Genomic DNA, 52,843 nt, shown 5'->3' on the forward strand with positions numbered 1-52,843 from the left:
CCAAGACGTGGGAAGCGGGCGTGCGCGGCAAGTGGGGCGACGTGGCCCGCTGGAGCGCCGGCGTGTTCCGCGCGGAAAACCATGACGACATCCTGTTCGTGGCCGACAACCAGGCCGGTTTCGGCTACTTCAAGAATTTTGGCAAGACGCGCCACCAGGGCGTGGAGCTGGCGTTGGACGGCAAGGCGGGCGCGCTGGACTTCGGCGTCAACTACACGTGGCTGCAGGCAACGTATCAAAGCCGCGAAACCGTCAACGGCAGCGCCAACAGCAGCAGCGACGCGGACGCGCCTGGCCTGGAAGGCAATATCGTCATCACGCCCGGCAACCGCATACCGCTGACACCGAGCCATATCCTGAAGGCGCACGTGGATGTTCAGGGCGGACGCGACTGGACGGTGGGCCTGGCCATGACGGCCGTGTCGAGTTCCTATGCGCGCGGCAACGAGAACAACCGGCACCAGGCGGGCGGCCCGTCCTACCTGGGACCGGGCAAGAGCGCCGGCTACGCCGTGGTCGAGCTGAACGGGAAATACCAGCTGACGCCGCGCCTGAGCGTGTTTGCCCAGATAAACAACCTGTTCGACCGCCAGTACGCGACGGCGGCGCAATTGGGCGCGACGGGTTTCGACGCCAACGGCAATTTTGCCGCCCGGCCGCTGCCCGCCGTGAACGGCGACTATCCGATGGTCAATGCGACGTTTTATGCGGCCGGCGCGCCGCGCAGCGTGAATGCAGGTCTGCGCTACGCGTTTTAAGTCATCCCAGCTGGCGCTGCTCGATGATGCCATTGCGCAGCGCCAGGCGCACCAGGGCGGCGGGGCCGGGCACGTCGAGCTTTTCCTTGATGCAGGTCTGGTGGTTGGCCACCGTCTTGCTGCTCAGGTGCAGCAGGCGGGCGCAGTCGGCGGCGCTGCGGCCTTCGGCCAGCAGGCGGAAGATTTCAAATTCGCGCTGGCTCAGGCTGCTCAAGCGCTGCGCTTCCATGCGGGCCGTGCCGTGCAGCACGCCCGGTACGCTGTGCGGATCGAGGTAGCGCCGGCCCGCGTGGGCGGCGCGCACGGCGTCGACCAGGTGTTCCGGGTCCGCCTGCTTGCTGACGAAGCCGCAGGCGCCGCCGTCGAGCGCGCGCGCGATCAGCTGCGGCGTGTCGTGCATGCTGAACACGAGCACGCGGGCGCCGGCATCGCGGGCCAGCAGCTTGCGCAGCAATTCCAGGCCGCCGATGCCGGGCATGGACAAGTCCGTCACGCAGACGTCGGGCGCCTGTTCTAGGTGCAGGGCATATGCCGTTTCGCCATTGCCCGCCTCGGCCACGACGGCGATGTCGCCCCCTTGTTCCAGAAGCCGGCGGTAGCCCGTGCGCACCACCGGGTGGTCATCGACCAGCATCACGCGGATCGGGGTCATGGCCGCGTTCATGCCGCACCGGCCGCCAGCGGCATCGCCACTTCGATGCGCAAGCCGTTGCCCAGCGCGCTGATCCAGCGGATATGGCCGCGCTGGCCGGCCACGCGCTCGCGCATGCCCAGCATGCCAAAACCGCCTTCTTCCGTTTTGTCCTGGCGCAAACCCTGGCCATTGTCTTCGATGGCCAGGTGCAGCACGCCGTGCGCGTCGGCGCGCAATTCCACCGTGGCACGGTCGGCGCCCGCGTGGCGCGCCACGTTCGTCAAGCCTTCCTGCACCAGGCGGTAGATGGCGGTGGCGGTGCTGTCGTCGAGGCTGGCGGGGATGGCGTGCGGCGCGAAATGGCAGGCGATGCCGTGCTGCTGGGCCCAGCTGTCGCACAGCGCCTGCAGGGCCGGCGCCAATCCCAGGCTGTCGAGCACGGGCGGGCGCAGCCGGCGCAGCATCGTGCGCACCATCGCATGCAGCGCTTCCGACGAGCGGGCGATGCTGGCGGCGCAGGCCTGCACGTTCGCCTGGTCGCCGTCGCGCGCGCGCAGGATGTAGCTGGCGGCGGCGCGGATGGCCGTGCAGTCCTGTCCCACTTCATCGTGCAACTCGCGCGCCAGCGCGCAGCGCTCTTCTTCCTGCGCGCGCAGCAGGCGCTGCGTGAGGGCGCGGTTTTGCGCCAGCAGCAGCGCCACCTGGCGTCCGCGCCGCACGGCGAAGCCGGCCAGCGCCAGCGCCAGCAGCAGCAGGCTCAGGGCCAGTTCATCGAGCTGCCAGTGTTCCTGGCGCCCGAGCGCATGCGTCAGCCGTTCGGCCAGGTCCAGCCTGGCGGCCAGCAGGAAAAAAGCCAGCGCCAGCGCGCCGCACACGAGGAGGCGCCGGGCCGGCCGCGCGCCTGAGCGGCCGCTGCCGGCCAGTTGATGGTGTTCCATGATGCTGCTCCCTGAGCACGGTCGATCTTCTTGTTGTGCAAGCTTCATGCCATCGGCGCAGGGGCCTCTGGGGGCGCGTCATGCGGGGCAGGGGAGGGGATGACTGTTCCAGGATGGAACAGGTGTACCGCGATGTGACGCTACGCGCTTGCGCTGGCCGCAGGCACGGTTTTCGAGCTTATCTGAAGTTGCGCCGACACGCTGGCGCGCACGTCTGCAGTGCGAGGCATTGTTGTTCCAATGTAACGTTGAGATTCCTCAAGCTTCCATAGATAAAACAAAACAAAGTTTCGCAGGCTTAGATAAAAAATAAATAAATGATATTAAAAATATGATATTTGTTTTATGCGATTTGCTATATTTGTTGACACTTTTGTGAAAAAGCTGAAAGCGGGCACCAGACCTGCCGACCTATCTATCCACAACAATCAAGGGAATAGAATGAATCGTCTATCACATGCGCGGGTATCGCCCGCCACTGCCAATCCGCCCGCTACCCGCGGCCGCGCCACTGTCCTGGCCGCACTGGCCGCCGTGTCCGTGCTCGCTTCCGCGCCGGCCATGGCCGGGGTCCTGACCTTCGACAGCTTGCGTCCCGACGTGTACGCCAGCGGCCAGACGCTCAATACGTCCAGCTACAACCTGCTGTTCCTGGCCGACCCGACCACGGCGGCCGGCGGCGGCGTCAGCGGCGTGGGCGCCATCCTCGATGGCCGCGTGGGCTCGTCGTGCGATATCGCCGCCTGTCCGCAGGGCGCCACCGGCAATTACCTGGCCATCCTCAACGATGGCGGCGTGAATTTCGCGCGTGCCGACCGCCAGGCGTTCAGCCTGGCCGGTTTCGACTATTCCTTCATCGCCCCCGTCTCGGGCTTGCCGAACCAGAATTGGGGCGAACTGCAGCTGAGCGGTACCCTCAGCAACGGCCAGGTGGTCAGCACTTCGCTGGCGTTTCCCGGCCAGGGCAGCGATGGCAATTACCATTTCCAGAGCGCTTCCCTGTTGAGCGGCTTCAACAACTACGCGTTTACGGGCCTGACCTTCAACGCCTGCATTTTCAATGACACTGGCGTATGCAGCAATTCCATCGATTTCCCAGCCTTTAACCAGGGCCAGTTTGCGCTCGACAATATCAATATCAGCGCCGTGCCGGAACCGTCGACCTACATGCTGCTGCTCGCCGGCCTGGGCGCCATCGGCATGCTGTCGCGCCGCCGCAGCGGCAAGTTCTCCCCGTTCACCGTGCAAGGAGCGTGAGATGAAATTACGTCCCGTTTCCCTCGGTATCCTCCTGCTGGCCGCCAGCCTGGCGCAAGCGGCGCAGGCGCAGGAACGCCGCTCCTACATCGTGCAGCTGGTCGACAAGCCGGCCGCCACTTACACGGGCCAGGTCGACGGCCTGGCCGCCACCAAGCCAGCACCGGGCGCGCGCATCAACGTGGGCGCCGCCGACGTGCAGGCCTACCTGAGCTACCTCGACAGCAAACAGGCCGCCGTGGCCGGCACCGTCAGCGCGGCTGAAATCACGCACCAGTACAGCGTCGTCTTCAACGGCTTTTCCGCCTTGCTGACGGACGATGAAGTGCGGGCCCTGAAGAAAAACAGCGGCGTGGCCAGCATCAGCGCCGACTCCATCCTGCAGCTCGACACCAGCTACACGCCCACCTTCCTGGGCCTGGACAAGCCGGGCGGCTTGTGGGAGCAGCTGGGCGGCAAGACGCACGCGGGCGAAGACATCATCATCGGCATCGTCGACAGCGGTATCTGGCCCGAGAACACGGCCTTTGCCGACCGCCTCGACGAGAACGGCGTGCCCAGCCATAGCGGCAGCAATGTCGTGTACGGCGCGCCGCCGGCCAGCTGGCAGGGCACGTGCCAGACGGGCGAAGGTTTTTCCGCAGAGAATTGCAACAATAAGCTGATCGGTGCGCGCTATTACCGCGCCGCCACGTCGGCCCTGCACTGGACGGAATTCCGCTCGCCGCGCGATTCCGTCGCCGGCCTGACGGGCCACGGCGGCCATGGCACGCACACGGCGTCCACGGCCGGCGGCAACAATGGCGCCATCGCCACCTCGAACGGCGTGTCGCTGGGCAAGGCCTCGGGCATGGCGCCGCGCGCCCGCATCGCCGCCTATAAAGTCTGCTGGACGGCCGCGTCGACGGGCCGCAACGGCTGCGCCACGGCCGACAGCGTGGCCGCCATCGACCAGGCGGTCAAGGATGGCGTCAACGTCATCAACTTCTCCATCGGCCCGAACGCGGGCGGCGGCGCGTTCGACGAACCGACGGAAGTCGCTTTCCTCGGCGCGGCGGCGGCCGGCGTCTTCGTCGCCACCTCCGGCGGCAATTCCGGCCCGGCCACGCCCGCGCCCGACGTGCCGGCGCCCGTCTCCCACATCAGCCCGTGGCTGGCCACGGTGGCCAATTCCACGCATAACCGCCTGTATGCGGGCAATGTCATCCTCAGCAACGGCACGAAACTGGAAGGCGCGTCGAGCAATGCGAATACGCCGGCGCTGCCGCTGATCCGCTCGCGCGACGCGGGCCTGGCCGGCGTGCCGCCGACGGACGTCAATCTGCTGCGCTGCTACGGCGCGGCCGATGCCGCCCCGGCTTATCTGGACCCGGCGAAAGTGGCGGGCAAGGTGCTCGTGTGCGACCGTGGCGGCAACGTACTGGTCAACAAGAGCGCGAATGCCAAGACGGCGGGCGCGGCGGGCGTGATCATCGCCAACGTGGCCGGCGGCGCCAATACCATCATCAACCAGGCGCACGTGCTGTCGACCGTGCACCTGGCGCAGGCGCAGGGCGACGCGCTGAAGGCCTTCATGGCATCCAGCCCGGACGGCACGGCGGCATTGGGCGAAATCCATACCGTTGCCGACACCACGGTGCAGGCGCCCATCGTCAGCGACCGCTCCTCGCGCGGGCCGAACGTGGCCAACGCGAACATCCTGAAACCCGACCTGTCCGCGCCCGGCACCAACATCCTGGCCGGCGTGACGGCCGACCTGACGCCGGCGCAGCGCGATGCGGTGGCGGCCGGCGGCGCAGCGCCCGTGGCGGAATGGGATTTCTATTCCGGCACCTCGATGGCCAGCCCGCACGTGGCCGGCGTGGCGGCGCTGCTCAAGCAGCAGCATCCGACCTGGTCGCCCGCGGCCATCAAGTCGGCGCTGATGACGACGGCCTTCAGCACGTATTCCGATGGCTTGAACGGTTCCGTGTCGTGGGATGCCACGGCGAAGAACTCGGGCCAGCTGCCATGGGGCCAGGGCGCCGGCCATATCGCGCCGAACAGCGCGGCCGATCCCGGGCTCGTGTACGACGTGTCGGAAATCGACTATGCGCGCTTCCTGTGCGGCCTGAACCTGAAGGTCTACAGCGCCGCCACCTGCCAGGCTGTCGGCACCATTCCTGCCTATAACCTGAACCTGGCATCGCTGACGGCGGCCAACGTGCTGGGCACGCAGACACTGACGCGCACGGTGACCAACGTGGGCGCCGGCAGCGCCGTCTACAACGTCTCGGCCAGCCTGCCCGGCTACACGGTGGCGGTGACGCCAACGAGCCTGAGCCTGGCGCCGGGCGCCAAGGGCCAGTACCAGGTCAAGCTGACGCGCACCACGGCACCGGCCAATACCTGGACCTACGGCGCCCTGAGCTGGACGGATGGCACGCACACGGTGCGCAGCCCGCTGACGGCGCGCGGCACCTCGCTGGCCGCCATTCCGCTGGTCAGCAGCGAAGCGGCCACGGGCAGCAAGGTGCTGACCCTGGGCACGGGCTTCTCGGGTGCGCTGGTCGGCGTCAAGTCGGGCCTGGTTGAAGCCGTGCGCGAGTCGCGCACGATCGGCCAGGCCGCGACGGGCGCTGCCGCATCGGCCGCCTGCAAGGCCGGCGGCGCCACGGGCGTGAACGTGCACAACGTGGTGATTCCTGTCGGCACCCTGGCGGCGCGCTTTGCCACCTACGACGCGGAAACGACGGGCGGCGCGAATACCGACATGGACATGGAGGTCTACAACGCCGCCAATGTGCTGGTCGGCAGCAGCGGCAACGAAAGTTCCAATGAGCAAGTGGAGCTGCGCCTGCCCGCCGCCGGTACGTACAAGGTGTGCGTGATCGGTTTTGCGCCGCAAAACGGCCAGGCCGACTACACCCTGTCGTCGTGGGTGCTGGCGCCGGGCTTGAACAACGGCAGCTTCAAGGCGCTGATGCCGGGCACGGCCTACGTAGGCGGCACCGCGTCTGTCTCGCTGAGCTGGTCCAACCTGGCCGAAGGCAAGCGCCACCTGGGCGCCGTCGGCTACCAGGTCGCTGGCGTGGTGCAGGGCGTGACGGTGGTCGAGGTCAATACCAATGATCCCGTGCCGCTGTTCCAGAACGCGCGCGGCGCCAAGCCGGTGCTGGCGGAATAAGCCGTTCTTTGCGTGAACGCAAGGCGTGCCTCCGGGCACGCCTTTTTTTATGCACTCACCCCCGTTCGGGAGGAATAGCACTTGCATGGCGGTAACGCCCCCGGTATCTTGTCGGATAGCCATGGCTTTGTGCCCTGGCATTCTTGGGGAGTCGCGCGTGACCAGTTTCCGCACCAATACCGACCGCCTGCTGGAAGTGCGCCTGCAGGATGAAAAAGTGCTGGCGATTGCCGGCGCGATGGTCGCCTACACGGGCAGCATCAAATTTGAAAAATCCCTGCTGGGCGGCGAGGGCCTCTTCGGCGCGCTCAAGCGCAAGGTGACGAACGAAGGCATGCAGGTGATGCAGGCCGCCGGCACGGGCACGGTGTTTTTCGCGCAGAATGCGGCCGAGATCACCGTCATGGCGCTGGCCGGCGAAAAGCTGACCATCGAAAGCAGCAGCCTGCTGGCCTACGACACGAGCCTGAAGACGGGCACCAGCTTTGCGGGCCTGCGCGGCGCCAGTTCCGGCCAGGGCCTGTTTTCCACCACCGTCGAAGGCCATGGCAACCTGGCCGTCATTTCGCGCGGCAACCTGATCATGCTGGAAGTGACGCCGGCGCACCCGCTGCGCGTGGACCCGGACGCCTTCGTCGGCTTCAAGGGCGATATCCGCCAGGAATTCGTTTTTGATGTCAACTGGCGCACCATGATCGGCCAGAGCTCGGGCGAATCGTACCAGCACAAATTCACAGGCCAGGGCGTGGTGTTCATCCAGCCCGCCGAACGTTAAGTCAGCGAGGACCCGCCATGCCTGTCTATCAGCAGATCAATGAAAAGATGCTTGAGGTCAAACTCGGCAATGAAGAAGTGTTCGCCCGCAAGGGCGCCATGGTGTCGTACCAGGGCGACGTGGCGTTCAGCCGCTCCTTCCTGGCCGGCCAGGGCGTGCAAAGCCTGGCCATGCGCGCCGTCACGAACGAGGGCTATGCCCTGATGTCGGCGCGCGGCACGGGCAGCGTGTTTTACGCGCAGGGCGGCCTGTTCGTCAGCATCGTCCCCGTACGGGGCGAAACGTTCTATGTGGAAAGCGACTCCCTGCTGGCCTTCGATGCGCGCCTGACGGCCGGCACCATGTTCCTCGGCAACCAGGGCGGCGTGCAGGGCGTGGTGCGCGGCATGGCCTCGGGCCAGGGCTTGTTTACCACCACCCTGCAAGGCACGGGCGAAGTGGCGATTTTGTCCGACGGCAATGCCATCGGCTTGCCCGTCACGCCGGACGTGCCCGTCTTCGTCGACCCGCAAGCGTATATCGGCCATACGGGCCAGCTGAGCTCGACCATCGTCACGGACCTGAACTGGAAAACCTTCGTCGGCCAGGCGTCCGGCGAATCCTACCAGGTGAAGTTCACGGGCCAGGGCACGGTCTACATCCAAGCGAGCGAAAGGTAAGCCATGACGATTTACAACCCCGATACCTTGCCGAAGAACGATAACCTGAACCGTTTTTCGTATGTCATCGACGTCAAGGAACAGATCTTCATTCGCAAGGGCAAGATGATCGCCTTCTATGGCGAATTGCGCTTTGAAGCCATGGGCAGCAGCGTGCTCGACTTGATCGTGCGCAATGCCTTCAATGCACCGAAATACGTGCACCACTTTGTCGTGGCGCAAGGGCAGGGCCAGTTGATCCTGGGCGACAACGGCAACGACCTGGCGTGCTACGACCTGGACAACGCCAACATGACCATCCGCGCGAAAAACCTGCTGGGTTTTACCAATGATGTGATCTGCCAGGAATCGACCTTGCCCGGTTATCTGACCATGATAGGCACCGGTAAAGTCATCGCCTCGTCGAACGGCCCCGTGCATTTCCTCGAGTTGCCGTGCCGCGTGGACGAGCAGGCCGTGCTGGGCTGGGCCGATTGCCCCAGCCCCTCGTATCACTACGACTATGCCCACGTGCAGGGCTGGGCCTCGGCCGCCGGCGCGCTCACGGGTTTTACCCTGTCGGGCGAGGAAAAGCAGATCGACTTCACGGGCGCCGGCACGGTGCTGGTGCAGTCGTCCGAGCTGGACGTGACGGGCAGCTCCGCCCTTGCCCAGCTGCTGGCGCAATTGCCGCTGCTGGGCAAGGAAGACCTCGGGACCTTGAGTCTTTCCGTGCAGCAGCAGATGAAGGACAGTCGTTAAGACCAGGAAGTCCAAGAGTACCTGACAGAACCGTAGCGAGCGGAAGGGAGAGGTAGCCGAGAAGCGCAACCGTACTGAAGTACAGTGAGCATCGCAGGCTGCCTATACCGACGCGCAGTAGGTTCGGTCAGGTACTCAAGGCCGCGCCCAGCCGGGCGGCCGCTTCTCTAAAAAGGCGGCGACGCCTTCCTCCGCATCCTCTTCCATCATGTTGCGCGCCATCACGTCGCCCGCGTACGCATACGCCTCGTCCAGCGGCAGCTGGCGCTGCCGGTAGAACATGGCCTTGCCGTAGCGGATGGCCGTCGGGCTTTTCGCCATGATCTGCTGCGCCAGGCGGGCCACGGCGTCGTCGAGCGCCGCGTCGGCCACCGTTTCATTGATCAGGCCCCAGTCGGCGGCCGTGTCGGCGTCGATGAAGCGGCCCGTCACCAGCATGTCGAAGGCCCGCTTGGGCGATACATTGCGCGACAGGGCGACGGACGGCGTGGCACAGAACAGGCCCACGTTGATGCCGGAGACGGCAAAGCGGGCGGACGCGCCCGCCACGGCCAGGTCGCAGCTGGCGACCAGCTGGCAGCCGGCCGCCGTGGCGATGCCATGCACGCGGGCAATCACCGGCACGGGCAAGGTTTGAATGGCTTGCATCACGCGCGAGCATTGCGCGAACAGGGTTTGATAATAATCAAGCTGGCGCGTGGCCTGCATCTGGCGCAAATCGTGGCCCGCGCAAAACGCCTTGCCTTCGGCGGCCAGCACCACGCAGCGCACGTGTGGCTGCTGCGCGATGGCATCGAACGCTTCCTGCAGCGCGGCCAGCATGGCTTCCGACAGGGCATTGAATTGCAGGGGATGGTTCAGGCGCAGGGTGACGAGGCCATCCTGCTCTTCGCGCAGCACCAGCGGTGCGTCGGTATCTTGTAAAGCGGTCATGCGGTCTCCAGTGGCCTGATGGCCTTGTTTTTATGGAAAAGCTTACTTGGCGGCGTTGACGCTGCCGATGCCGGCGATCGACTTGTGCACGATCTTCGGCTTGCCGTAATACGTCAGTTCGCCCATGCCGCGCACCACGGCGTTCAGTTCGCCCGAGGAATACACCTTGACGGAACCGATGCCTTCGAAATTCACGTCGACGTTTTTCGCCAGCAAGGCTTTCGTGTCGACTTCGCCCACGCCCTGCGCCTTCAGGCGCAGCCAGTCGACCTGGCCATCGGCGGCCAGGCGGCCCGCGCCCTTGTAGCTGATGTCGACACGTGGGCCATTGAGCTTGGTCAATATCTTCTCGCCCGCACCTTCCGCGATCAGCTTGCGCAAGGTGGGCATGGTGATGATGATGCGCGGGGCGCCCTCGGTCTTCTTGATATCTTTATCCTTCATGGAAATTTTCAGTTCGCCGTCGACCACTTCCGTGATCACGCCGCTGAGGAATTTCTGGTCGCCGCGCAGCAGCAGGCTTTGCTCCTTGCCCGATTCCACTTCCATGCTGATGGGGCCGCGGATATCGATGGCGTTGAAGGCGGCGACCGTGCGGGTTTGCTCGTCGGCATGCGCGAGGCTGGCGAGGCAAGCGAGGGACAGGACTGGCAACAGGAACAGAGGACGCATGGCGGTTTCCTTGAGTAGTTGATCAGTGTATTCTATGTTGCAACATCTCCAACTGGGAGAAATTTGCGAGGAAATGAGCAAATCGCGGCGCGGATGATACGGTGCCGCCATCGGCCAGCCGCGCGCCCGGCCAAGCGCCGTTGGGCTATGCTATCGCGTACCGCGTCCTGGAGAGCAGATGAAAAATTACCACAAAGAAGATTATCCCGTCGCCGATATCCGCCGCTTCCTCGAACCGGGGCCGGTGGTGCTCGTCAGTTCAACGTGGCAGGGCGAAAGCGACGTCATGACCATGGCCTGGCACATGCTGATGGAATTTACGCCATCCTTGCTGGGCTGCTTCATTTCCGACGCGAATCACAGCCATGAAATGATCAAGCGCAGCATGGAGTGCGTGATCAACCTGCCCACGGCCGACATGGTCGACCAGGTGGTCGCTATCGGCAATTGCAGCGGCGAAGACACGGACAAGTTCACGGCCTTCGGCCTGACGCCGCAGCCGGCCGAACTGGTGGGCGCACCGCTGATCGCCGAGTGCTACGCCAACTTCGAATGCAAGCTGGCGCAGGTGGCGGGCAACCCGAAGGGCGGCTTCTTCATCTTCGAGTGCGTGAAGGCCCACGTGGCCACCTCGCCCAAGCTGCCCGAAACCCTGCACTACCGGGGCAATGGCGAGTTCATGGTATCGGGCCGGACCATCAGCCGCAAGAGTTTAATGAAACCTGAAATGTTGTAGGTCCGTGTAGGTCGGATTAGCGCGCAAGCGCGTAATCCGACGCCACCCACCGATGCCAACAATGTTGTCGGATTACGGCGCCTTGCGCCTAATCCGACCTACGCTTAAATGACACCCTGCGCCAGCATCGCATCGGCCACTTTGACAAAGCCGGCAATATTCGCGCCATCCACATAGCTGACCGTGCCATCGGCGCGCGTGCCGTATTGCTTGCACGCCGCATGGATGCCTTGCATGATCTGCAGCAAACGCGCGTCGACTTCTTCGCGCGGCCAGGAAATGCGGGCCGCGTTCTGGCTCATTTCCAGGCCGGAAGTCGCCACGCCGCCCGCATTGCTGGCCTTGCCCGGCGCGTACAGCACGCCGGCCGCCTCGAAGGCCTTGGCTGCCTCGATGGTGGTGGGCATGTTGGCGCCCTCGGCCACGCACTGCACGCCATTGGCGATGAGAAGGCGCGCATCGTCGATGTTCAGTTCATTTTGCGTGGCGCAGGGCAGGGCGATGTCGACCGGCACATGCCATGGCGACACGCCCGCTTCGAAGCGCACGCCCGTGCGCGCGGCGTAATCGCTGACGCGGCCATACAAATGGTTCTTGACCTCCATCAAGATGGCCAGTTTTTCCGGCGTAAAACCGTCTTCGTCGATGACGGTGCCGCTGGAATCGGAGACGGTGATGACTTTCGCGCCCATGGCCATGGCTTTTTCCACCGCGTACTGCGCCACGTTGCCCGAGCCGGAAACGGACACGCGCATGCCTTCGAACGAGCGGCCCCGCGTCTTCAGCATTTCCTCGGCGAAATACACGGTGCCGTAGCCCGTCGCTTCCGGACGCATCAGCGAGCCGCCGAAGCTGGCGCCCTTGCCCGTGAACACGCAATCGGCGCGGTTGCTGAGTTTTTTCATCATGCCGGCCATATAGCCCACTTCGCGCCCGCCCACGCCGATGTCGCCGGCCGGCACGTCCGTGTCCGAACCCACGTGACGGAAGAGTTCGCTGACGAAGGCCTGGCAGAAGCGCATCACTTCGCCCGGGCTCTTGCCCTTCGGATCGAAATCGGCGCCGCCCTTGCCGCCGCCCATCGGTAACGTGGTCAGGGCATTCTTGAACGTCTGTTCGAAGGCGAGGAATTTCAGCACCGACAGGGTGACGGAAGGGTGGAAGCGAATGCCGCCCTTGTACGGCCCGATGGCCATGCTGTGCTGGATGCGGTAGCCGCGGTTGACTTGTACTTGCCCATGGTCATCGACCCACGACACGCGGAACATCACCACGCGCTCCGGCTCGATCAAGCGTTCCAGCAAGCCTTGTTCCGCGTATTTCGGGTGCTGCTCCAGGAACGGCCACAAGCTCTCCATGACTTCGGTGACGGCTTGCAGAAACTCGGGCTGACCTGGATTGCGTGCGGCGACATGCTGGACATACTCGTGAGCAGATGCGTATTTCATCAGAATTCCATGGAGGTAATCGGTTGTTTGGGCAACTATCATCGCAGATTTCGCACAAAAATGGTGCGGAAATTTGGTTTTGAGGGGTTTCTGCTACATTGTGGGGAGTTTTCAGGACTCTGCGAAAGCTGCGGGGGGAAACGACAACGCCAGCCCGAAGGCTGGCGTTGTGGTCATGATGATAAGCTTGGCCGGTCAAGCCGGGATGGGCGTCATCCCGCCATGCTGCGCAGGATCAAGCCCGTGATGTAGGCGCCATAGGTGCCCAGCGCGTAGCCGAGCACGGCCAGCAGCACGCCCACGGGGGCCAGGGCCGGGTGGAAGGCGCTGGCGATGACGGGGGCCGAGGCGGCGCCGCCGATGTTCGCCTGCGAACCGACGGCCATGAAGAACAGCGGTGCGCGGATGAGCTTGGCGACGAGCAGCATCAGGCCGCCATGCACGGCGATCCAGATCAGGCCCAGCAGGAACAGGAAAGGCTTGTCGAGCAGGGCTTTCAAGTCCATGTGCATGCCGATGGTGGCCACCAGCACGTACAGCATGGCCGAGCCGATGGTCGAGGCACCCGCGCCTTCCAGGCTGCGCGCCCGGGTAAAGCTGAGCAGCAGGCCGAAGGTGGTGGCGAGCACGACGATCCAGAAGAAGTTCGACGTCAGGCTGTAATCCTGCAGGCGCCAGGCGGCGGGCAGGGTGGCGATCCAGCTGATGATGGGGCCGGCCAGGAAGTGCGACAGGCCCGTCACGCCCAGGCCCACGCCGAGGATGATCATGATGTCGGTCAGATTGGCAACGCGCGCGTGCTGGGCGCGGTAGCTTTCGATGCTGTCCTTGAGCGCATTGATGGCCGTCAAGTCGGCGCCGGTCCAGCGGTCGAAGGCGCCCGCGCGGCCGGCCAGGAACAGCAGCACGGCCGTCCACACGTTGGCCACCAGCACATCGACGGCGACGAACTGGCCGAACAGCGTCGCGTCCACTTCAAACACTTCCTTCATGGCTGCCTGGTTGGCGCCGCCGCCTATCCACGAGCCGGCGACGGTCGTCATGCCGCGCCAGGTGTCGCCCGCCACCGTTTCCGGGTGGATCAAACGCAGCGCCTCGAACGAGACGAGCGCGCCCAGCATGACGCCGAGTGTTCCTGTAAGAAACATGATGATGGCCTTGGGGCCGAGACGGATAATGCCGCCGAAATCGATGGCCACGCACAGCAGGACCAGCGCGCTGGGCAGCAGGTAGTCGCGCGCCACGGCGTACAGGCCGGAGGCGTTGCCGTCGATGATGCCGAAGGTGTTGAGCAGCGCCGGGATCAGGTAGCACATCAGCAGCGACGGGATATAGGCGTAGAACTTTTTCCAGAAGCCGTTGGCGCGGGAGGCGGTCCAGAAGACGCCCCCCAGGGTCATGGCGAGCAGGCCGAGGACGACGGCGTCATTGGTGATCAGGGCGGGTGTGGCAGGTGGCATCGGGGATTCCGGTGAACGTGTCAGGGACGCACCGGATGCCGATCAGGCCCCCGGGCGCAGGGTGGCCGTATCGTATAGCAATGTTGAAGCCTAAACAAATTATTTAGGCGGCGCCAGTTGGAATTTTTCTTATCAAATCAAACACTTGCATACTGGTTTGCCGCCCAGCACGCCAGACTGGCGGTTACAAATAGCGCGCCAGCAAGGCTTTATTCAGCGCGCCGTCGAGTTCGATGCGCACGAAGTGGCCGCTGCCGGGCGCCACCTGGATCTCGCTGCCATCGTCGGCCAGCATGCGGGCGATGGTGAAGTCGCGGTTGCCGTCCGGGTGCAGGGCTTCGATGCGGTCGCCCACGGCAAAGCGGTTTTTCACTTCCACCCTGGCCCAGCCATCCGTCACGCTCAGCACGTCGCCCACGTACTGGCTGCGGTCCGCCTCGGACGCGCCGCGCATGTAGTTCTGGTGCGCCTGCGTGTGGTGGCGCTGGTAAAAACCATCCGTGTAGCCGCGGTTGGCCAGGCCCTGCAGCTGGCCCAGGAGGCTGATGTCGAAGGGGCGGCCCGCCACGGCATCGTCGATGGCCTGGCGGTAGACTTGCGCCGTGCGCGCCGCGTAGTACAGCGACTTGGTGCGGCCCTCGACCTTCAGCGAATCGACGCCGATCTTGACCAGGCGCTCGATATGCTCGACGGCGCGCAAGTCCTTCGAATTCATGATGTAGGTGCCGTGCTCGTCTTCGAGGATGGGCATCAGCTGGCCCGGCCGCTGCGCTTCTTCAATCAGATATGGCTGGTCGGCCAGCGGGTGGCGCGGCTGCTGGTGCAGGGCGGAAAACGCATTGTTGTCGGCTTCGGCCAGCGCCTGGTGAAATTCCAGCGGCACCACCTGCATGCCGCCCAGGTCGCCGCTGGCGTCTTCCGTGGCATTTTTCACCTTGTAATCCCAGCGGCAGGAATTCGTGCACGTGCCCTGGTTCGGGTCGCGGTGGTTGAAATAGCCGGACAGCAGGCAGCGGCCCGAATAGGCGATGCACAGGGCGCCGTGCACGAATACTTCGAGTTCCATTTCCGGGCAGCGCTGGCGGATTTCCTCGATCTCGTCGAGCGACAGTTCGCGCGACAAGATCACGCGCGTCAGCCCCATGCGGTGCCAGAACTTCACGTCGGCCCAGTTGACGGCATTCGCCTGCACGGACAGGTGGATGGGAATCTCCGGCCACTTGTCGCGCACCATCATGATCAGGCCCGGATCGGCCATGATCAGGGCGTCGGGACGCATGGCGATCACCGGCTCCATGTCGCGCAAATACGTCTTCAGCTTGGCGTTGTGGGCGAAGATATTGCTGGCGACAAAGAATTGCTTGCCGCGCGCATGGGCGCCATCAATTCCCTCTTGCAAGGCTTGCAAGGTCGAAAAATCGTTATTGCGCACGCGCAAGCTGTAGCGCGGCTGGCCCGCGTAGACGGCGTCGGCGCCATAGTCGAAGGCGGCATGCATCTTGGCCAGGGAGCCGGCAGGCAGGAGGAGTTCGGGAGCGTGGCGCATGGGATGGGCAAAGCCGGCGATTGTAGGCGGGCTGGCGCCGGATTGCCTTGCCTTGGGTCAAGAGATTGACATCCGATGCCCGGCAACGTCAGACGTAAGGCGTGCCCGCCAACGCCGCCTTCAGGCCGACATGCCCCTGGTCCACCAGGGCCAGGAAGCGGGCCTTGGCCAGCTGCGCGTCGCCATGCCGCGCGAAGGCGCGGTGCGCCTCGATCAGGGCCGTGCTCCAGGTGGCCAGCAGCAGGCTGGCCGCCAGCCGGGCCTGGGGATCGTGCGCGTCGCGCCCCGTGCTGTCGGTCAGCGCCGTTGCCACCACTTGCGCCAGTTCGTCGCGGATGGCCCGCGCCCGCGCTTTCAGGGTCTCGCTGGCCTCGATGGTGGCGATGAAACCCTGGCCGGCGGCGGAAAACGTGATGTAGGGACTGTCTTCGGCCACCAGCCGATGCGCCAGCAGGCGCAGGGTTACGATCGGGGGCACCATGGGATCGCGCTGGCGCAAGGCGGCGCGCAGCAGCTCGCGTCCCTCTTCCTCGCGGTCGAAGAACATGTCTTCCTTGCGGGGAAAGTGGTTGAACACCGTCATGCGTCCCACGCTGGCCGCCGCCGCGATCTCGTCCACCGTCACCTGCTCGAAGCCGCGCACGAAGAACAAGCGCGTGGCGGCATTCGAGATGGCTTGCCGGGTGGCAAGGCGTTTGCGGGAGCGGAGGTCGGAAGGAATCGTCATGTTGCCCCGATCATACACGAAGTGTACTGAGTACAGATAAGGCTTGATGGCGCAGCAAAGCTGGGCGTACTATTTATATACTGAGTACATATTTAGATTGAGTATATGAAACCATCCGTTCCCGTGGCAGCGCTGCCTGTCATCTTTGCCACGGTCGCGCTCGACGCCGTCGGCATCGGCCTGGTCTTCCCCATCCTGCCCGCGCTGCTGCGCGACGTCACGCATGCCGATAACGTGGCGGCGTATATCGGCATCATGACGGCCTTGTATGCGTTGATGCAGTTCATCTTTGCGCCCGTGCTGGGCGCGTTGAGCGACCGCCTGGGGCGGCGCCCCGTGCTGCTGCTCTCGCTGGCGGGCGCGGCCGTCAATTACCTGTTCCTCGCGTTTGCGCCCAGCCTGTGGATGCTGCTGCTGGGGCGCGCCATCGCCGGCTTGACGAGCGCCAATGTCTCCGTGGCGACTGCGTACATCACCGATATTTCTCCCGAAGAAACGCGGGCGCGCCGTTTCGGCTTGCTCAACGCCATGTTCGGCGCCGGCTTCATCATCGGCCCCGTGCTCGGCGGTGCGCTGGGTGATTACGGCCTGCGCCTGCCGTTCATGGCGGCGGCCATCTTGAATGCCGGCAACCTGCTGCTGGCCTTGTTCACGTTGCCCGAATCACGAACGCCGACCCGCGAAAAAATCGACCTGGCGGCATTGAATCCATTGCGTCCGCTGCGCTGGGTGTTTTCTCAGAAAAGCTTGCTGCCGATCACCGCCATCTTCTTTACCTTCAGCGCGGCGGGCGAAGTGTATGGCGTGTGCTGGGCGCTGTGGGGCCACGATGCGTTCGAGTGGAACGGGTTGTGGATCGGCCTGTCGCTGGGCGCGTTTGGCGTGTGCCAGGCGCTGGCCCAGGCTTTTTTGCCCGGCCCGGCCGTGAAACTGCTGGGCGAGCGCGCCACCATCCTGGGGGGCGTGGCGTGCGCCTGCGTGGCCCTGGTCGTCATGGCCTTTGCCACCCGCAGCTGGATGATCTTCGCCATCATGCCCGTGTTCGCCCTGGGCGGCATCGGCGCGCCGGCCCTGCAGTCGCTGGCCACGCGGCAAGTTGCCGACGACCGGCAAGGCCAGTTCCAGGGCGTGCTGGCCTCGTCCGTGAGCCTGGCGTCCGTGCTGTGCCCGCTGGTGTTTTCCAGCATTTATTTTGGCGTCAGGGCGTACTGGCCCGGCGCCGTCTGGCTGTCGGTGATCGTCGTGTATGCGGCGCTGGTGCCGCTCGTGCTGGGCTTGCGCTTGCCGAGGCCGGCGCAAGCCCAGGCAGGCTAGTGTGCGTGCGAGGCTCCGCTGCTGCCGGCCTGCCCCGTCATGGGCAAGTGTTCGGGCGGCATGCCGTCCTTGAACAATTGACGCAGTTGCTGGCGCAACTCCGGCGTGTCGTGGTGATGGTGTACCGAGACTGCGTGCTCCACAGCAATACCCAATAGCTCTTCTTCGCTGTCGGCCGAGATGGCCACCGAGCAATGCGTGTCGCTGGGGAATTCCCGGCAATCGATGAATTTTCGCGTCATGATCGACTCCTTTCTGCAAAGAGCGGGCATCGCACCCGCTCCATTCAGTATAGGCTGCAAAACAGCCTGGCCTAGGCCGCGCGGCTCTCGCCGGCCGGCGCGTCGTCAAGACGGCGCACGCCGCCGCTGTGAGCCTGATGCGCCGTATTGGGCGGGAAATCGTTGACCTGTATCAAACCATCGACCAGGCGCGCATATTCCAGCAAGGTATTGTGCTCCTGGCAGCTGATGGTGCCTGCCGCCTTGGCCGCAGCCAGCCACGGCTGCATGGCGGACAGGCTTTGCGGCAGATGCCGCAGGGCCGCGCCTTCGGGCGTGTCCTTCAGGCGTTTTTCGATGTGCAAAACCTCGGGCAGCAAGGCCAGCGCCCGCTCGGCGCAGGCGACGGGATCGTTGCCCTCGCTGGCGACATGGCCGTCGGCCAGCAGGCGGTCGCGGTCGGCGCCCGGCGTTTGCAGGGCCAGCGCCACCTCGCTGCCCAGCTCGTCGGACGGCGGACGGTGTGGCAGGCCAAACGGGAACAGCAAGGTGCGCAGCAGCACGGCCAGCATGCGCGCGGGGAAATTGTCGAGTACGCCCGTCAAGCCCTGCTGCGCCTTGACCAGCGCGTCCTGCAGCGACCAGTGGACGTAGGGCAGGTCGGCCTCGGGCCGGCCATCATCCTCGTAGCGCTTCAGCACGGACGAAGCCAGGTACAGCTGCGCCAGCACGTCGCCCAATCTGGCGGACAGCCGCTCGCGGCGCTTGAGTTCACCGCCGAGCACGAACATCGACATATCCGTCAAGACGGCAAACGCCGTCGACAGCCGCGTCAGCGCGCGGTAGTAGGGCGCCAGGGCGGGCGCGCCGGCGTCGGGCACGGCTGCCAGGCGGGCGCCGCCCAGTCCGTACCACAGTCCCCTGGCCAGGTTGCCAAGCACAAAGCCCACGTGGCCGAAGAAGGCCGCATCGAAATCGCGCAAGGACTTGCGGCCGTCGCTTTCGTTGACGGCGGCCATTTCCCTGAGCACATACGGATGCGCGCGGATGGCGCCCTGGCCGAAGATGATCAGGCTGCGCGTGAGGATGTTGGCCCCTTCGACGGTGATCGCGATGGGGATTTGCTGGTAGGCGCTGGCGAGGAAATTGTTCGGGCCCACGCAGATGCCCTTGCCGCCAAGAATGTCCATGCCGTCGTTGACGAGCGCGCGTCCCCGCTCCGTGACGTGGTATTTGACGATGGCGGAAATGACGGCCGGCTTTTCGCCCAGGTCGACGGCGTGTGCGGCCAGGGTGCGGGCCGCATCCATCAGGTACAGGTTGGCGCCCATGCGGGCCAGCGCTTCCTGCACGCCTTCGAACTTGCCGATCGGCATGTTGAACTGGCGCCGCACGGCTGCATACGCGCCGGTGCCGCGCACGGCCATCTTGCCCATGCCCACGCTGGACGAGGGCAGCGAGATGGCGCGTCCGGCCGCCAGGCATTCCATCAGCATGCGCCAGCCTTTGCCCACTTGTGCCTGGCCGCCGATGACCCACTCGATGGGAATGAAGACATCGTTGCCGGACGTGGGGCCGTTCTGGAAGGCGGCGTTCAAGGGATGGTGGCGGCGGCCGATCACCACGCCGTCGTGGCTGGCGGGGATCAGGGCGCAGGTGATGCCGGGCGTATCGTTGTTGGAGAGCAAGTGGTCGGGATCGCTGGTCTGGAATGCCAGCCCCAGCAAGGTCGCCACGGGCGCCAGGGTGATGTAGCGCTTGTTCCAGCTGAGGCGGAAACCCAGGGTCGATCTTCCCTCATGCATGCCCATGCACACGACGCCCAGGTCGGGGATGGCGGCCGCGTCGGAGCCCGCATACGGGCTGGTCAGGGCAAAGCAGGGAATCTCGGTGCCGGCAGCCAATCGCGGCAGATAATGGTTTTTCTGTTCTTCGGTGCCGTAGTGCAACAGCAACTCGGCCGGTCCCAGCGAATTGGGCACCATTACGGTCACGGCCAGCGCCGAGCAGCGGCTCGACAGTTTCATCACCACCTGCGAATGCATGTAGGCGGAGAACTGCTTGCCGCCGTATTGCTTGGGAATGATCATGCCGAGGAAACCCTGGCTTTTCATGTAGTCCCAGGCCTGGGACGGCAAGTCCTGCGCCTGCTGCGTTTCCCAGTCGTCGACCAGCTCGCACAAGCGTTCGACGTCGTGGTCAAGGAAATGGCGCTCCTCGGCAGTGAGCGTGGCGCGGCCATACGCCAGCAATTTTGTCCAGTCGGGCTTGCCGGAAAACAGATCGGCATCCCACCACGTGGTGCCCGCTTCGAGGGCGTCGCGTTCCGTCTCGGACATGGTCGGCAGGATGCGCTTGAACAGGGCCAGCAAGTGGGGGCTGATCAGGGCGCGGCGCACGGGGCCGGGCGCGAACAGTACAACCAGGCCCAGCAGGGCCACCATCAGTATGATCGTCAGCATGCGATATCTCCCTGTGTAATGACAACAGGGTAGGCCGATGCGGCCGATGTTACTGTGCGGTACAGCGCATACGGAGCAACGCCAACCGCATGGGTTGGCGTTGTGGTGGGGGGCGTGAGGCGTATTAGCGTTGCGGAACGACAATCACCGTGTCGCCCGTCTTGCCCTTGGCACCGTCGTCGCCCTTGGCGCCATCGTTGCCTTGTGCACCGGTAGCGCCCTTGGCACCGTCATATCCGGCGGCACCGCTGTCGCCGGTCTGGCCCGTGGCGCCGGTGGCACCGGTCGCGCCGGCAGGAGCTTCAGCGCCCGTGGCGCCCGTGGCGCCGGCAGGACCAGGCGCGCCGGCAGGGCCGGGAACGACTTGCACGACGGTCGGCGCGGGTGGCGCTTCGCGCTGGCAAGCGGTCAGGGCGAGGGTAGAGGCGAGCGCGAGCAATATCAGGGTAGGTTTCATGATGCATCCTTTGGCAGTGAGCCGTAATGTACGGAACGGCTCGACGGCGTCGGGCGCGAGTTTCGCATGGCGGTGTGGCGGGGAAAGCTGACCAGCCGACCCGTCCGCCGTGTCGCGCAGGGCGCTGGCGGCGGGAGGGGAAGTGATGGTCTGCCTGCAGCATGGTCTCTTGGGCGGCTGCAGTCCGTTCGTTTGCGTACATAGCTGGCGATGGATGGTCTGGTGTTGTTTGCAGGCGAAAACAAAAAAGCCAGCCAGAAGGTTGACTTTTTGCCATGTATTGCTGAATTCCTGGTGGGTTGGGGCAGAATCGAAGCTCCGGCACAAGGATTTTCAACAAGTGCCTCGCACCCGGCAATCGCCAGGCCGTGCTGAAGCAGCACCGCGGTGCTTGCATGGTCAGGGGCGTGGCCTGCTGCGCCGCCTGGCCGTATACGGCAGCGCGAACAGGTACAGGCCGGAAGCTAACATGAGAAAGAGCGGGGGCAGCGGCGAGTACGTTATCCACGGCGACGGCTCGGCCCGATCCATGGCCCTTGCCGCGAAGTTGGCAATCACAGTCAAGGTGAAAACGATGGACAGCCAGCGGTGGCATTGCCGAATCGAATGGCTCCAGTTCATGACGGTTGCCGCGAATACGACTTGGCTGCGGCCCCGATCATTTTCCAGCCGTTGCCAGACGGGTCGCGAAAGCCGGCATCCACCTGTCCGTAGCGGTCCACGGGCTCCTGCGTGAACTCAACGCCGCACTTGCTCAGACGTTCGTATTCGGCACGGCAGTCGTCGGCCAGGAGTACCAGTGGCGGCATGGCTCCCTTCGCTACGATCTCATGCAGGGCCTGCGCGGTTGCCACGTCATGTATCGGTGGTCCGGGAATGAACAAGCCGAGCTGGAACGATGGCTGCTCCGCATGCTGCACCGTCAGCCAGCGATAGGCGCCGTTTCGGACGTCGGTGTGGACGCGGAATCCCAACTTGTCGACGTAGAACGCAAGCGCTTCGTCCTGATCGCGCACATACAGACCGACGACATTGACACTGTGAGTCATATAAGCTCCTTGGATTGAAGCTATAGTTTGCCAGTTGCTTTCCTGCGCCGCTTCTCCAAAACTGCGGTATTCAGGTTTGGCCGTCGGGCATCGCGCATGACGCATTCGGGGATATGCTCCCCCAAGTGCGGAACTGACCGCTCGCGCGTTCGAAGCTCGCCCGGGCTTGCGCCGGTGATGTCACGGAAGATGCGCCCAAAGGTGCCAAGACTGGCCCATCCTGTTTGAAGCGCGATCTCCGTAATGGGCAGGTCGGTATCGCGCAGCAGCGCCGTGGCCCGTTCGATGCGACGGGTAAGCAAGTAGCGATGGGGTGGTACGCCGAAGGCTTTTTTGAATTCGCGCGCGAAGTAGGCCACCGAGACGGCGCTCACTTGCGCCAGGCGGTGGACGGGCCAATCCTCGTGGGGCGCGCCGTCCATCTTGTCTTTCGCCCGCAACAATCGCCGCAATAGCAGGGGACTCTGACCCATTCTATCCTCGCGCCAAACATGGACCGCCACCAGGAGCGCAATGAGACCGATGCATCGATCTCTCGGCCACAAACGAAAACGCCAACCGGGAGGGTTGGCGTTCTGTAACAACTAATTCTTGGTGGCCCGGGGCGGAATCGAACCACCGACACAAGGATTTTCAATCCTCTGCTCTACCGACTGAGCTACCAGGCCAAGGCGGCGAATTATAGCAGAAAGACTTTCCACCTGACCAGAGCTAGCTGTGTTCAAATGCAACAGATGGCCAAAACATGGTGTTTTGGCATCCTTGTATGAGCTGAAGGGATGTGGCGATGCGGCGACGTATAGGAGTGCAGGGCCTGGCGGCTGCGGGCTTGTTCAGTTTGTTTTGCGGTACGGCGCGGGCTGATGGCCTGGCCGATCTGAATGCGGCGCTGGCGCGCTTGCAGGGCCAACTGCCCATCAAGGCGCAGGTGGAATCGAAAACCTGGCGCCGAGAGGGCGAGGGCAAGGCGGCGGAAGAGGATAGCGGCCAGGCCACGGTGGCTGTCGAGGGCGGACCGGCGGGCTTGCAAGTGCTCTACGGCAAGGATTTGCTGGCGAAAGTGGAAGCCGAGCAGCGCGCCAAGGTGAAAGATCCGAAGGTCAAGACGCCGATCGGCTTTGCGCTGGGGGAGATGAAGGCGGCGGAGTTGCGTTCCATGGTGTCGGCGGCCGATTCCTTGTCGCGCGAGATCGAGGAAGCCGTGTTCAGCGGCGAGAAGGTGGACAGCTACAAGGGCAAGCCGGCGCGCCTGTTGAGTTTTACCTTGTCGCTCGACAAGGTACCTGAGAAAGACCGCAAGTATGTGAAGAAGTTCGAGGGCGGCATCGAGGTGTGGATCGCCGCCGACGGCACGCCGCTGGCCAGCCATTTTCACTTCGATGTGAGCGGGCGGGCCTTTGTCGTCGTCAGTTTTACGCAAAAGACGGACGAGACGCGCCAGTATGGCGTCAGTGGCGACCATTTATTGTTGCTGCGCAAGGAAAGCAAGAATGCCACTTCGGGCGCGGGCGAGAAGGTGGAAAGCAAAATTATCAAGACCTTGCAGCTGCAGTCCTGACTTGTTGCCGCATCACGCAAGCCGCTGATCCAGCGGCTTTTTTACATCGCCGAGCTACTGCCCATGGCGCTCTTTTGCAGCACGCAGCGTCCCGCCTCGCAGGTGGCGCCCGGGTCCGTGACGATGGAGCAGGTCGACATCATGCCGTCCGCCTGCTGCTGCTTGCGGCTGGCCTCGGCTTGCGCCTGGGCCAAGGCCTTGAGTTTTTTGCCGTCATTGTCCTTGCTGGACCAGGCCAGGTAGCGCTCGGGGCCGCCGCAGGCCTTGGCGCCGATGGCGATGGTTTGGCATTGCTGGGTGGAATCGCAGGCGGCGGTGCCCACTTCCGCCTGGATTTGCGCCAGCAAGCCGGCATTGCCGGGCGCGGGCGGCGCATCTTGTGCGGGGGCGCTGCCGCAGGCACTGGTGGCCAGCAGCAGGATGGCGGCGCACGCGGCGCGCAGGGCGGAGTAGGTAGAGGTATGCATGCCTTCATCATGTGCCATGCTTGCGTAAATGGCAAGCGCGATTCGCGTGCTGGCCAATCGCCGGGCGGCCCATAAAAAATGCCCGCATGAAAGCGGGCATCGCCGTTTATTTCAGCGTGCGCTGGAATAACTGATAAATCCGGCGGTACTCGTCATACCACGCTTCCGGCTGCACGAAGCCGTGGCGCTCCATCGGGTAGCTGGCCATTTCCCAGTTATCCTTTTTGAGCTCGATCAAGCGCTGCGACAGGCGCACGGAATCCTGGTAAAACACGTTATCGTCGATCATGCCATGGGCGATCAGGAGGTTGCCCGTCAGCTTGTCGGCGTATTCGATGGGCGACGAGATTTTATACGCCTGCGGATCGATGTCCGGCGTGTTCAGGATATTGGCCGTGTACTCGTGGTTGTACGTGGTCCAGTCCGTCACGGGGCGCAGGGCGGCGCCGGACTTGAAGATTTCCGGCGCGCGCATCAGGGCCATCAGGCTCATGAAGCCGCCATAGCTGCCGCCATAGATGCCCACGTTCTTGATGTCGCCCTGGTGCCGGGCTGCCAGCCAGTTGGCGCCATCGATGAAATCTTCCAGTTCCGGGTGGCCCATCTGGCGGTAGATGGCCGTGCGCCAGGCGCTGCCGTAGCCGAGCGAGGCGCGGTAGTCGACGTCGAGCACGATGTAACCCTGCTCCACCAGCAGGTTGTGGAACATCTGTTCGCGGAAATACACGGGGTAGCGCTCGGTCACGTTCTGCAGGTAGCCGGCGCCATGCGCAAACATGACGATCGGATACTGTTTGCCCGCTTCCAGCTGCCTTGGCTTGTACAGCTTGGCCCAGATGGGCGTCGCGCCATGCGTGGACGGCACTTGCACCAGTTCCGGCATGACCCAGTTGCGCGCCTTGAAGGCGTCGCTGCGCGTGTCCGTCAGGATATTCGCCTTGCCGCCTGCGACGGAAATGGTCGCCAGCTGGGCCGGCATATAGCTGCTCGAATAGCGCAGCAGCAGCTTGCCGCCATCGGGCGACAGGCCGAAGTTTTCCACGCCTTTCAGATTCGTCACTTCGCGCGCGCCGCCCTCTTTCACCGTGCTGGCACACACTTCATACGTGCCCGGCGCCTGCGGGTTGCACATGAAATAGGCATTCTTGCCGTCGCGGCTCCATTCGACGGCGCTCACTTCCCATTTGCCTTGCGTCAATGCACGCGCGGGTGCGGCGCCCGTTTTCGTGTACAGGTGGGCGTAGCCGCTTTCCTCGGACAGATACCACAGGGTGGCGTTGTCGGGCAGCCAGCCGAATTCCTCGGCGCGGCGGTTGACCCAGGCCGTGTCGCTGATGCGGTGCGTGGGCACGAGCGTGCCATTGGCCAGGTCGACGGTGGCGAGCCAGCCGTCCTTGTTGTCGATCGCGCGCACGCGCACGGCCACCTTGCTGCCGTCATCGGTCCAGGCGATGCCGTCGCGCTGGGCGTCGATGCGCACGGCACGGTTGCCTTTCAGCGGCGGCAGCTTCTGTTCGGCGCGCAGGCTGGCCAGCGGGTCGGTGGCGATGCCGGGCAGGCTGTCGAAACCGATGTCGCGCACCTGGCCCGTGCGCAGGTCGGCCAGCTTCAGGCTTTGCGCGATCGGCATGTTGCGGCCCACGCGCGTGCGCTCGTCGTCCGCTTCCGGATAGCCCGTTTCCGTGACGTAGCGGGCCAGTTTGCCCAGCTTGCCCTTTTCGGCGGCCTTGTCTTGCGTGACGAACAGCAGCCAGCGGCCGTCCGGCGACAGCGCGCTGCCGGAAATCGTCACTTTTTCGCCCAGGTAGATTGGTTCCGGCGCGCGCGTGGCGTCCAGGCGGCGCTCTTCGTGGCGGCGTTCGCGGCTCGCGTCGCGGTCTTCCTTCTGGCGCGCCAGGTTGACGATCAGGCGCAGCTGCAGCTCGCGCAGGGCGTCCGCTTCCGGCTTGGCGTCCGGATCCTTGGCCGCGCGCAGCAGGGCGACGGGGGCGCTCAGGCGGTCAGCGCGGCTCCAGCTGAACCAGTCGCTGCCGCTGCGGTACTGCACGGCGCTGCCGTCGGCGGAATACTGCGGGTCGCTGATGGCGGAGACGCCCCGCGTGATCTGGATCAAGGCGCCGTTTTTCAGGTCGCGTTCGAACAAGTCGCCGTTGCGCAGCAGGATGGCGCGCGTGCCGGCCCGGTTGACGACCATCTGCTGGCCATCGAGGTTCGCCAATTGCGCATCGTCAACCTTCTTGCCGCTATTGAGTTTCGCATTCGCGCCAGATAGTTGAAACGTGTCGCGCAGGGGCGAACCGAGGCGTTTTTGCTTGTAATACAACTGACCATTCCAGCCCCACCACGCCGCTTCGACGGGTGTGCCGATCCAGTCGGGATCGGCCATGGCCTGATCCAGCGTGATCGGCGTGGGCGCGGTGGCAGAGGGGGCCGCGTTGGCGGCGGGCAGCAGAGATAGCAGCAGCAGGGGGAGAACCAGACGCATCGGAGATCGCTTTAATCAAGGGTGATGGTGAAGGTACAGGCTATGAGGCCGGTATTCTAGCGGAGGAGTTTCGTGGGGGAAATGTCGGAAAGCTAAGCTTGATGCCGGGCCAGCCAGCCGGGAAAGTCGTCGAGCGGCATCGGCCGCGCATACAGGTAGCCCTGCAAGCCGTCGCAATCGTGGGCGATGAGGAAGTCGGCTTGCTCCTGCGTTTCCACGCCTTCGGCCACGACGCGCAAGCCCAGGTGGCGCGCCATGGCCAGGATCGCCTGCACGATGGCCGTGTCGCGCGTATCGCGCGGCGTGTCGTCGATGAAGCGCTTGTCGATTTTCAGTTCGTACAGCGGCATCGAGGTCAGGTAGGCGAGGCTGGAATAACCGGTGCCGAAATCGTCGATGGAAAAGCGGATGCCCAGGTCCGCCAGTTCGCGCATGCGCGCCAGCGAGGCGTCGCGCTGGTCGATCAGCAAGCCTTCCGTCAGTTCCAGGATCAGGGCGCCGGCCGGCGTGCCGTGTTCGGCCAGCGCCGCCTGCACGCGGGACGCGAAATCGGGCTGGCGGAACTGGGCCGGACTGACGTTCACGGACAGGGGGGGCGGCTGGCCAGCCTGGGCCTGCGCCAGCAGGCTGGCGGCGCGGCACGCTTCGTGCAGGGCCCAGTGCCCGAGCCTGACGATCAGTCCCGATTCCTCGGCGATGGGAATGAAGACGCCGGGTGCGATAAAGCCGCCGTCCGGCTGCGGCCAGCGCATCAGCAATTCGGCGCCCGTCACCCGGCCGTGGCGGTCGACCTGCGGCTGCACGTGCATGCGCAGTTCGCCCAAGGCGAGGGCGCGCGCCAGCGCCCGTTCCAGGGTCAGGCGGCGCTCCACGCCCGCCTGCATGGCCGCTTCAAAGAAGGCGATGCCGTTGCGCCCTTCCGCCTTGGCGCGGTACATGGCAATGTCCGCTTCGCGCAGCAGGTCGTGCGCCTGCTGGCCCGCTTTCGGCAGCAGGGTCACGCCGATGCTGGCGCTGCAATGATAGGACTGCGCGCCGATGTCGAAGTCGCGCGCGATGGCGGCGCGGATTTTCTCGGCCACCTGGGCCGCCGCGCGGGCGGCGTTGTCCAGGTCATCGGCCAGGTGCGCCAGCAGCACGACGAATTCGTCGCCGCCGATGCGTGCCACCGTGTCGGCCTTGCGCATCAGCTGCGCCAGCCGTTCGCCCGCCAGGCGCAGCAGCGCGTCGCCCGTGGCATGGCCGCGCGCGTCGTTGATGTGCTTGAAGTGGTCGAGGTCGATGAACATCAGCGCGCTGATCGTATGGTCGCGCGGCGCGGCGGCCAGCAGGTGGCTGATGCGGTCCATCAGCAGGCGCCGGTTGGGCAAGCCCGTCAGCACGTCGTAGAAGGCCAGGCGGTGGATGTCCGCTTCCGATTTCTTGCGCTCGTCGATTTCGCGCTCGACAGCCACCCAGTGCGTCTGCCTGCCGTCCGCGTCCGTAAACGGCACCAGTTCCGCCTCGACCCAGTACGCCTTGCCGGCCTTGTTGTAGTTCAGCAATTCTGCCCTGGCCGGCTGGGCGCGGGCCATGGCGGCGGCGATGCGGGCCAGTTCGTCCGCATCGGTGGCGGGGCCTTGCTGGAACAGCAGGCTGCGGCCCAGCACCTCGGCGCGCGCATAGCCGCTGCTGCGTTCGAAGGCGTCGTTGACGAAGATGATGCGCGTGGCCGGTACCGTGCCGGGGCCGGGCGGGGCATCGAGCACGTCGGCGATCATCACCATGTCGTTCAGGCGGGCCAGCGCCGTGGCCGTCAGGCGCAGCTCGGCATTGAGCTGCGACAAGGCCTGGCTGCTGTCTTCCAGGTGGCGCAGCAGGAAGGCGCAGGACAGGGTCAGCACGGCGGCGATAAACAGGAAGTTCAGGGCCACGATCAGCGCGCGCAGCACGGGAGAGTCGGGCGTGCCCGGCAGGTGCAGGGCGATGTCAGGGTGCAGGCCGAGGAAAAAGATGGTCAGCGAGGTCAGGACCAGGGTGGACAAGGCTGGCCGCATGCCCAGCAGCAGTGCCGCCAGCACGGGCATGAGCATCATGTAGATCTGGCTGACGGGACCGATTTTCAGCAGCAGGCCCACGCCCACCAGGTAGGCGACGATCAGGAATTGCCACACGCGCCAGCGGTAGGGCATGGCGCGCAGATGCCAGATGACGCCGATCCAGCCGATGGCCAGCAAGTCGAGGACGACGATGGACCAGATGGCTTCGCTCGCGGCCAGCAGCGCGCTGGGAATGGCCGTGACGATGCCAAGCAGCAACACCACCTGCAACAGGCGGGTAAAGACCAGGCCGCGCCAGTGCGCGAGATCGCTCGATATCGCCACGCTGCCATCCTTCCCCTGGGGTAAGCTGCCGCCGCGCCGTGCATTACTGCTGAGTAAATATTACGCGCTATCAATCCTCTTGTCATCTTGATCATTGGTCATTGGTCATGATTGCCGGCGTTTAGCGTGGCTGCCTCATTCATCGACCCTTTGGCGGGGCATGGTCATTCTGCCTTGGGCGCCGCGCCGTTTGATGGGAGCAAAAAAAAGCCAGCCTGTTGGCTGGCGCTGTGCAGTGAAGCGCACACTGGCGCTTCGAACGGGTGCTTATTTCTTCGGTGCGCTCAGGCATTCTTTCATGAAAGCCTTGCGCGCGTCGCCCTTCATGTCCTTGGCGTCGACATTGCACGCCTTCATCTTGTTTTGCTGCGTCATGGCCGGCGCCGGCTTGGCGCTCAGGCATTCCTTCATGAAGGTTTTGCGCTCATCGCCTTTCTTGCCGGCGGCATCCGCATTGCAGGTGGTCATTTTCGACTGTTGCGCCGTCTTGGCGGCGGGCGCCGCTTCCGGTGCGGCGGCAAAGGCGGTGCTGGCAAACGCGGCGGCGATGCAGAGGGCGATTAATTGTTTCATGGCAAATCCTTGTAGACGCAGGCGATGGAAGGGACATGCAATCGGCGATGAATGCCGATATGCAGAACGTAACTAACTATATGACATTTATCAACAAAATTCCCACTCGAGTGTGTCTTTTTGTTACTGCCCGGCGCCAGGCCCCCGCTGGCTGGCCCGGGCCGCCATGTTGCGGCGGCAGCGGCCCCATTTTTTGCTATGCTAGCGTCTTTCCACCGGCCGATGCCGCTGCCTTGGCCGGCGCACCCTCAATACGGAGTAGTTATGGTCTCGTTGCAAGAGCAGTTTTTAAAGGCCGGCCTGGTCGACAAGAAGAAGGTCAAATTGGCCAACCAGGATAAGAGCAAGCAAAAAAAGGACGAGCGCAAGAGCGGCACGCAAAGCGTCGACGAGGTGCGCCTGGCCGCGCTCGAGACCCAGCGCAAGAACGCGGAACGCGCGCGCGAACTGAACGCCCAGCGCGATGCGGCCGCCAACCAGAAAGCCATCGTGGCGCAGATCGCGCAAATGGTGCAAAAGAACCGCCAAAGCAAGGGCAACAACGGCGACGTGCCATATAACTTCACGTTCAACAACAAGATCGAGCGCATCTACGTGACGGCCGCCGTGCAGGCCCACCTGGTGGCGGGCCGCCTGGTGATCGTCTGCCTGGGCGGCGCCGTGGAACTGGTGCCGCGCATCATCGCCGACAAGATCGCCGAACGCGACCCGGCCATCGTCGTGCGCGTGAAACAGGCCAGCACGGAAGTGGACGAGGACGATCCGTACGCGGCGTTCCAGATTCCCGATGATTTGATGTGGTAAATGGGTAATGGCCCGGCGCTGATGGCGCCGGACTGGCGTAACTGCGGGCCGGAAACGGCCCGTTTTTATGTGGCCCACAAACAAAAACGCCACCCGAAGGTGGCGTTTTTGAACGTAAAACGAATTCTTGGTGGCCCGGGGCGGAATCGAACCACCGACACAAGGATTTTCAATCCTCTGCTCTACCGACTGAGCTACCAGGCCAAGGTGGCGAATTATAGCAGACCGAAACGGGAATGCAAGAGCCGGCTACGACTTTTCCTGCATTTCCAGGATTCGCCCTCCGTTACTTGCGCGTGGATCAAATATGATTTGAGATAAACGGTATTTTTCTCAACAAAGGATGGGCGCATAGTGTGGCCATCGTTACTGACTTGAGAGGATTACCGCATGCACGCCACTACCCAACACACCGCCATCCCTGAAATCGGCCTGGGCACTTTCCGCCTGCAGGGGCAGGTCGTCATCGATTCCGTTACGACGGGCCTCGACGTCGGCTACCGCCATATTGATACGGCGCAAATCTACGGCAATGAAGCCGACGTGGGGCAGGCGATCGCCGCCAGCGCCGTTCCGCGCGACGAACTGTTCGTCACCACCAAGATCTGGATCGACAATCTGCAGCGCGACAAGCTGATTCCCAGTTTAAAAGACAGCCTGCACAAGCTGCGGCTGGAGCAGCTGGACTTAACGCTGATCCACTGGCCGTCGCCGCAGGACGCGATTCCCGTGGCCGACTACATGGCGGCGCTGCTTGACGCCAAGGCGCAAGGGCTGACCAAGGCCATCGGCGTATCGAATTTCACGAATGCGCAGCTGCGGCAAGCCATCGATACGGTGGGCGCGGCGGAAATCGCCACGCAGCAGGTCGAGATCCACCCTTTCCTGCAAAACCGCAAGGTCATCGAGTTCGCGCGCAGCCAGGGCATCCACATCACGGCTTACATGCCGCTCGCGTACGGCAAGGTGGTCGCCGACCCTGTGATTGCGGCCATCGCCACCAAATACGGCGTGACGCCGGCGCAGGTGGCTCTGAGCTGGTCGCTGCAGCAGGGCTTTGCCGTGATCCCGTCGTCGACCCGGCGTGCCAACCTGGAAGCGAACCTGCATTTCCGGCGCATCACTCTGTCGCCGGACGAGATGGCGCAGATGGCCACGCTGGAGCGGGGCGAACGCCTGGCCAACCCGGACGGCCTGGCGCCGCAGTGGGATTGAGATGGGCGCCATGACGAAGCTGGGGCAGGGTGGTTTCAGTATCGGCCTGGAATTGCCGCTCGACAATGACTGGTCCTCCACGGGGCGCCAGGCGAATGCGGCCTCCGGCCGCGTGCCGGGCGAGCCGGACCTGCAACAGCATGCGACGCTGGCAAAGCTGGCCGACCGCCTGGGTTTCCGGGCGCTGTGGCTGCGCGACGTGCCCCTGTACGATCCGTCGTTCGGCGACGCGGCCCAGGTCTTCGAAGTGTTTACCTATCTCGGCTACCTGGCCGGCATCACTGAGAGCATCTTGCTGGGTACGGCCGCCGTGGTGCTGCCGCTGCGCGAGCCGGTGCTGACTTTGAAAGCGGCGGCCAGCGTCGACCAGTTGAGCGGCGGGCGCCTGCTGCTGGGCGTGGCCAGCGGCGACCGGCCCGTCGAATATCCCGTCTTCGGCCGTGATTTCGACCAGCGCGGTGAGGCTTTCCGCGAGCAGGTGGCCATGCTGCGCGACTGGGGCGAGACGCGCCTGCCGCCCGGCATCCGCCTGCTGCCCAAGCCGGCCGCACCGTTGCCGCTGCTGGTAGCGGGGCTGGCGCAGCAATCGCCCGCGTGGATCGGCGCGCAGATGGACGGCTGGCTCGCGTATCCGGGCACACCGGAAGACCATGCGCGGCGTGCGGCGCAATGGCGGGCCGTGGCTGGCGGCGACAAGCCGTATGTCAGCTTCATCCACCTGGACCTGGACGAAGATCCGACTTTGCCGCTGCAGCGCTTCCGCTTCGGCGGGCGCACGGGGCGCGATGGCCTGATCGCCGAGCTGCACGCCATGCGCGCGGCCGGCGTGCGGCATATCGGCCTGCAGCTGCGGCAGAACCGCCGCCCGCTGGCCGAGACCTTGCAGGAGATCGGGGAATACGTGTTGCCCATGTTTCATGGCGCCGCTTGACCTGGTGCATGCGTTCTGTACTTCCGGACTAGCTGAAAAGGGTGGGGCAAACGCTATAATGACCGCATGAACAGTCCCACTCCCCCCACCATGCGGCGCTTCATGCACAGCCACAGCGACGTTTGCATCGTCGGCAATGGCGCCATCGCGAAAACCACGGCGCTGGCATTTGCTCAGGCAGGACAAAGCGTCACGCTGTTATCCCCGGCGAACCCTCCTGTACCCACCGCCAGGCCGGTCGAAGCCAGCTGGGATGTGCGCGTGTATGCGCTCAATCATACGGCGCACCAGCTGCTGTCGTCGCTGAAGGTATGGGGCGCGCTGGAAGGCGACAGGGTGGCGCCCGTCGATGCCATGCTGGTCAACGGCGACGGCGCGCAGGCGGGCGGACTCGGTTTCGACGCCTACGGTGCGCATGTGGGCGCCCTGGCGTGGATCGTCGAAGACCGCAACCTGGGCCAGGCACTGGACGCCGCCCTGAAATTCGCGCCGAACGTCAACGTGCTGCAGGGCCGCGCCAGCCGCCTGGAATGGACGAACGACTCGGCCATCGTGCACCTCGACGGCGGCGACACCATCACCTGCGCGCTGGTGGTGGGCGCTGACGGCGCCCAATCGTGGGTGCGCGGCCAGTGCGACATCGGCCTCGATTACCGCTCCTACGGCCAGCGGGGCGTGGTCAGCAACTTCGCCTGCGAAAAGCCGCACCATGGCGCGGCCCACCAGTGGTTTACGGGCAGCGAAGGCATCGTCGCGCTGCTGCCGCTGCCGGGCGAGCGCGTCTCTCTCGTCTGGTCGGCGCCCGATGCGCTGGCCGATACCTTGATGGCCGAACCGGCCGATGCCCTGGCCGCGCGCCTGGCCGCGTATTGCCACGACAAACTGGGTAAACTCACGCCGCTGCAGCCGGAACTGGTGCGCGCGTTTCCCCTGACCCTGATGCGCCCGCATGCCATGGTGGCGCCGCGCGTGGCTTTGGTCGGCGACGCCGCCCACGTGGTGCACCCGATGGCCGGCCACGGCATGAACCTGGGTTTTGCCGACGTGGCGCAGCTGGTCAAGACGATCGGCGAACGCGAAGCGCACCGCGGCATCGGCGACGAACGCGTGCTGGCGCGCTATGCCCGCGCGCGCAAGGAAGACGTGCTGCTGATGCAGCTGGCGACCGATGGCCTGGCGCGTTTGTTCGGCGCCGATCTGGAGCCGTTGCGCGTGGTTCGCAATTTGGGATTAAACTTGCTGGATAAATTACCTGCGCTGAAGCGAAAAATGATCTCGCACGCATTGGGACATTCGTAAATATCAGCGTATCTTAAGATATCGCCGGATAATGGCAGCAATGAAAATTCAAGCTCGCCGCAGCTGGTCTGCGGCGATCGTTTTGTCAAAGAGATAACGACGCCGGGCCAGGGGCCAGTTTCGCCGGGCGTTTCAAGTGGAGAAGTGATAGTGATAACAATGAACGGAAGCATGAGCAAAATCGCCTTGCTGATGGCCTCGGGCCTGATGATGTCGTGCGCCGGCGCGGAAACGCCGACGGAAGCGAGCATCAAAAAGCTGATCGAGCCGCGCCTGGGCGAAGGCGCCAAGGTGGACTCGGTCAAGGAAACCCCGTACGGCGGCCTGTACGAAGTGCGCACGGGCGGCGACATCCTGTACACGGACAAATCGGCGCAATACCTGTTCGTCGGCCACGTCTTCGACGCCAAGACGTCGCAGGACCTGACCAAGGTGCGCCTGGACGAAGTCAACCGCATCAAGTTCTCCGACCTGCCGCTCGATTCGGCCATGAAAACCGTCAAGGGCAATGGCAAGCGCGTGATCGCCGTGTTCGAAGATCCGAACTGCGGTTACTGCAAGCGCTTCCGCCAGAACGCGCTGAAGGAAATCGACAACGTCACCGTCTACACCTTCATGTACAACATCCTGTCGCCCGATTCGATCGCCAAGTCGCGCAATATCTGGTGCTCGCCGGACCGCAACAAGGCCTGGGATGACTGGATGCTGAATGGCAAAGTACCTGCCGCATCGCCGGCCAATTGCGCCAATCCGCATGAAAAAATCCTCGCCCTGGGCCAGCAATTGCGCGTCTCGGGCACGCCAGCCATCTTCTTTGCCGACGGCAGCCGCATTCCGGGCGCGGTCGATGCGAAAACGCTGGAACAGAAATTCTCGACCATTAAGTAATCCGGGCTGTCGCCAGGAAGGCTGGACGGCGCGCCCTCGCAAGGCGCGCTTTTTTTTGCACTTTTTTCCGCTGTCGTATCATCAAGTGTTGTTCGTAGACGCCATAACAATCCAAAAAAGGGGAAGCAGCAGATGATTACCTTGAATATCAACGGACGCGACACGCAGGTCGACGCCGATCCTTCCACGCCCATCCTGTGGGCGCTGCGCGATAACCTGAACATGACGGGCACCAAATTCGGTTGCGGCGCGGCCCTGTGCGGCGCCTGCACGGTGCACCTCGACGGCCAGCCGATCCGCTCCTGCATCACGCCGATTTCTTCGGTCGGCGCGCAAAAGATCACCACCATCGAAGCGATGGAAAACGACCAGGTGGGCAAGGCCGTGCAGGCGGCATGGGTGCGCCACGACGTGCCGCAATGCGGCTACTGTCAAAGCGGCCAGGTGATGAGCGCCACGGCGCTGCTGCGCACGAACAAGTCGCCCAGCGATGCCGACATCGACGGCGCCATGAGCGGCAATATCTGCCGCTGCGGCACCTATCAACGGATCCGCGCAGCCATCAAGGACGCGGCCAAGACCCTGGCCTGAGGAGAGCGACATGCGTATCGAATGGTTGAATCAGGAAGCATTGCAGCATGGCGGAGTGACCCTGGGCGCGGCGCTGGCATCGGCTCCGGTGGCCGATGGCTTGTCGCGGCGCGGTTTCATGAAGGCCGGCGCGGCGGCGGGCGGCGGCTTGATGCTGGGCTTTTTCCTGCCCGGCGCGGGCAAGCTGGCGCAGGCGGCCGATGCCGCCCCCGCCAAGCCCGTGTATGCGCCGAACGCCTTCCTGCACATCGCGCCCGATAACACGGTGACGGTGCAGGTAAACCGGCTGGAATTCGGCCAGGGCGTGCAAACGAGCTTGCCCATGCTGATCGCCGAGGAACTCGACGCCGACTGGAGCCTGGTGCATGGCGCGCTGGCGCCAGCCGGTGAGCAGTACAAGGATGCCGCCTACGGCATGCAGATGACGGGCGGCTCGGGCAGCATCGCCCATTCGTTTACGCAGTACCGCGAAATCGGCGCCAAGGCGCGCGCCATGCTGGTGGGCGCCGCCGCCGCGCAGTGGAAGGTCAATCCCGACCAGGTACGGGCCGCCAAGGGCGTGCTGTATGGCCCCGGCGGACAAAAGGCGACGTATGGCGAGTTTGCCGATGCGGCCATGCGCCAGAGCGTGCCTGCCACCGTCAAGCTGAAGGATCCGCGCGACTTTTCCATCATCGGCAAACCCGTGAAACGCCTGGACGCGGCCGCCAAGTCCACGGGAAAACAGCAGTTCGGCATCGACTTCAAACCGCCCGGCGCGAAAGTGGCGATGGTGGCGCGTCCGCCCGTGTTTGGCGCGAAGGTAGCGAAATTCGACGCCAGCAAGGCGAAAGCCATCAAGGGCGTGCTGGAGGTATTGGAAGTGAAGACCGACCGTGGCGGCAGCGGCGTGGCCGTCATCGCCGACGGCTACTGGCCCGCCAAGCAGGGGCGCGATGCGCTGGTGATCGAGTGGGACAGCAGCGCCGTGGAAAAGGTCAGCAGCGACAAACAGCTGGCCGCCTTCAAGGCGCTGGCCAGGACGCCGGGCACGGTGGCGCGCGCATTCGACGTCGCCGCACTGGCGAAGGCGCCGAAGAAAATCGAAGCCGTCTACGAATTTCCCTACCTGGCGCACGCGCCGATGGAGCCGCTCAACTGCGTGGTCGACCTGCAGGCCGATAAATGCACGATGTGGGTGGGTTCGCAATTCCAGACGGGCGACCAGGCGGCCATCGCGGCTACTTCCGGCCTGAAACCGGAGCAGGTGACCCTGCACACGATGATGGCGGGCGGCGGCTTCGGCCGGCGCGCCGTACCCTCGTCCGACTACGTGGTCGAAGCTGTCAACGTCGCCAAGGCGTACCGGGCGGCCGGCAAGAGCGGTCCATTGAAGCTGATGTGGAGCCGCGAGGATGACATCAAGGGCGGTTACTACCGGCCGTCGCATGTGCACCGCGCGCAGATCGGCCTCGACGCCAAGGGCAAGATCCTCGCCTGGGACCATACCATCGTGGGCCAGTCCATCATGGCCGGCACGCCCTTTGAGGCCTTCATGGTGAAAAATGGCGTCGACGGCACCATGGTCGAAGGCATGGGCGAGCCGTACACCCTGCCGATGAAGCTGTCCGTGCATACGGCCAAGGCGAACGTGCCCGTGCTGTGGTGGCGCTCCGTCGGCTCGACGCATACGGCCTTTGTCATGGAAACGCTGATCGACGAAGCGGCGCACGTGGCGAAGATGGACCCCGTTGCCTACCGCAAGCAGCTGATCGACGCCAAGCATACGCGCCACATCGCGGCACTGGACCTGGCCGTGGCCAAGTCCGGCTACGGCAGGAAGAAGTTGCCGAAAGGGCAGGCCTGGGGCGTGGCCATGCACGAGTCGTTCAATTCCGTCGTCGCCTACGTGGTGACGGCCTCCGTGGTGGACGGTGCGCCCAAGCTGCACCAGGTATGGGCGGGCGTGCATTGCAACCTGGCCGTCAACCCCTTGACGATCGAGGCGCAAGTGCAGGGCGCCGCGCTGATGGCGCTGGGCATGACCATTCCTGGCGCGGCCATCACGCTCAAGGATGGCGTGGTGGAGCAGCAGAACTTCGGCGACTACCCCGTGCCGCGCATGCCCGACATGCCGGTGATCGAGGTACACCTGGTGCCGTCGGGCGATGCGCCGACGGGCATGGGCGAGCCGGGCGTGCCGCCGCTGGCGCCCGCCTTCGCCAACGCGCTGTTCGCTCTGACGGGCAAGCGCCTGCGCAAGCTGCCGTTCGACCTGGCGGCGGCATGACGGCAGCGGTTTTTTGAGTACGGTCGGCATCTTGCTGGCAGCCGGAAGGGGACGCAGGTTCGACCCTTCCGGCGTACAGAACAAATTATTGCAGCCGCTGGCCGAAGGCCCGCATGCGGGCTTGCCTGTGGTAGTGGCGGCGGCCAAGAACATGCTGGCGGCCCTGCCGCGCGTGCTGGCCGTGGTGCGCGCCGACGACACGCAGGTGGCGCGCGTGCTCGGTGCGCTGGGCTGCGAGGTACGCGTCTGCCATGACGCTGATACGGGCATGGCCGCGTCGCTGACCTGCGCCATCGATCACGTGCGCGGCGCACCGGGCTGGCTGATCGCCTTGGGCGACATGCCTTTCGTGGAAGCGGCTACAATCGCCGCCTTGTCGCAAGCCGTCGGCGATGGCGCGCGCATCGCCGTGCCCGTGTTTCAGGGACGGCGCGGCAATCCTGTCGCGTTCAGCGCCTTTCACTTGCCGCTGCTGCTGGCGCTCGATGGCGACCAGGGCGCGCGCAGCATCGTCAACAGCCATGCCGTATGCGAAGTGCCAGTGGACGACAGCGGCATCTTGCGCGATATTGATATACCTGACGATTTGTCGCCGGTGCCTGGCGCGCCCGGGCGATTGTAGAACATCCATGCCAGACACGAGGAAAACATGAAGAAAGCACCGATTCAAAAAATCACCGCCAAGGCGGGAGCCAAGGCAAGCGGCAAAGCCACAAGCAAAGCCGCGACGAAAACCGCAGTGAAAACCGCACCGGCCGCCGGCATCATCTACAGCATCGCCGCAGCCGACCTGGCGGGCCACATGTTCAAGGTGACGTTGACGGTCAAGTCGCCGGCCGCCATCGGCCAGGTATTTGCCTTGCCGGCCTGGATCCCGGGCAGCTACATGATCCGCGAATTTTCGCGCAATATCGTCAGCATCCGCGCCGAGTCCGAGGGCAAGGCCGTGGCGCTGGCCAAACTGGACAAGCATTCATGGCAAGCCGCCCCGTGCAAGGGCCCGTTGACGGTCGAATACGACGTCTACGCCTGGGACCTGTCCGTGCGCGCCGCCCACCTGGACCAGAATCACGGCTTCTTCAACGGCACCAGCGTGTTTTTGCGCGTGCTGGGCCAGGAATCCGACGCGCATGAAGTGCACATCGTGCAGCCCAAGGATGCGGCCTGCAAGACCTGGCGAGTCGCCACCACCCTGCCGGAACTCAAGGCCAAGCGCTATGGCTTCGGCAGCTACCAGGCAGCCAACTACGATGAACTGATCGACCACCCGGTGGAAATGGGCGACTTCGCGCTGGCCACCTTCACCGCATATGGCGTGCCGCACGATATCGTCGTCACGGGCAAGGTGCCGAATTTGGACCTGGACCGTTTGTGCCGCGACCTGAAAGCCATCTGCGAAACGCAGATCGCCTTCTTCGAGCCGAAGACGAAGAAAGCGCCGATGGACCGCTATGTGTTCATGACCATGGCCGTCGGCGACGGTTACGGCGGCCTTGAACACCGCGCCTCGACGGCGCTGATCTGCGCGCGCGCCGACCTGCCGACGACGGCCTCCAACAGCACGGAAATCGGCGACGGCTACCTGAAATTCCTGGGCCTGTGCAGCCACGAGTATTTCCACACCTGGAACGTCAAGCGCATCAAGCCGGCCGCCTTTGCGCCGTACAACCTGCAGGCGGAAAGCTATTCGCCGCTGCTGTGGCTGTTCGAGGGCTTCACCAGCTATTACGACGACCTGATGCTGGTGCGCGCAGGCCTGATCGACGAAGCGGCCTATTTCAAGCTGCTCGGGAAAACCGTCAACAGCGTCCTGCGCGGCAGCGGCCGCACCAAGCAAAGCGTGGCCGATTCCAGCTTCGACGCCTGGGGCAAGTACTACCGCCAGGATGAAAACGCGCCGAACGCCATCGTCAGCTACTACACCAAGGGTTCGCTGATCGCTCTGGCCTTCGATTTGACTTTGCGCAGCAAGACGAATGGCGCAAAATCGCTGGACAATGTGATGCAGGCGCTGTGGCAGCGCTACGGCCGCGATTTCTACAAGGGTAAAGCGCGCGGCGTGACGCCGGCCGAAGTCGAAGCCTTGTTCGATGAGGTCTCCGGCACGCGCATGAAACCGTTCTTCGAGCGCTACATCCGCGGTACGGACGACGTGCCGCTGGCGCGCCTGCTGGCGCCGTTCGGCGTGAAATACAGCGACGCGCGCAAGGCGGAAAAAGCCAGCCTGGACGTCAACCTGGGCCGTGACGGTAACGACGCCAAATTGGCGCAGGTGCATCAGGGCGGCACCGCCCACGTGGCCGGTCTGTCGGCGGGTGACGTGCTGGTGGCCGTCGATGGCTTGCGCGTGACGGGCAACCCGGCGAACCTGGACACCTTGCTGGGCCGTTACGCCGTCGGCGCCAAGGTGGCCATTCACGCCTTCCGCCGCGACGAGCTGATGACGTTTGCCGCCGTGCTGCAGGGCGACCGCGTGCCGGGCGTCAGCTTGACCCTGCTGCCGGCACCAAAGAAAGCCACGGGGCCGAAGCGCCCTAGCGCGGCATGATGCTGTTTGTCGTGCAGTAAGACAGAAAACCGGCCTCACTGGCCGGTTTTCTATTTCAGACGGTAATTTCCCAAATGCAACTCTTCCGCTGAAATTTGTGTCTTGCCATCATATTTACCGCAAATGAACTAATTTTTCTTTAACTAAACTAAAATTGCCGGATTGTCTCTTTTAGATCGTGCCCAACGTGCAAACCCTCGATCCTCGAACGATTATGCTGATGACGACCCTGATGTGCGGGGCGATGAGCATCGTCATGTTCTCGGTGTATCGCAGTTTCCGGCGCGAGGTGCATGGCCTGGGGCATTGGGCAGCCGGTTTGCTGTTGCTGGTGTGCGCGTCGCTGCTGTTCGGCACCCGCGAAGTGCTGCCGCCGGCATTGTCCACGATCGCGGCCAATGCGGCGCTGGTGGCCGGTATCGGCCTGTCGATGCTGGGCACGGAGAAATTCTTTGGCCTGGCGCCCAGCCGCCGCGCCTATCTGCTGATACTTGCCCTGGCCATCGCCGGCAATAGCTGGTGGCTGCTGGTGCGCCCCGACTTCTCGGCGCGTGTGGCTGTCTTTTCCCTGCTGGTCTTCCTGTTTTATACGCGCCAGGTGCAACTGGTGTGGAGTCATGGCGAGCGCCATTTTTCGAGTTTTTTCTTTGCCGCGCTGATGCTGCTGCAAGCGGTCGTGGTGCTGGCGCGCGGCGTGTCGGCCTTGCTGCATGGCGGCGCCAGCGTGAACCTGGCGGTGGCCGGCACGCCGGCCGGAATCTATCTGGCGGTTGCCAATTTCATGGCGTTGCTGCTGACGGTAGGCTTCATGACGGTGGCGACGCGGCGTCTGCAGCAGATACTGGAGCGCCGCTCGACCCACGATCCGCTCACGCAGGTGCTGAACCGGCGCGGCTTTGGCGACGCCTATGCGCGCGAAATCGGCAATCTGCGGCGCCGCCGCCTGCCGCTGACACTGCTCAGCATCGACCTCGATTACTTCAAATTGATCAATGACCGCCACGGTCATGCGGTGGGCGACCAGGTGCTGGCGCATGTGGCCACCGTCATCGGTGGCGCCCTGCGCGAATCGGATTGCGTGGCGCGTTTCGGCGGCGAGGAGTTCGTCGTGCTGATGCCGGACATGCCGGCGCATAACGCGCTGGGCGTGGCCGAACGCATCCGTGCCTTGCTGCGCGAGCCCAGTCATGCGGGGCTGCCATCGTGTACGGTCAGCATCGGCGTCGCTTGCCAGGCATCGGTGGTGGAAGGGCTGGAACAGCTGTTGTCGCGCGCCGATGCGGCCCTGTATCTGGCCAAGGAGCGGGGACGCGACCGCATCGAACTCGATGCTTGTGCGTTTACTGAGGACCGGACAAGGTCCGCAGCTGGAAGCGGTACTGGTCGTTGAACAGGAAGGTTTCGGAAAAATCGAAAGTCTTGGCGTGGCGGTGCATCAGGTGTGCCGCCGGCGGAAAGAGGACCTGCACGCGCCGCACGGCGGCCAGCGCGGCGGCTGATGCTTCGCTGTCGCGCGAACGGTGCACATGCACGCTTTTCAGCTCGCCGTCCGGCCCCACGCTCAAGTCGAGCACGACGATGGCCGGCAGCATGGGCGGCAGGCGCCCGCTGAACGTATATTCTGCGTTGGCCGCCATGATCTGCTGCGCCACCAGCGACTTGTAGACGTCGATGCTGGCGGCAAGCTGTATCGCGGCCGGCGTGCCAGGGGGCGTGCGCTCCACTGGCGAGGGCATGCGGCTCACGGGCGGGGGCGCAGTCTGGCAAGCAGACAGCAGGGCGGCGGCAAGGACGATAATTGCGTGTCTCATGGCTGCCAGCCTACCATGGTTTAACTGAACAGGCGTTCCAGCTCCACGCCGGGGTCGGGGGCACGCATGAACGCTTCGCCCACGAGGAAGCTGTGGATGTGCGCGTCGCGCATGCGTTGCACGTCGGCCGTACTGTGGATGCCCGATTCCGTGATGATCAATCTGTCTTGCGGGATGCGCGGTAACAGGTTGATGGTGGTGTCGAGCGACGTTTCGAACGTGCGCAGGTTGCGGTTGTTGATGCCGATCAGCGCGCTCTTGAGTTTCAATGCCGCCGTCAGTTCTTCGCCGTCGTGGCTTTCGATCAGCACGTCCATGCCCAGTTCGTGGGCGCATGCTTCCATCTCGGCCATCAAGCCATGGTCGAGCGCCGCGACGATCAGCAGGATGCAGTCGGCGCCCATGGCGCGCGCTTCATAGATCTGGTACATGTCGACCATGAAATCCTTGCGCAGCACGGGGATGGCGCAGGCGGCGCGCGCCTGCTGCAGATAATCGACGGATCCCTGGAAGAACTGTTCGTCCGTCAGCACGGACAGGCAGGCCGCGCCATGCGCCGCATAGCTGGCGGCGATGTCGGCTGGGCGGAAGTCGGCGCGGATCACGCCTTTCGACGGTGATGCCTTTTTCACTTCGGCGATGATGCCGGGCTTGCCGGCAGCGATATGCTGGCGCAGGCTGGCTTCAAAGCCGCGCAGGCCGGCACGCAGGGCGCTGTCGCTTTCCACGTCGCCGCGCAGGCTGGCCAGGCTGCGGCGGGCTTTGGCCTTGGCCACTTCATCGGCTTTCACGGCCAGGATTTTATCGAGTATGTCGGACATGATGGTCGCTATTCTATCAAGGAGGGCGGAGGCTTACGCTTGCGGCGGGGTGCCCAGCTGCTGCGTCACGCGCACGAATTGGTCGAGTTTTGCCAGCGCGGCGCCCGAACTGACGGCGGTGCGCGCACGCGCCAGGCCGTCTTCGATCGAGCTGGCCACGCCGGCCGCGTACAGCGCCGTGCCCGCATTCAGGGCGACGATATCGGCGGCGGCACCGGGTTCGCCGCGCAGCGCTTCCATCATCTTCGCTTTCGATTCGACGGAATCGGCCACCTTCAGATTGCGGCTGGCGATCATCGACATGCCGAAGTCTTCCGGATGGATTTCATATTCGCGGATTTCGCCGTTGATCAATTCGCCCACCATGGTGGCGGCGCCCAGCGACACTTCATCCATATTGTCGCGGCCATACACGACGATCGCATGCTGTGCGCCCAGGCGCTGCAGCACGCGCACCTGGATGCCGACCAGGTCGGCGTGGAACACGCCCATCAGGATGTTCGGCGCCCCGGCCGGATTGGTCAGCGGGCCGAGGATATTGAAGATCGTGCGCACGCCCAGTTCGCGGCGCACGGGCGCGGCATGCTTCATGGCCGCGTGGTGGTTCGGCGCGTACATGAAGCCGATTCCTGTCTGCGCGATCGACTGGGCGATCTGCTCGGGCTGCAGGTTGATGTTGACGCCCAAGGAATCGAGCACGTCGGCGCTGCCGGACGAGGACGAGACGCTGCGCCCGCCATGCTTGGCCACGCGCGCGCCCGCTGCCGCCGCCACGAACATCGAGGCGGTGGAAATATTGAAAGTGTGCGCGCCGTCGCCGCCCGTGCCGACGATGTCGAGCAGGTTGGTGGTGTCGGCCATGGGCACCTTGGTGGAAAACTCGCGCATCACTTGCGCGGCGGCGGCGATTTCGCCGATGGTTTCCTTTTTCACGCGCAAGCCCATGGTGAGGGCCGCGATCATGGTGGGCGACATTTCGCCGGACATGATCTGGCGGAACAGGTACAGCATTTCGTCGTGAAAGATCTCGCGGTGTTCGATGCAGCGCAGCAGGGCTTCTTGTGGGGTGATCGGCATGATGCTTCCTTCTTCAATGATGGCGCAGGAGGACACTGATGGCACGCCGGGGCGTGCGTATGGGATCAGCGCTCGAGGAAATTCTTCAGCAGGGCGTGGCCGTGCTCCGAGAGGATCGATTCGGGGTGGAACTGCACGCCCTCGATATCGTATTCCCGGTGGCGCACGCCCATGATTTCGCCGTCGTCCGTCCACGCCGTCACTTCCAGGCAGGAAGGCAGCGAGGCGCGTTCGATCGCCAAAGAGTGGTAGCGGATCACTGTGAAGGGGCTGGGGATGTCCTTGAAGACGCCCACGCCCGTATGCGCGATGAGGGAAGTCTTGCCATGCATGACCTGCTTGGCGCGGATGACTTTACCGCCAAACGCATCGCCGATGGCCTGGTGGCCCAGGCAGACGCCCAGTATCGGCTTCTTGCCGGCGAAGTGCTTGAGCACTGCCACCGAAATGCCCGCCTGTGCCGGCGCTTTCGGGCCAGGCGAGATGCAGATGCGGTCAGGGTTCAGCGCCTCGATCTGCTCGATCGTGATTTCATCGTTGCGGTAGACCCGCACGTCTTCGCCCAACTCGCCGAAATACTGCACGATGTTGTAGGTGAAGGAGTCGTAGTTGTCGATCATTAGCAGCATCTTAAAACCCTCCATCCAGGCCATCTTGCACTTGTTCGGCGGCGCGCAGCACGGCGCGCGCCTTGTTTTCCGTTTCCTGCCATTCCATTTCGGGGATGGAGTCGGCCACGATGCCGGCCGCGGCCTGCACGTACAGCATGCCGTCTTTGACCACGCCCGTGCGGATGGCGATCGCCACATCCATTTCGCCGCCAAACGACAGGTAGCCGCAGGCGCCGCCATAGATGCCGCGCTTGGTGATTTCCAGTTCGTCGATCACTTCCATGGCGCGCACTTTCGGCGCGCCCGTGAGGGTGCCGGCTGGGAAGGTTGCGCGCAGCACGTCCAGGTTCGACAGGCCGTCCTTCAGTGCGCCTTCCACGTTCGAGACGATGTGCTGCACATGCGAATACTTTTCGATGACCATGCGGTCGGTGACCTGCACGCTGCCCGTTTCCGCGATGCGACCGATGTCATTGCGGGCCAGGTCGATCAGCATCACGTGTTCGGCGATCTCTTTCGGATCGGCCAGCAGCTCGGCCGACAATTCGGCGTCGCGCTCTGGCGTGGCGCCGCGCGGACGCGTGCCGGCAATCGGACGCAAGGTGACTTTCTTGCCGCCGTCCGCCGTCTTCTCGTTGCGCACCAGGATTTCCGGCGAGGCGCCGATGATCTGCATGTCACCGAAATTATAGAAGTACATATACGGCGACGGATTGAGCGAACGCAAGGCGCGGTACAGGGTCAGTGGCGAATCGACATATGGTTTGCGGATGCGCTGGCCGATCTGCACCTGCATCAGGTCGCCCGCCATCACGTATTCGTGCGCCTTGGCGACCGCCTTCAGGTAGTCTTCCTTGGAAAAATCGCGGATGGTTTCCGTGCGCACGGAAGCGCTGGTCACGGGGGCATCGACGCCGCGGCGCAGCATCATGCGCAAGTCCTTCAGGCGCTGCTGTGCTTTCGAAAACGACTCGGGCTGCGTCGTGTCGGCGTAGACGATCAGGTAGAGCTTGCCGGAGAGGTTGTCGATGACGGCCAGTTCTTCCGTCACCATCAGCTGGATGTCGGGCAGGTTCAAGTCATCCTTCGGCGCGCCGCCGGCCAGCTTTTTCTCGATGTGGCGCACGGTGTCGTAGCCGAAGTAGCCGGCCAGGCCGCCGCAGAAACGCGGCATGCCGGGGCGCAGGGCGACCTTGAAGCGCGACTGGAACTGTTCGATGAAGTCCAGCGGATTGCCTTCGTGTTCTTCGATCACGCTGCCGTTCTTGACGATTTCAGTGCGTTTGCCATAGCTGCGCAACACGGTCGTGGCGGGCAAGCCGATGAAGGAATAGCGGCCGAAGCGTTCGCCGCCGACGACGGATTCGAGCAGGAAGGTGTTTTTGCCACCTTGTTGGGCCTGTGCCAGTTTCAGGTACAGGGTGAGCGGGGTTTCCAGGTCGGCGAACGCTTCCGCGATCAGGGGGATGCGGTTGTAGCCTTGCTGGGCCAACGATTTGAATTCGAGTTCGGTCATGTTTCTCTCCATGCCGTCAGGGTATGAGTGTGCATAGTGCACAAACCCTGCGGTGGGTTATCAAAAAACTTGCCGGTACATGGAACATGCGCAAGATGCGCAAAGGACGCGTGTGTAACCGGCAGCAATCGTAACGGCTCGGCCCTTAGGCCTGCCAGGATTGCCAGCGTCGCCAAAGCCAGGCCTCAATCGAGCCGGTTTGGGTGACATTGTGTTTTTTGATGAGAAACGTGTTCACGATATGGTGTTGGGTTTGGTCAGTATGCCGGTTAGTTTTGCATGCCAATAAAACGGGCTGCTTCGAGCAGTGTCTTTACTATACCATCGGAATCGGTATCGTGTATAGAGTGTCCGTGATTGTAGCCATACGGTACGGTCAATACGGGGCAAGCCGCAGCCCTGGCCGCTTGCGCGTCATTCGAGGAGTCGCCGATGGCCACCACTCTGGATGGCGGCAGGTCGAAGTCCGCACACACTTGCAGCAGCGGCATGGGGTGCGGTTTTTTCTTCGGCAGCGAATCGCCACCGTAGACGATCTCGAAATACTGGTCCAGGTTTTTCAGTTTCAGCAGGGGCAGGGCGAAGGCGATCGGCTTGTTGGTGACGCAGGCCAGGCGCAATCCCGCCGCCTGCATTGCCGCCAGTCCCGCTTCCACGTCCGGGTACAGGGTGCTGAACTGGCCATTGATGGCCAGGTAGTGGCGCTGGTAGCCATCCATCGCCTGCTCGAAGCGCTGTTCCACGTCGGCCGCATCGAAGTCGAGCGCCAGCACGGTGCGGATCAGGTTTTCCGAGCCTTTGCCCACCATCAGCTTGATGGCGTCGGCGCTGATGGGCGCCAGGTCCAGTTCGGTGCGCATGCCGTTGATGGCGACATGAAAATCGGGCACGGTGTCGAGCATCGTGCCATCGAGGTCGATGATGGCGGCACGCACGCCGGCCAGTACGTGGTCTTTCACCGTGCCCGCTTGCATCAGGCGCCCGCTACTTTGGCCAATTCGGCGCGCATGGCATCGATGACGGCCTTGTAGTCCGGCTTGCCGAAGATGGCCGAGCCGGCGACGAAGGTGTCGGCGCCGGCGGCGGCGGCGGCGGCGATGTTGTCGATCTTGATGCCGCCATCGACTTCCAGCATGATGTCACGGCCCGATTCGTCGATCATGCGGCGCGCTTCGGCGATTTTCTTCAGCGCTTGCGGGATGAACGACTGGCCGCCGAAGCCCGGGTTGACCGACATGATCAGGATGATGTCGATCTTGTCCATCACGTGTTCCAGGTAGTGCAACGGCGTGCCCGGGTTGAATACCAGGCCAGATTTGCAGCCGTTGTCGCGGATCAGCTGCAAGGAACGGTCGACGTGATCCGACGCTTCCGGGTGAAAGGTGATGATGTTCGCGCCAGCCTTGGCGAAATCCGGGATAATGCGATCGACAGGCTTGACCATCAGATGCACGTCGATCGGTACTTGCACGTGCGGGCGTATCGCTTCGCACACCAGCGGGCCGATGGTCAGGTTCGGCACATAATGGTTATCCATCACGTCGAAGTGGATGATGTCGGCGCCGGCGGTAACGACGTCGCGCACCTCCTCGCCCAGGCGGGCAAAGTCGGCGGACAGGATGCTGGGAGCGATACGGAATGTTGTCATGGTGGCTAAAGGCTCAGAGTAGAAAATGCGAAGATGCGCTATTTTACGCTTGGCGCCGTTACCATGCCTTAATGAAACACAGAATACATGGCGCGCGGTGGCCAATAAGGTACACGCGACGCAATATGCGACTGGCAATGTCTGAATAGGAATAATGATGGCGACTTATGAATTTACGGTAACGGTCAAGACGCAATATCTGCCCGAACAATCGGCACCGGACCAGGGGCGGCACGTGTTCAGCTACACGATCCGCGTCGTCAATACGGGCACGGCTGGCGCGCAACTGATTTCGCGCCACTGGGTCATCACGGATGCGAACAACAAGGTGGAAGAGGTGCGCGGCCTGGGCGCCGTTGGCCACCAGCCGTTGCTGCAGCCGGGCGAACAGTTCGAATACACGAGCGGCACCATGCTGGGCACGCCGCAAGGCTCGATGCATGGCGAATACTTCTGCGTGGCCGAAGACGGCCATCAGTTTGAAGCGCCGATTCCCGAGTTCGTGCTGTCGGTGCCGCGCACCCTGCATTGACGAAAGGCCGGGGCTCGCGCCCCTTATTTCAGTTTTTCGGTGCTGTCCTGTTCTTCGCCGAGCTGCTTGCGCGCCGGTGGCGCGGGTTTTTTACCCGAATACATGGTCCACCAGACTATAAATGCCAGCAAGAAGAACGCCACCAGCGCCTCTATCATCAAGATCCACATACGCACCCCTATGTTATTTACCCGCAGCTTAGTATTTACCCGCCGTCTGTTGACACGCGGTAGTCTACCCGTTTCACTCGGCGCCGTCGCGCTTGCTCTTTCCGCCTGTACCACGCCGCCGGCAGAGCCGGTCAGCGCGACTGGCAAGGCACCGGCGATTGCCCCGACTGTCGTCAAGCCAGTGCCGGCCAAGCCGGCAGATGCCAAGGAAGCCACGGATGTGGCTGCCCCCACCTTTGTGCCCGCCAAGTTTGCCGCCTTGCCTGGCTGGGCCCGCGACGACATGCGTGCCGCCTGGCCAGCCTTCATGGCTTCGTGCGGCGTGCTGGTGAAGCGACCGGACTGGAAGGAATCGTGCACGATCGCGCGCCAGGTGAATGCCGACAGCGACAAGGCCATCCGCCTGTTTTTTGAGACCTTCTTTGTGCCAAATCAAGTGGTGACCGCCGATGGCGCCAATACTGGCTTGGTGACCGGTTACTACGAACCCTTGCTGCACGGCGCGCGCAAGCGTGGCGGTCCATACCAGACACCGCTGTACAAGGTGCCTGACGACCTCGTCTCGGTCGACCTGGCCGGCGTGTATCCGGAATTGAAAAACATGCGCTTGCGAGGCAAGCTGGTTGGCAAGAAGGTGATCCCGTACGCGACCCGCGCCGACATTGAGCGCGCCACGTCCGTGACGGGCAAGGAATTGCTGTGGGTGGATGACGAAGTCGAGGCGTTCTTCCTGCAAGTGCAGGGTTCCGGGCGCGTGCAGCTGACCGATACGCAGGAAACCGTGCGCGTGGCGTACGCGGATCAAAACGGCCATCCCTACAAGTCGATCGGCCGCTACCTGGTCGACAAGGGCGAGCTGACCCTGAACCAGGCGTCTGCGCAGGGCATCAAGGCGTGGATCGCCGGCCATCCCACGCGCAAGGATGAATTGTTCAACGCCAACCCCAGCTATGTCTTCTTCAAGGAGGAGCGCTTGCCCGATCCGAAAGTGGGACCGAAGGGCGCGCTGGGCGTGCCGTTGACGCCGCAGCGCTCGGTGGCCGTCGATTCGCGCTTCCTGCCGCTGGGCGCGCCTGTGTTCCTGGCCACCACGCAAGCCAATAGCGAGATCCCCATGCAGCGCCTGGTGATGGCGCAGGATACGGGCGGCGCCATTCGTGGCCCCATCCGTGTCGATTACTTCTTTGGCTTTGGCGCGGAAGCGGCCGAGAATGCGGGCCGCATGAAGCAGAGCGGCGCCGTGTGGGTGTTGCTGCCGAAGCAGGCGCCAGCGCGCTGAGTTGCTGCGCGCGACGCCGGGGTAGCTATGGCCTGGCTTAGCGCAGGACCATGACGGGCAAGTGTGTATGCGCCAGCACTTTTTGCGTTTCGCTGCCCACGAACAGCTTGTTCAAGCCCTTGCGGCCATGCGAGGCCATCAGGATGATGTCGCAATGGTAGGTTTGCGCCGCATTGACGATTTCGTCATGCGGGCTCGGTGACACGGCCACCACGCCTTCGAAGGGCACGCCGGCGGCGCGCGCCGCTGCGCCGATCTTGTCGATGGCGCGTTGCGAGGCTTCCTGCATCTGCTGTTCATACAGGCTGGCGTCGAGCACGATGCCGCCGTCGGCCATCGGCGAGAACGGGAAGGGTTGCACCACGCTGATGGCGACCAGCTTGGCCTTGTTCAATTGGGCGAAGGCGAGGGCGGTCTCGGCGGCTTTGTCGGACAGCGGCGAGCCGTCGGTGGGAAATAAGATGGCGTTAAACATGGCGTACTCCTCAAGTGATGTAAGACAGCTTATGGATTTACATCAATTAAAACCTTGATGTAAATCAAACCTCACAGGCTTTGGCATGAATAGTGTCGCCAAGGCAATCTTTCTGCAGTGTATTCCCGTTCCTCGCTTCAGGTGCGCACGCTACGCAACGGCGTGCCCCACACCATGGCGGCCGTCAACACAATGCTGCCTGCCGCGATGCAGGCCAGGCCATTGCGTACGCCAAAATGTTCCGCCACCCAGCCGGCGGCCAGCGCCCCCAGCGGCGCCGTCGCCACCGTCAGGAAGCGCATGGTCGACGTCATGCGGCCCAGCATGGGGTCGGGCGTGACTTTCTGACGCAGGCCCAGGTAGGGAATAAAAAACAGCATCACGCCGCAATCGAAAAAGAACATCAATATGGCATACGCTACGGCGCTGGCGACCGCGCTGCCGAACAGCGCGGCGGGAATCGTTGGCGTCAGGGCAAAGCACACGGAGGTGGACGCCAGTCCGATCAGAATGGTGCGTCCGGCGCCATAGCGCTTCGTCAGCGGCTTGACGATGAAGGCGCTGAGCAAGACGCCGGCGCCGCCCAGCATTTGCGTCATGCCCAGCACGCCAGGGCTCATGCCCAGGTCGCGCGTGGCGAACAGCACCGTCAAGGCCATGCTGGCGTAAAACAGGAAGTGCCAGATGCCGGCGCCCCAGGCCAGCGCGCGCAGCAGCGGTTCGCGCCAGACGAACAGCAAGCCGTCGGCGATGTCGCGCAGGGCGTGTTTGTCGGAGGGAGCAGGGCGTGGATCGCGCACGCTCATGGCGCGCAAATTGAAGACGGAAACCAGATAACCGCAAGCCGTGCACAGGATGGCGACGGGCGCCGACAGCATTTGCACCAGCACGCCGGCCAGGCCGGGGCCGATCAGGCGCGAAGCCGATTCGGTGGCGGCAAATTTCGACTGCGCATCGATCAAGCCATCGCGGCCCACCAGAAAAGTCAGAAACACCTGCTCGGCGCCGCCGCCGACGACGAAGCCCGTGCCGATGATGAATCCCACTATATATAACCAGGGCATCGACAGCACGCCGCACCAGTAGGCGACGGCCACGCTGGCCAGGGCCAGGCCGGACATGCTTTCGCTGAACAGCATGATCGGGTGCTTGCTGCGCCGGTCCAGCAGCACGCCGACGGGCAAGCCGAAGAGGGCGAACGGCAGCGCCTGCAGCGCGACCAGTACACCCATCTGTTCCGGCGTCGCATGCAGCAGCAGTACCGCGCACAGGGGCAGGGCCAGCGAGGTGATCTGGGCGCCGAAGCAATTGAGGCCGTTGCTGAACCACAGGCGGCGAAAATTGACGCTGGCGGCGCTGCCGTCGCCGCGCAGGTAGCGGGCGCAATATTGGAGGAAGGAGGAGAAAATACGCTGCTCGATGAAAGGTGATCAGGCCCACAATAATAGCAGCGCACCTGCCGCGCCGCTGCCGTTAGCCGCTACAATCGTTGCACCGTTCATCGAGAGGAGACACTATGCAATACGAAGACCTGATCATCGACATCCAGGACAAGGTGGCGATCATCCGCCTGAACCGTCCCAAGGCCTTGAACGCCTTGAACGACAACATGATGAATGAGCTGGGCGACGCCTTGCTGAAATTCGACGCCGACGAGAATATCGGCTGTATCGTGCTCACGGGCAGCGAAAAAGCTTTTGCCGCCGGTGCCGATATCGCCGCCATGGCCGATTACACGTATCCCGATACCTTTACCCAGGGCTACATCAGCCGCAACTGGGAACATATCTTGCGCGTGCGCAAACCGGTGGTGGGTGCGGTGGCTGGCTATGCACTCGGTGGCGGCTGCGAACTGGCCATGATGTGCGATTTCCTGATCGCTGCCGACAGCGCCAAATTCGGCCAGCCGGAAATCAAGGTCGGCGTCACGCCAGGCGCGGGCGGTACGCAGCGTTTGCCGCGCGCCATCGGCAAGGCCAAGGCCATGGATCTGCTGTTGACGGCGCGCACCATCGATGCCGCCGAGGCGGAACGCATCGGCCTGGTGTCGCGCGTCGTGCCGGCCGATAAGTTGCTGGAAGAAACGCTGGCTGCCGCCAAGACCATCGCCGCCATGCCGACCTCGGTGGCCATGATGATCAAGGATTGCGTCAACCGCGCCTTTGAAACGACCTTGACCGATGGCGTCGCCTACGAGCGCCGCTTGTTCCAGGCCGCCTTCGGCACGCCTGCACAAAAAGAAGGCATGCACGCTTTCCTGGAAAAGCGCTTGCCAAACTTCGACGGTCTTTGATATGATTCGCCTCCCCGATGAGACGCACTAGTTTGCGGCACAAAAGGGACGGCCTTCCGGGGCTGGGTAGTAAAAAAGAAGGTTGACGAATTAGCCGAAACGCTTCATACTCTTCCTTCTTCGCAGCTGACAAACACAACGCTTTGTCGATAGCGCGAAAGCAGTAACCGAATACAGTTCTTTAACAATTAACAGTCGATAAGTGTGGGCATTTGATGTAGTGCAGCAGTGATCTTCGGATTGCTGTAATACTTAAAATATCAAATGTTCACAAGAAATAATGAAATAGGATACTTCTTCGGAAGTAGCCTGTCAGTTTTTTGAGTGAGCAAATCTTTTGCAATGCAAAAGATTTGGATGGTAGTGATACTGTCCGACCTGTCAGAAATGACATTAAACAGAGATTAAACTGAAGAGTTTGATCCTGGCTCAGATTGAACGCTGGCGGCATGCCTTACACATGCAAGTCGAACGGCAGCACGGAGCTTGCTCTGGTGGCGAGTGGCGAACGGGTGAGTAATATATCGGAACGTACCCTGGAGTGGGGGATAACGTAGCGAAAGTTACGCTAATACCGCATACGATCTAAGGATGAAAGTGGGGGATCGCAAGACCTCATGCTCGTGGAGCGGCCGATATCTGATTAGCTAGTTGGTAGGGTAAAAG

At 63.6% G+C, this 52,843-nt stretch carries 50 protein-coding genes, 2 tRNA genes and 1 rRNA gene (1 of these 53 only partly in view); 24 read left to right on the plus strand and 29 right to left on the minus strand.

From position 1 onward, the window contains the following. Window positions 1-758 carry the 3' end of a TonB-dependent receptor gene (locus AC1RJW_RS09310; RefSeq protein WP_493044669.1) on the plus strand. The gene continues 1,732 nt to the left of window position 1, outside the view, so only the last 758 of its 2,490 coding nucleotides appear in the window; the start codon falls outside the window, past its left edge; the stop codon is at window positions 756-758. A 1-nt stretch (window position 759) separates the two neighbouring features. Here AC1RJW_RS09310 and AC1RJW_RS09315 read toward each other — a convergent pair whose 3' ends face one another. Together AC1RJW_RS09315 and AC1RJW_RS09320 are read right to left on the minus strand one after the other, a co-directional pair. After that, complete coding sequence (locus AC1RJW_RS09315) at window positions 760-1,410, minus strand: response regulator transcription factor (protein WP_493044670.1); 651 nt, start codon at window positions 1,408-1,410, stop codon at window positions 760-762. A gap of 8 nt (window positions 1,411-1,418) precedes the next feature. After that, a complete protein-coding gene (locus AC1RJW_RS09320) occupies window positions 1,419-2,330 on the minus strand; it encodes a histidine kinase (protein WP_493044671.1) in 912 nt (303 codons plus the stop codon). A 441-nt stretch (window positions 2,331-2,771) separates the two neighbouring features. Between AC1RJW_RS09320 and AC1RJW_RS09325 the strand changes: the two genes are divergently transcribed. From AC1RJW_RS09325 to AC1RJW_RS09345, 5 genes are all read left to right on the plus strand, one after another. Beyond that, a complete protein-coding gene (locus AC1RJW_RS09325) occupies window positions 2,772-3,587 on the plus strand; it encodes an NF038120 family PEP-CTERM protein (RefSeq protein ID WP_493044672.1) in 816 nt (271 codons plus the stop codon). Window position 3,588: 1 nt separating this feature from the next. After that, a complete protein-coding gene (locus AC1RJW_RS09330) occupies window positions 3,589-6,753 on the plus strand; it encodes a S8 family serine peptidase (protein ID WP_493044673.1) in 3,165 nt (1,054 codons plus the stop codon). Window positions 6,754-6,874: 121 nt separating this feature from the next. Further along, a complete protein-coding gene (locus AC1RJW_RS09335; protein ID WP_083287479.1) occupies window positions 6,875-7,528 on the plus strand; it encodes an AIM24 family protein in 654 nt (217 codons plus the stop codon). Window positions 7,529-7,545: 17 nt separating this feature from the next. Continuing rightward, window positions 7,546-8,187: an AIM24 family protein gene (locus AC1RJW_RS09340; RefSeq protein WP_101483726.1), complete on the plus strand. Its 642-nt coding sequence runs from the start codon at window positions 7,546-7,548 to the stop codon at window positions 8,185-8,187. Window positions 8,188-8,190: 3 nt separating this feature from the next. Further along, window positions 8,191-8,928, plus strand: coding sequence for an AIM24 family protein (locus tag AC1RJW_RS09345; RefSeq protein WP_493044674.1), 738 nt, complete (start codon window positions 8,191-8,193; stop codon window positions 8,926-8,928). 135 nt (window positions 8,929-9,063) lie between these two features. Here AC1RJW_RS09345 and AC1RJW_RS09350 read toward each other — a convergent pair whose 3' ends face one another. Then, the gene (locus AC1RJW_RS09350) at window positions 9,064-9,861 is read right to left on the minus strand and encodes an enoyl-CoA hydratase (protein WP_493044675.1); all 798 of its coding nucleotides are present in this window, start codon (window positions 9,859-9,861) and stop codon (window positions 9,064-9,066) included. Between the two features lie 42 nt (window positions 9,862-9,903). After that, complete coding sequence (locus tag AC1RJW_RS09355; RefSeq protein ID WP_493044676.1) at window positions 9,904-10,533, minus strand: head GIN domain-containing protein; 630 nt, start codon at window positions 10,531-10,533, stop codon at window positions 9,904-9,906. A 178-nt stretch (window positions 10,534-10,711) separates the two neighbouring features. Here AC1RJW_RS09355 and AC1RJW_RS09360 point away from each other — a divergent pair, with 178 nt between their 5' ends. Beyond that, window positions 10,712-11,269 carry a flavin reductase family protein gene (locus AC1RJW_RS09360; protein WP_493044677.1) on the plus strand — a complete coding sequence of 186 codons (558 nt, stop codon included), beginning with the start codon at window positions 10,712-10,714 and terminating at the stop codon, window positions 11,267-11,269. A gap of 104 nt (window positions 11,270-11,373) precedes the next feature. Here AC1RJW_RS09360 and gdhA read toward each other — a convergent pair whose 3' ends face one another. The 4 genes from gdhA to AC1RJW_RS09380 all read right to left on the minus strand — a co-directional run bounded on the left by gdhA (window position 11,374) and on the right by AC1RJW_RS09380 (window position 16,450). Continuing rightward, entirely contained in the window at window positions 11,374-12,717 is a 1,344-nt protein-coding gene (gene gdhA / locus AC1RJW_RS09365; RefSeq protein ID WP_493044678.1) for an NADP-specific glutamate dehydrogenase, read from the minus strand. Window positions 12,718-12,929: 212 nt separating this feature from the next. Then, entirely contained in the window at window positions 12,930-14,177 is a 1,248-nt protein-coding gene (locus tag AC1RJW_RS09370; RefSeq protein ID WP_493044679.1) for a DUF819 family protein, read from the minus strand. Window positions 14,178-14,361: 184 nt separating this feature from the next. After that, on the minus strand, window positions 14,362-15,723 hold the full coding sequence (trhP, locus tag AC1RJW_RS09375; protein WP_493044681.1) for a prephenate-dependent tRNA uridine(34) hydroxylase TrhP: 1,362 nt from the start codon (window positions 15,721-15,723) through the stop codon (window positions 14,362-14,364). An 88-nt stretch (window positions 15,724-15,811) separates the two neighbouring features. Further along, the gene (locus tag AC1RJW_RS09380) at window positions 15,812-16,450 is read right to left on the minus strand and encodes a TetR/AcrR family transcriptional regulator (protein ID WP_493044682.1); all 639 of its coding nucleotides are present in this window, start codon (window positions 16,448-16,450) and stop codon (window positions 15,812-15,814) included. Window positions 16,451-16,555: 105 nt separating this feature from the next. On the opposite strand from AC1RJW_RS09380, the gene AC1RJW_RS09385 reads away from it, so the two are divergent. Next, complete coding sequence (locus AC1RJW_RS09385; protein ID WP_493044683.1) at window positions 16,556-17,764, plus strand: TCR/Tet family MFS transporter; 1,209 nt, start codon at window positions 16,556-16,558, stop codon at window positions 17,762-17,764. Here AC1RJW_RS09385 and AC1RJW_RS09390 read toward each other — a convergent pair. From AC1RJW_RS09390 to AC1RJW_RS09415, 6 genes are all read right to left on the minus strand, one after another. Next, on the minus strand, window positions 17,761-18,006 hold the full coding sequence (locus tag AC1RJW_RS09390) for a DUF1059 domain-containing protein (RefSeq protein ID WP_099665586.1): 246 nt from the start codon (window positions 18,004-18,006) through the stop codon (window positions 17,761-17,763). The genes AC1RJW_RS09385 and AC1RJW_RS09390 overlap by 4 nt on opposite strands. Window positions 18,007-18,077: 71 nt before the next feature. Continuing rightward, on the minus strand, window positions 18,078-20,447 hold the full coding sequence (locus AC1RJW_RS09395; RefSeq protein WP_493044684.1) for an acyl-CoA dehydrogenase: 2,370 nt from the start codon (window positions 20,445-20,447) through the stop codon (window positions 18,078-18,080). Between the two features lie 124 nt (window positions 20,448-20,571). Then, window positions 20,572-20,904 (minus strand): hypothetical protein, encoded by a 333-nt coding sequence (locus AC1RJW_RS09400; protein ID WP_099411717.1) that lies wholly within the window; start codon window positions 20,902-20,904, stop codon window positions 20,572-20,574. A gap of 617 nt (window positions 20,905-21,521) precedes the next feature. Continuing rightward, window positions 21,522-21,953, minus strand: coding sequence for a VOC family protein (locus AC1RJW_RS09405; protein ID WP_493044685.1), 432 nt, complete (start codon window positions 21,951-21,953; stop codon window positions 21,522-21,524). 20 nt (window positions 21,954-21,973) lie between these two features. Continuing rightward, entirely contained in the window at window positions 21,974-22,426 is a 453-nt protein-coding gene (locus AC1RJW_RS09410) for a helix-turn-helix transcriptional regulator (RefSeq protein WP_099411745.1), read from the minus strand. 119 nt (window positions 22,427-22,545) lie between these two features. After that, window positions 22,546-22,621: transfer RNA gene (locus AC1RJW_RS09415), tRNA-Phe, on the minus strand. Between the two features lie 119 nt (window positions 22,622-22,740). On the opposite strand from AC1RJW_RS09415, the gene AC1RJW_RS09420 reads away from it, so the two are divergent. Continuing rightward, window positions 22,741-23,511 (plus strand): hypothetical protein, encoded by a 771-nt coding sequence (locus tag AC1RJW_RS09420; RefSeq protein ID WP_493044686.1) that lies wholly within the window; start codon window positions 22,741-22,743, stop codon window positions 23,509-23,511. A 41-nt stretch (window positions 23,512-23,552) separates the two neighbouring features. On the opposite strand, the gene AC1RJW_RS09425 is transcribed toward AC1RJW_RS09420, so the two are convergent. The 4 genes from AC1RJW_RS09425 to AC1RJW_RS09440 all read right to left on the minus strand — a co-directional run bounded on the left by AC1RJW_RS09425 (window position 23,553) and on the right by AC1RJW_RS09440 (window position 29,399). Then, entirely contained in the window at window positions 23,553-23,978 is a 426-nt protein-coding gene (locus tag AC1RJW_RS09425) for a hypothetical protein (RefSeq protein ID WP_493044687.1), read from the minus strand. Between the two features lie 106 nt (window positions 23,979-24,084). Next, window positions 24,085-26,463 carry a S9 family peptidase gene (locus AC1RJW_RS09430; protein WP_493044688.1) on the minus strand — a complete coding sequence of 793 codons (2,379 nt, stop codon included), beginning with the start codon at window positions 26,461-26,463 and terminating at the stop codon, window positions 24,085-24,087. 92 nt (window positions 26,464-26,555) lie between these two features. After that, the gene (locus AC1RJW_RS09435) at window positions 26,556-28,826 is read right to left on the minus strand and encodes a putative bifunctional diguanylate cyclase/phosphodiesterase (protein ID WP_493044690.1); all 2,271 of its coding nucleotides are present in this window, start codon (window positions 28,824-28,826) and stop codon (window positions 26,556-26,558) included. Window positions 28,827-29,093: 267 nt separating this feature from the next. Further along, window positions 29,094-29,399 (minus strand): PsiF family protein, encoded by a 306-nt coding sequence (locus tag AC1RJW_RS09440; protein ID WP_289899396.1) that lies wholly within the window; start codon window positions 29,397-29,399, stop codon window positions 29,094-29,096. 264 nt (window positions 29,400-29,663) lie between these two features. Between AC1RJW_RS09440 and AC1RJW_RS09445 the strand changes: the two genes are divergently transcribed. Continuing rightward, on the plus strand, window positions 29,664-30,203 hold the full coding sequence (locus AC1RJW_RS09445; RefSeq protein ID WP_034753528.1) for a DUF2058 domain-containing protein: 540 nt from the start codon (window positions 29,664-29,666) through the stop codon (window positions 30,201-30,203). A gap of 128 nt (window positions 30,204-30,331) precedes the next feature. Here the strand turns inward: AC1RJW_RS09445 and AC1RJW_RS09450 are convergent. Continuing rightward, a tRNA-Phe gene (locus AC1RJW_RS09450) sits at window positions 30,332-30,407 on the minus strand. A 186-nt stretch (window positions 30,408-30,593) separates the two neighbouring features. Here AC1RJW_RS09450 and dkgB point away from each other — a divergent pair. The 9 genes from dkgB to AC1RJW_RS09495 all read left to right on the plus strand — a co-directional run bounded on the left by dkgB (window position 30,594) and on the right by AC1RJW_RS09495 (window position 41,334). Further along, window positions 30,594-31,418 carry a 2,5-didehydrogluconate reductase DkgB gene (gene dkgB / locus AC1RJW_RS09455; protein WP_493044691.1) on the plus strand — a complete coding sequence of 275 codons (825 nt, stop codon included), beginning with the start codon at window positions 30,594-30,596 and terminating at the stop codon, window positions 31,416-31,418. Window position 31,419: 1 nt separating this feature from the next. Beyond that, entirely contained in the window at window positions 31,420-32,349 is a 930-nt protein-coding gene (locus tag AC1RJW_RS09460; RefSeq protein ID WP_493044692.1) for an LLM class oxidoreductase, read from the plus strand. 66 nt (window positions 32,350-32,415) lie between these two features. Further along, on the plus strand, window positions 32,416-33,648 hold the full coding sequence (locus tag AC1RJW_RS09465; RefSeq protein WP_493044693.1) for an FAD-dependent monooxygenase: 1,233 nt from the start codon (window positions 32,416-32,418) through the stop codon (window positions 33,646-33,648). Window positions 33,649-33,819: 171 nt separating this feature from the next. Then, on the plus strand, window positions 33,820-34,536 hold the full coding sequence (locus AC1RJW_RS09470) for a DsbC family protein (RefSeq protein ID WP_230492381.1): 717 nt from the start codon (window positions 33,820-33,822) through the stop codon (window positions 34,534-34,536). Between the two features lie 132 nt (window positions 34,537-34,668). Continuing rightward, window positions 34,669-35,127, plus strand: coding sequence for a (2Fe-2S)-binding protein (locus AC1RJW_RS09475; protein WP_070292451.1), 459 nt, complete (start codon window positions 34,669-34,671; stop codon window positions 35,125-35,127). A 10-nt stretch (window positions 35,128-35,137) separates the two neighbouring features. After that, window positions 35,138-37,396 (plus strand): xanthine dehydrogenase family protein molybdopterin-binding subunit, encoded by a 2,259-nt coding sequence (locus tag AC1RJW_RS09480; RefSeq protein ID WP_493044694.1) that lies wholly within the window; start codon window positions 35,138-35,140, stop codon window positions 37,394-37,396. 13 nt (window positions 37,397-37,409) lie between these two features. Continuing rightward, window positions 37,410-38,018: a nucleotidyltransferase family protein gene (locus AC1RJW_RS09485; RefSeq protein WP_493044695.1), complete on the plus strand. Its 609-nt coding sequence runs from the start codon at window positions 37,410-37,412 to the stop codon at window positions 38,016-38,018. 117 nt (window positions 38,019-38,135) lie between these two features. After that, window positions 38,136-39,944, plus strand: coding sequence for a M61 family metallopeptidase (locus AC1RJW_RS09490; RefSeq protein ID WP_493044696.1), 1,809 nt, complete (start codon window positions 38,136-38,138; stop codon window positions 39,942-39,944). Between the two features lie 220 nt (window positions 39,945-40,164). Further along, a complete protein-coding gene (locus tag AC1RJW_RS09495) occupies window positions 40,165-41,334 on the plus strand; it encodes a GGDEF domain-containing protein (protein WP_493044697.1) in 1,170 nt (389 codons plus the stop codon). Here the strand turns inward: AC1RJW_RS09495 and AC1RJW_RS09500 are convergent. From AC1RJW_RS09500 to rpe, 7 genes are all read right to left on the minus strand, one after another. Next, the gene (locus AC1RJW_RS09500) at window positions 41,285-41,755 is read right to left on the minus strand and encodes a hypothetical protein (protein ID WP_493044698.1); all 471 of its coding nucleotides are present in this window, start codon (window positions 41,753-41,755) and stop codon (window positions 41,285-41,287) included. The two genes, AC1RJW_RS09495 and AC1RJW_RS09500, sit on opposite strands and share 50 nt — an antisense overlap. Window positions 41,756-41,775: 20 nt before the next feature. Continuing rightward, window positions 41,776-42,576 (minus strand): indole-3-glycerol phosphate synthase TrpC, encoded by an 801-nt coding sequence (gene trpC / locus AC1RJW_RS09505; protein ID WP_493044699.1) that lies wholly within the window; start codon window positions 42,574-42,576, stop codon window positions 41,776-41,778. 33 nt (window positions 42,577-42,609) lie between these two features. Then, window positions 42,610-43,653 (minus strand): anthranilate phosphoribosyltransferase, encoded by a 1,044-nt coding sequence (gene trpD, locus AC1RJW_RS09510; RefSeq protein WP_493044700.1) that lies wholly within the window; start codon window positions 43,651-43,653, stop codon window positions 42,610-42,612. A gap of 65 nt (window positions 43,654-43,718) precedes the next feature. Further along, window positions 43,719-44,282 (minus strand): aminodeoxychorismate/anthranilate synthase component II, encoded by a 564-nt coding sequence (locus tag AC1RJW_RS09515; RefSeq protein ID WP_493044701.1) that lies wholly within the window; start codon window positions 44,280-44,282, stop codon window positions 43,719-43,721. Window position 44,283: 1 nt separating this feature from the next. Next, the gene (gene trpE / locus AC1RJW_RS09520; RefSeq protein ID WP_493044702.1) at window positions 44,284-45,780 is read right to left on the minus strand and encodes an anthranilate synthase component I; all 1,497 of its coding nucleotides are present in this window, start codon (window positions 45,778-45,780) and stop codon (window positions 44,284-44,286) included. Between the two features lie 269 nt (window positions 45,781-46,049). Next, on the minus strand, window positions 46,050-46,754 hold the full coding sequence (locus AC1RJW_RS09525) for a phosphoglycolate phosphatase (RefSeq protein WP_493044703.1): 705 nt from the start codon (window positions 46,752-46,754) through the stop codon (window positions 46,050-46,052). After that, window positions 46,754-47,428 (minus strand): ribulose-phosphate 3-epimerase, encoded by a 675-nt coding sequence (gene rpe, locus AC1RJW_RS09530; protein WP_493044704.1) that lies wholly within the window; start codon window positions 47,426-47,428, stop codon window positions 46,754-46,756. The genes AC1RJW_RS09525 and rpe overlap by 1 nt, the downstream gene beginning before the upstream one ends. Window positions 47,429-47,585: 157 nt before the next feature. Between rpe and apaG the strand changes: the two genes are divergently transcribed. After that, the gene (gene apaG, locus AC1RJW_RS09535) at window positions 47,586-47,960 is read left to right on the plus strand and encodes a Co2+/Mg2+ efflux protein ApaG (RefSeq protein WP_034753698.1); all 375 of its coding nucleotides are present in this window, start codon (window positions 47,586-47,588) and stop codon (window positions 47,958-47,960) included. Window positions 47,961-47,983: 23 nt separating this feature from the next. Here the strand turns inward: apaG and AC1RJW_RS09540 are convergent, their stop codons facing one another. Continuing rightward, window positions 47,984-48,130 (minus strand): hypothetical protein, encoded by a 147-nt coding sequence (locus tag AC1RJW_RS09540; RefSeq protein ID WP_165829277.1) that lies wholly within the window; start codon window positions 48,128-48,130, stop codon window positions 47,984-47,986. 49 nt (window positions 48,131-48,179) lie between these two features. Between AC1RJW_RS09540 and mltA the strand changes: the two genes are divergently transcribed. Beyond that, complete coding sequence (gene mltA, locus AC1RJW_RS09545) at window positions 48,180-49,409, plus strand: murein transglycosylase A (protein WP_493044705.1); 1,230 nt, start codon at window positions 48,180-48,182, stop codon at window positions 49,407-49,409. Between the two features lie 37 nt (window positions 49,410-49,446). On the opposite strand, the gene AC1RJW_RS09550 is transcribed toward mltA, so the two are convergent. Together AC1RJW_RS09550 and AC1RJW_RS09555 are read right to left on the minus strand one after the other, a co-directional pair. Then, window positions 49,447-49,884: a universal stress protein gene (locus AC1RJW_RS09550; RefSeq protein WP_493044706.1), complete on the minus strand. Its 438-nt coding sequence runs from the start codon at window positions 49,882-49,884 to the stop codon at window positions 49,447-49,449. 137 nt (window positions 49,885-50,021) lie between these two features. After that, window positions 50,022-51,215 (minus strand): MFS transporter, encoded by a 1,194-nt coding sequence (locus AC1RJW_RS09555; protein ID WP_493044725.1) that lies wholly within the window; start codon window positions 51,213-51,215, stop codon window positions 50,022-50,024. Here AC1RJW_RS09555 and AC1RJW_RS09560 point away from each other — a divergent pair. From AC1RJW_RS09560 to AC1RJW_RS09570, 3 genes are all read left to right on the plus strand, one after another. Then, window positions 51,132-51,314 carry a hypothetical protein gene (locus AC1RJW_RS09560; protein WP_493044707.1) on the plus strand — a complete coding sequence of 61 codons (183 nt, stop codon included), beginning with the start codon at window positions 51,132-51,134 and terminating at the stop codon, window positions 51,312-51,314. The two genes, AC1RJW_RS09555 and AC1RJW_RS09560, sit on opposite strands and share 84 nt — an antisense overlap. Window positions 51,315-51,400: 86 nt before the next feature. Then, entirely contained in the window at window positions 51,401-52,177 is a 777-nt protein-coding gene (locus AC1RJW_RS09565; protein ID WP_402720150.1) for an enoyl-CoA hydratase, read from the plus strand. A 406-nt stretch (window positions 52,178-52,583) separates the two neighbouring features. After that, a 16S ribosomal RNA gene (locus tag AC1RJW_RS09570) occupies window positions 52,584-52,843 on the plus strand; the annotation flags it as partial.

The organism is Janthinobacterium sp. GW822-FHT07A03 (assembly GCF_058798815.1).

Bases quoted from the DNA above. Each gene is read 5' to 3' on its own strand.
- AC1RJW_RS09560 (WP_493044707.1), top strand. From the start codon at position 51,132: ATGCAGCAGCAGTACCGCGCACAGGGGCAGGGCCAGCGAGGTGATCTG.
- AC1RJW_RS09405 (WP_493044685.1), bottom strand. From the start codon at position 21,953: ATGACTCACAGTGTCAATGTCGTCGGTCTGTATGTGCGCGATCAGGAC.
- AC1RJW_RS09350 (WP_493044675.1), bottom strand. From the start codon at position 9,861: ATGACCGCTTTACAAGATACCGACGCACCGCTGGTGCTGCGCGAAGAG.
- AC1RJW_RS09460 (WP_493044692.1), top strand. From the start codon at position 31,420: ATGGGCGCCATGACGAAGCTGGGGCAGGGTGGTTTCAGTATCGGCCTG.
- AC1RJW_RS09315 (WP_493044670.1), bottom strand. From the start codon at position 1,410: ATGACCCCGATCCGCGTGATGCTGGTCGATGACCACCCGGTGGTGCGC.
- AC1RJW_RS09445 (WP_034753528.1), top strand. From the start codon at position 29,664: ATGGTCTCGTTGCAAGAGCAGTTTTTAAAGGCCGGCCTGGTCGACAAG.
- trpC (WP_493044699.1), bottom strand. From the start codon at position 42,576: ATGTCCGACATACTCGATAAAATCCTGGCCGTGAAAGCCGATGAAGTG.
- AC1RJW_RS09500 (WP_493044698.1), bottom strand. From the start codon at position 41,755: ATGAGACACGCAATTATCGTCCTTGCCGCCGCCCTGCTGTCTGCTTGC.
- dkgB (WP_493044691.1), top strand. From the start codon at position 30,594: ATGCACGCCACTACCCAACACACCGCCATCCCTGAAATCGGCCTGGGC.
- AC1RJW_RS09440 (WP_289899396.1), bottom strand. From the start codon at position 29,399: ATGAAACAATTAATCGCCCTCTGCATCGCCGCCGCGTTTGCCAGCACC.
- AC1RJW_RS09320 (WP_493044671.1), bottom strand. From the start codon at position 2,330: ATGGAACACCATCAACTGGCCGGCAGCGGCCGCTCAGGCGCGCGGCCG.
- AC1RJW_RS09355 (WP_493044676.1), bottom strand. From the start codon at position 10,533: ATGCGTCCTCTGTTCCTGTTGCCAGTCCTGTCCCTCGCTTGCCTCGCC.
- trpE (WP_493044702.1), bottom strand. From the start codon at position 45,780: ATGACCGAACTCGAATTCAAATCGTTGGCCCAGCAAGGCTACAACCGC.
- AC1RJW_RS09470 (WP_230492381.1), top strand. From the start codon at position 33,820: ATGAGCAAAATCGCCTTGCTGATGGCCTCGGGCCTGATGATGTCGTGC.
- AC1RJW_RS09335 (WP_083287479.1), top strand. From the start codon at position 6,875: ATGGCTTTGTGCCCTGGCATTCTTGGGGAGTCGCGCGTGACCAGTTTC.
- rpe (WP_493044704.1), bottom strand. From the start codon at position 47,428: ATGACAACATTCCGTATCGCTCCCAGCATCCTGTCCGCCGACTTTGCC.
- AC1RJW_RS09515 (WP_493044701.1), bottom strand. From the start codon at position 44,282: ATGCTGCTAATGATCGACAACTACGACTCCTTCACCTACAACATCGTG.
- AC1RJW_RS09380 (WP_493044682.1), bottom strand. From the start codon at position 16,450: ATGACGATTCCTTCCGACCTCCGCTCCCGCAAACGCCTTGCCACCCGG.
- AC1RJW_RS09400 (WP_099411717.1), bottom strand. From the start codon at position 20,904: ATGAAACCTACCCTGATATTGCTCGCGCTCGCCTCTACCCTCGCCCTG.
- AC1RJW_RS09540 (WP_165829277.1), bottom strand. From the start codon at position 48,130: ATGTGGATCTTGATGATAGAGGCGCTGGTGGCGTTCTTCTTGCTGGCA.
- AC1RJW_RS09340 (WP_101483726.1), top strand. From the start codon at position 7,546: ATGCCTGTCTATCAGCAGATCAATGAAAAGATGCTTGAGGTCAAACTC.
- AC1RJW_RS09325 (WP_493044672.1), top strand. From the start codon at position 2,772: ATGAATCGTCTATCACATGCGCGGGTATCGCCCGCCACTGCCAATCCG.
- AC1RJW_RS09360 (WP_493044677.1), top strand. From the start codon at position 10,712: ATGAAAAATTACCACAAAGAAGATTATCCCGTCGCCGATATCCGCCGC.
- AC1RJW_RS09345 (WP_493044674.1), top strand. From the start codon at position 8,191: ATGACGATTTACAACCCCGATACCTTGCCGAAGAACGATAACCTGAAC.
- AC1RJW_RS09475 (WP_070292451.1), top strand. From the start codon at position 34,669: ATGATTACCTTGAATATCAACGGACGCGACACGCAGGTCGACGCCGAT.
- AC1RJW_RS09425 (WP_493044687.1), bottom strand. From the start codon at position 23,978: ATGCATACCTCTACCTACTCCGCCCTGCGCGCCGCGTGCGCCGCCATC.
- trhP (WP_493044681.1), bottom strand. From the start codon at position 15,723: ATGCGCCACGCTCCCGAACTCCTCCTGCCTGCCGGCTCCCTGGCCAAG.
- AC1RJW_RS09550 (WP_493044706.1), bottom strand. From the start codon at position 49,884: ATGTTTAACGCCATCTTATTTCCCACCGACGGCTCGCCGCTGTCCGAC.
- AC1RJW_RS09330 (WP_493044673.1), top strand. From the start codon at position 3,589: ATGAAATTACGTCCCGTTTCCCTCGGTATCCTCCTGCTGGCCGCCAGC.
- AC1RJW_RS09395 (WP_493044684.1), bottom strand. From the start codon at position 20,447: ATGCTGACGATCATACTGATGGTGGCCCTGCTGGGCCTGGTTGTACTG.
- AC1RJW_RS09480 (WP_493044694.1), top strand. From the start codon at position 35,138: ATGCGTATCGAATGGTTGAATCAGGAAGCATTGCAGCATGGCGGAGTG.
- AC1RJW_RS09430 (WP_493044688.1), bottom strand. From the start codon at position 26,463: ATGCGTCTGGTTCTCCCCCTGCTGCTGCTATCTCTGCTGCCCGCCGCC.
- AC1RJW_RS09495 (WP_493044697.1), top strand. From the start codon at position 40,165: ATGACGACCCTGATGTGCGGGGCGATGAGCATCGTCATGTTCTCGGTG.
- AC1RJW_RS09385 (WP_493044683.1), top strand. From the start codon at position 16,556: ATGAAACCATCCGTTCCCGTGGCAGCGCTGCCTGTCATCTTTGCCACG.
- AC1RJW_RS09420 (WP_493044686.1), top strand. From the start codon at position 22,741: ATGCGGCGACGTATAGGAGTGCAGGGCCTGGCGGCTGCGGGCTTGTTC.
- trpD (WP_493044700.1), bottom strand. From the start codon at position 43,653: ATGCCGATCACCCCACAAGAAGCCCTGCTGCGCTGCATCGAACACCGC.
- AC1RJW_RS09390 (WP_099665586.1), bottom strand. From the start codon at position 18,006: ATGACGCGAAAATTCATCGATTGCCGGGAATTCCCCAGCGACACGCAT.
- AC1RJW_RS09465 (WP_493044693.1), top strand. From the start codon at position 32,416: ATGAACAGTCCCACTCCCCCCACCATGCGGCGCTTCATGCACAGCCAC.
- AC1RJW_RS09565 (WP_402720150.1), top strand. From the start codon at position 51,401: ATGCAATACGAAGACCTGATCATCGACATCCAGGACAAGGTGGCGATC.
- AC1RJW_RS09370 (WP_493044679.1), bottom strand. From the start codon at position 14,177: ATGCCACCTGCCACACCCGCCCTGATCACCAATGACGCCGTCGTCCTC.
- AC1RJW_RS09410 (WP_099411745.1), bottom strand. From the start codon at position 22,426: ATGGGTCAGAGTCCCCTGCTATTGCGGCGATTGTTGCGGGCGAAAGAC.
- apaG (WP_034753698.1), top strand. From the start codon at position 47,586: ATGGCGACTTATGAATTTACGGTAACGGTCAAGACGCAATATCTGCCC.
- AC1RJW_RS09525 (WP_493044703.1), bottom strand. From the start codon at position 46,754: ATGCAAGCGGGCACGGTGAAAGACCACGTACTGGCCGGCGTGCGTGCC.
- gdhA (WP_493044678.1), bottom strand. From the start codon at position 12,717: ATGAAATACGCATCTGCTCACGAGTATGTCCAGCATGTCGCCGCACGC.